General features: G+C 70.4%; 48 protein-coding genes and 1 pseudogene (1 of these 49 cut by a window edge). 20 read left to right on the top strand and 29 right to left on the bottom strand.

Features of this window, described 5'->3' with window-relative positions; translation table 11 throughout:
- Together ACGFNH_RS06365 and ACGFNH_RS06360 are read right to left on the bottom strand one after the other, a co-directional pair.
- Positions 1-1,076, bottom strand: partial view of an AAA family ATPase gene (locus tag ACGFNH_RS06365; RefSeq protein ID WP_393652228.1) — the 5' portion only. It extends 826 nt beyond the left edge of the window; the window shows 1,076 of its 1,902 coding nt (coding positions 1-1,076); it begins with the start codon at positions 1,074-1,076; its stop codon lies off the left edge, out of view.
- 492 nt (positions 1,077-1,568) lie between these two features.
- A complete protein-coding gene (locus ACGFNH_RS06360; RefSeq protein ID WP_393652227.1) occupies positions 1,569-2,120 on the bottom strand; it encodes a uridine kinase in 552 nt (183 codons plus the stop codon).
- 297 nt (positions 2,121-2,417) lie between these two features.
- Here ACGFNH_RS06360 and ACGFNH_RS06355 point away from each other — a divergent pair, with 297 nt between their 5' ends.
- Positions 2,418-3,830, top strand: a complete 1,413-nt coding sequence (locus tag ACGFNH_RS06355) for a peptidase C39 family protein (RefSeq protein ID WP_393651878.1) — start codon at positions 2,418-2,420, stop codon at positions 3,828-3,830.
- 443 nt (positions 3,831-4,273) lie between these two features.
- Here ACGFNH_RS06355 and ACGFNH_RS06350 read toward each other — a convergent pair whose 3' ends face one another.
- Both ACGFNH_RS06350 and ACGFNH_RS06345 read right to left on the bottom strand, forming a co-directional pair.
- Positions 4,274-5,887 carry a hypothetical protein gene (locus ACGFNH_RS06350; protein ID WP_393651877.1) on the bottom strand — a complete coding sequence of 538 codons (1,614 nt, stop codon included), beginning with the start codon at positions 5,885-5,887 and terminating at the stop codon, positions 4,274-4,276.
- A gap of 673 nt (positions 5,888-6,560) precedes the next feature.
- Entirely contained in the window at positions 6,561-7,232 is a 672-nt protein-coding gene (locus ACGFNH_RS06345) for an SDR family oxidoreductase (RefSeq protein ID WP_393651876.1), read from the bottom strand.
- Between the two features lie 1,019 nt (positions 7,233-8,251).
- Between ACGFNH_RS06345 and ACGFNH_RS06340 the strand changes: the two genes are divergently transcribed.
- Positions 8,252-9,154, top strand: coding sequence for an SMP-30/gluconolactonase/LRE family protein (locus ACGFNH_RS06340; protein ID WP_393652226.1), 903 nt, complete (start codon positions 8,252-8,254; stop codon positions 9,152-9,154).
- A 275-nt stretch (positions 9,155-9,429) separates the two neighbouring features.
- Here the strand turns inward: ACGFNH_RS06340 and ACGFNH_RS06335 are convergent, their stop codons facing one another.
- From ACGFNH_RS06335 to ACGFNH_RS06325, 3 genes are all read right to left on the bottom strand, one after another.
- The gene (locus tag ACGFNH_RS06335) at positions 9,430-9,762 is read right to left on the bottom strand and encodes a plasmid stabilization protein (protein WP_393651875.1); all 333 of its coding nucleotides are present in this window, start codon (positions 9,760-9,762) and stop codon (positions 9,430-9,432) included.
- Between the two features lie 97 nt (positions 9,763-9,859).
- Positions 9,860-10,051, bottom strand: a complete 192-nt coding sequence (locus tag ACGFNH_RS06330) for a DUF6098 family protein (protein WP_393651874.1) — start codon at positions 10,049-10,051, stop codon at positions 9,860-9,862.
- A 282-nt stretch (positions 10,052-10,333) separates the two neighbouring features.
- Positions 10,334-11,230, bottom strand: a complete 897-nt coding sequence (locus ACGFNH_RS06325) for a LysR family transcriptional regulator (protein WP_393651873.1) — start codon at positions 11,228-11,230, stop codon at positions 10,334-10,336.
- Positions 11,231-11,387: 157 nt separating this feature from the next.
- On the opposite strand from ACGFNH_RS06325, the gene ACGFNH_RS06320 reads away from it, so the two are divergent.
- From ACGFNH_RS06320 to ACGFNH_RS06310, 3 genes are all read left to right on the top strand, one after another.
- Positions 11,388-12,080: a type 1 glutamine amidotransferase domain-containing protein gene (locus ACGFNH_RS06320; protein WP_393651872.1), complete on the top strand. Its 693-nt coding sequence runs from the start codon at positions 11,388-11,390 to the stop codon at positions 12,078-12,080.
- Positions 12,081-12,651: 571 nt separating this feature from the next.
- Positions 12,652-13,041: a VOC family protein gene (locus ACGFNH_RS06315; protein ID WP_393651871.1), complete on the top strand. Its 390-nt coding sequence runs from the start codon at positions 12,652-12,654 to the stop codon at positions 13,039-13,041.
- Between the two features lie 400 nt (positions 13,042-13,441).
- Positions 13,442-14,134 carry a type 1 glutamine amidotransferase domain-containing protein gene (locus ACGFNH_RS06310; protein WP_393651870.1) on the top strand — a complete coding sequence of 231 codons (693 nt, stop codon included), beginning with the start codon at positions 13,442-13,444 and terminating at the stop codon, positions 14,132-14,134.
- A gap of 454 nt (positions 14,135-14,588) precedes the next feature.
- On the opposite strand, the gene ACGFNH_RS06305 is transcribed toward ACGFNH_RS06310, so the two are convergent.
- Positions 14,589-15,251, bottom strand: a complete 663-nt coding sequence (locus tag ACGFNH_RS06305; RefSeq protein ID WP_393651869.1) for a response regulator — start codon at positions 15,249-15,251, stop codon at positions 14,589-14,591.
- Positions 15,252-15,265: 14 nt separating this feature from the next.
- Positions 15,266-16,483: a sensor histidine kinase gene (locus tag ACGFNH_RS06300; protein WP_393651868.1), complete on the bottom strand. Its 1,218-nt coding sequence runs from the start codon at positions 16,481-16,483 to the stop codon at positions 15,266-15,268.
- A 108-nt stretch (positions 16,484-16,591) separates the two neighbouring features.
- On the opposite strand from ACGFNH_RS06300, the gene ACGFNH_RS06295 reads away from it, so the two are divergent.
- The 6 genes from ACGFNH_RS06295 to ACGFNH_RS06270 all read left to right on the top strand — a co-directional run bounded on the left by ACGFNH_RS06295 (position 16,592) and on the right by ACGFNH_RS06270 (position 22,590).
- Complete coding sequence (locus ACGFNH_RS06295) at positions 16,592-17,524, top strand: ABC transporter ATP-binding protein (RefSeq protein WP_393651867.1); 933 nt, start codon at positions 16,592-16,594, stop codon at positions 17,522-17,524.
- Between the two features lie 2 nt (positions 17,525-17,526).
- Positions 17,527-18,264 (top strand): ABC transporter permease, encoded by a 738-nt coding sequence (locus tag ACGFNH_RS06290; protein ID WP_393651866.1) that lies wholly within the window; start codon positions 17,527-17,529, stop codon positions 18,262-18,264.
- 559 nt (positions 18,265-18,823) lie between these two features.
- On the top strand, positions 18,824-19,654 hold the full coding sequence (locus ACGFNH_RS06285) for a SigB/SigF/SigG family RNA polymerase sigma factor (protein WP_393651865.1): 831 nt from the start codon (positions 18,824-18,826) through the stop codon (positions 19,652-19,654).
- An 86-nt stretch (positions 19,655-19,740) separates the two neighbouring features.
- Positions 19,741-20,313: a TetR/AcrR family transcriptional regulator gene (locus ACGFNH_RS06280; RefSeq protein ID WP_393651864.1), complete on the top strand. Its 573-nt coding sequence runs from the start codon at positions 19,741-19,743 to the stop codon at positions 20,311-20,313.
- A 337-nt stretch (positions 20,314-20,650) separates the two neighbouring features.
- Positions 20,651-21,832, top strand: coding sequence for an acyl-CoA dehydrogenase family protein (locus ACGFNH_RS06275; RefSeq protein ID WP_393651863.1), 1,182 nt, complete (start codon positions 20,651-20,653; stop codon positions 21,830-21,832).
- The gene (locus tag ACGFNH_RS06270; RefSeq protein ID WP_393651862.1) at positions 21,832-22,590 is read left to right on the top strand and encodes an SDR family NAD(P)-dependent oxidoreductase; all 759 of its coding nucleotides are present in this window, start codon (positions 21,832-21,834) and stop codon (positions 22,588-22,590) included. The genes ACGFNH_RS06275 and ACGFNH_RS06270 overlap by 1 nt, the downstream gene beginning before the upstream one ends.
- A 39-nt stretch (positions 22,591-22,629) precedes the next feature.
- Here ACGFNH_RS06270 and ACGFNH_RS06265 read toward each other — a convergent pair whose 3' ends face one another.
- The 3 genes from ACGFNH_RS06265 to ACGFNH_RS06255 form a co-directional block, all read right to left on the bottom strand.
- A complete protein-coding gene (locus ACGFNH_RS06265) occupies positions 22,630-24,600 on the bottom strand; it encodes an ABC transporter permease (protein ID WP_393651861.1) in 1,971 nt (656 codons plus the stop codon).
- Between the two features lie 94 nt (positions 24,601-24,694).
- Positions 24,695-25,498: a molybdate ABC transporter substrate-binding protein gene (modA, locus tag ACGFNH_RS06260; RefSeq protein WP_393651860.1), complete on the bottom strand. Its 804-nt coding sequence runs from the start codon at positions 25,496-25,498 to the stop codon at positions 24,695-24,697.
- A gap of 146 nt (positions 25,499-25,644) precedes the next feature.
- A complete protein-coding gene (locus ACGFNH_RS06255) occupies positions 25,645-26,040 on the bottom strand; it encodes a molybdopterin-binding protein (RefSeq protein WP_393651859.1) in 396 nt (131 codons plus the stop codon).
- Between the two features lie 198 nt (positions 26,041-26,238).
- Between ACGFNH_RS06255 and ACGFNH_RS06250 the strand changes: the two genes are divergently transcribed.
- Together ACGFNH_RS06250 and gdhA are read left to right on the top strand one after the other, a co-directional pair.
- The gene (locus ACGFNH_RS06250) at positions 26,239-26,661 is read left to right on the top strand and encodes a molybdopterin-binding protein (protein WP_393651858.1); all 423 of its coding nucleotides are present in this window, start codon (positions 26,239-26,241) and stop codon (positions 26,659-26,661) included.
- 625 nt (positions 26,662-27,286) lie between these two features.
- Positions 27,287-28,630: an NADP-specific glutamate dehydrogenase gene (gene gdhA, locus ACGFNH_RS06245; protein WP_393651857.1), complete on the top strand. Its 1,344-nt coding sequence runs from the start codon at positions 27,287-27,289 to the stop codon at positions 28,628-28,630.
- Between the two features lie 76 nt (positions 28,631-28,706).
- Here the strand turns inward: gdhA and ACGFNH_RS06240 are convergent, their stop codons facing one another.
- From ACGFNH_RS06240 to ACGFNH_RS06230, 3 genes are all read right to left on the bottom strand, one after another.
- Positions 28,707-29,057: a PRC-barrel domain-containing protein gene (locus ACGFNH_RS06240; protein WP_393651856.1), complete on the bottom strand. Its 351-nt coding sequence runs from the start codon at positions 29,055-29,057 to the stop codon at positions 28,707-28,709.
- Between the two features lie 540 nt (positions 29,058-29,597).
- Positions 29,598-30,719 carry a sulfite oxidase gene (locus ACGFNH_RS06235; protein ID WP_393651855.1) on the bottom strand — a complete coding sequence of 374 codons (1,122 nt, stop codon included), beginning with the start codon at positions 30,717-30,719 and terminating at the stop codon, positions 29,598-29,600.
- A gap of 209 nt (positions 30,720-30,928) precedes the next feature.
- A complete protein-coding gene (locus ACGFNH_RS06230; protein ID WP_393651854.1) occupies positions 30,929-31,684 on the bottom strand; it encodes an ArsR/SmtB family transcription factor in 756 nt (251 codons plus the stop codon).
- A 169-nt stretch (positions 31,685-31,853) separates the two neighbouring features.
- Between ACGFNH_RS06230 and ACGFNH_RS06225 the strand changes: the two genes are divergently transcribed.
- The gene (locus ACGFNH_RS06225; protein WP_393651853.1) at positions 31,854-32,720 is read left to right on the top strand and encodes an SAM-dependent methyltransferase; all 867 of its coding nucleotides are present in this window, start codon (positions 31,854-31,856) and stop codon (positions 32,718-32,720) included.
- A gap of 88 nt (positions 32,721-32,808) precedes the next feature.
- On the opposite strand, the gene ACGFNH_RS06220 is transcribed toward ACGFNH_RS06225, so the two are convergent.
- From ACGFNH_RS06220 to ACGFNH_RS06210, 3 genes and pseudogenes are all read right to left on the bottom strand, one after another.
- Positions 32,809-33,633 carry an SAM-dependent methyltransferase gene (locus ACGFNH_RS06220; protein ID WP_393651852.1) on the bottom strand — a complete coding sequence of 275 codons (825 nt, stop codon included), beginning with the start codon at positions 33,631-33,633 and terminating at the stop codon, positions 32,809-32,811.
- A gap of 111 nt (positions 33,634-33,744) precedes the next feature.
- A pseudogene (locus ACGFNH_RS06215) lies at positions 33,745-34,697 on the bottom strand (YbhN family protein).
- A 101-nt stretch (positions 34,698-34,798) separates the two neighbouring features.
- Positions 34,799-35,581 carry a YqjF family protein gene (locus ACGFNH_RS06210; protein WP_393651851.1) on the bottom strand — a complete coding sequence of 261 codons (783 nt, stop codon included), beginning with the start codon at positions 35,579-35,581 and terminating at the stop codon, positions 34,799-34,801.
- A gap of 373 nt (positions 35,582-35,954) precedes the next feature.
- On the opposite strand from ACGFNH_RS06210, the gene ACGFNH_RS06205 reads away from it, so the two are divergent.
- On the top strand, positions 35,955-37,844 hold the full coding sequence (locus ACGFNH_RS06205) for a penicillin-binding transpeptidase domain-containing protein (protein ID WP_393651850.1): 1,890 nt from the start codon (positions 35,955-35,957) through the stop codon (positions 37,842-37,844).
- Positions 37,845-37,899: 55 nt separating this feature from the next.
- Here the strand turns inward: ACGFNH_RS06205 and ACGFNH_RS06200 are convergent, their stop codons facing one another.
- On the bottom strand, positions 37,900-38,739 hold the full coding sequence (locus tag ACGFNH_RS06200) for a serine hydrolase (protein WP_393651849.1): 840 nt from the start codon (positions 38,737-38,739) through the stop codon (positions 37,900-37,902).
- A gap of 422 nt (positions 38,740-39,161) precedes the next feature.
- Here ACGFNH_RS06200 and ACGFNH_RS06195 point away from each other — a divergent pair, with 422 nt between their 5' ends.
- The 4 genes from ACGFNH_RS06195 (at position 39,162) to ACGFNH_RS06180 (ending at position 45,070) form a co-directional block, all read left to right on the top strand.
- On the top strand, positions 39,162-41,393 hold the full coding sequence (locus ACGFNH_RS06195) for a SpoIIE family protein phosphatase (RefSeq protein ID WP_393651848.1): 2,232 nt from the start codon (positions 39,162-39,164) through the stop codon (positions 41,391-41,393).
- 104 nt (positions 41,394-41,497) lie between these two features.
- Entirely contained in the window at positions 41,498-42,313 is an 816-nt protein-coding gene (locus ACGFNH_RS06190) for an SAM-dependent methyltransferase (protein WP_393651847.1), read from the top strand.
- Between the two features lie 581 nt (positions 42,314-42,894).
- A complete protein-coding gene (locus ACGFNH_RS06185; protein ID WP_393651846.1) occupies positions 42,895-43,995 on the top strand; it encodes a nitrous oxide reductase family maturation protein NosD in 1,101 nt (366 codons plus the stop codon).
- 43 nt (positions 43,996-44,038) lie between these two features.
- Positions 44,039-45,070 carry a methyltransferase gene (locus ACGFNH_RS06180; RefSeq protein WP_393651845.1) on the top strand — a complete coding sequence of 344 codons (1,032 nt, stop codon included), beginning with the start codon at positions 44,039-44,041 and terminating at the stop codon, positions 45,068-45,070.
- A gap of 113 nt (positions 45,071-45,183) precedes the next feature.
- On the opposite strand, the gene accC is transcribed toward ACGFNH_RS06180, so the two are convergent.
- The 10 genes from accC to ACGFNH_RS06130 all read right to left on the bottom strand — a co-directional run bounded on the left by accC (position 45,184) and on the right by ACGFNH_RS06130 (position 54,406).
- Positions 45,184-46,575 (bottom strand): acetyl-CoA carboxylase biotin carboxylase subunit, encoded by a 1,392-nt coding sequence (gene accC, locus ACGFNH_RS06175; protein WP_393651844.1) that lies wholly within the window; start codon positions 46,573-46,575, stop codon positions 45,184-45,186.
- Between the two features lie 4 nt (positions 46,576-46,579).
- Positions 46,580-47,212: an acetyl-CoA carboxylase biotin carboxyl carrier protein gene (gene accB / locus ACGFNH_RS06170; RefSeq protein ID WP_393651843.1), complete on the bottom strand. Its 633-nt coding sequence runs from the start codon at positions 47,210-47,212 to the stop codon at positions 46,580-46,582.
- Positions 47,209-48,939, bottom strand: coding sequence for an acetyl-CoA carboxylase, carboxyltransferase subunit beta (gene accD, locus ACGFNH_RS06165; protein ID WP_393651842.1), 1,731 nt, complete (start codon positions 48,937-48,939; stop codon positions 47,209-47,211). The genes accB and accD overlap by 4 nt, the downstream gene beginning before the upstream one ends.
- Positions 48,940-48,971: 32 nt before the next feature.
- Positions 48,972-49,307 carry a TcmI family type II polyketide cyclase gene (locus ACGFNH_RS06160; RefSeq protein WP_393651841.1) on the bottom strand — a complete coding sequence of 112 codons (336 nt, stop codon included), beginning with the start codon at positions 49,305-49,307 and terminating at the stop codon, positions 48,972-48,974.
- Between the two features lie 139 nt (positions 49,308-49,446).
- A complete protein-coding gene (locus ACGFNH_RS06155) occupies positions 49,447-49,932 on the bottom strand; it encodes an SRPBCC family protein (protein ID WP_393651840.1) in 486 nt (161 codons plus the stop codon).
- A gap of 1 nt (position 49,933) precedes the next feature.
- Positions 49,934-50,191, bottom strand: coding sequence for an acyl carrier protein (locus ACGFNH_RS06150; protein ID WP_393651839.1), 258 nt, complete (start codon positions 50,189-50,191; stop codon positions 49,934-49,936).
- 34 nt (positions 50,192-50,225) lie between these two features.
- Positions 50,226-51,476 (bottom strand): ketosynthase chain-length factor, encoded by a 1,251-nt coding sequence (locus tag ACGFNH_RS06145; protein ID WP_393651838.1) that lies wholly within the window; start codon positions 51,474-51,476, stop codon positions 50,226-50,228.
- Positions 51,473-52,741: a beta-ketoacyl-[acyl-carrier-protein] synthase family protein gene (locus ACGFNH_RS06140; protein WP_393651837.1), complete on the bottom strand. Its 1,269-nt coding sequence runs from the start codon at positions 52,739-52,741 to the stop codon at positions 51,473-51,475. Before ACGFNH_RS06140 ends, ACGFNH_RS06145 begins: the two co-directional genes overlap by 4 nt.
- Positions 52,738-53,172 (bottom strand): cupin domain-containing protein, encoded by a 435-nt coding sequence (locus tag ACGFNH_RS06135; protein WP_393651836.1) that lies wholly within the window; start codon positions 53,170-53,172, stop codon positions 52,738-52,740. Before ACGFNH_RS06135 ends, ACGFNH_RS06140 begins: the two co-directional genes overlap by 4 nt.
- Before the next feature lie 115 nt (positions 53,173-53,287).
- Positions 53,288-54,406, bottom strand: coding sequence for a SchA/CurD-like domain-containing protein (locus tag ACGFNH_RS06130; RefSeq protein WP_393651835.1), 1,119 nt, complete (start codon positions 54,404-54,406; stop codon positions 53,288-53,290).
- A gap of 214 nt (positions 54,407-54,620) precedes the next feature.
- Here ACGFNH_RS06130 and ACGFNH_RS06125 point away from each other — a divergent pair, with 214 nt between their 5' ends.
- Positions 54,621-56,264 carry an FAD-dependent oxidoreductase gene (locus tag ACGFNH_RS06125; protein WP_393651834.1) on the top strand — a complete coding sequence of 548 codons (1,644 nt, stop codon included), beginning with the start codon at positions 54,621-54,623 and terminating at the stop codon, positions 56,262-56,264.
- The last annotated feature ends 126 nt before the right edge of the window (positions 56,265-56,390 follow it).

Here is a 56,390-nt window from a genome sequence, read left to right as displayed (position 1 = left end):
TTCACCGGTTCGAGGCCCACCATCCGCTCCAGCTCCGCGAGCGCCTGGTGGAGCAGGACGGCGTCGGCCGGCCCCGACGGCAGCGTCGGCTGCGAGGGCTGCACCGGGAAGACGGCCTTCTCCCGTACGGAGCCGTCCGCGTCCACCGGGGCCGTGCCGGGCACCGGTTCGTCGGGGTCCGACGGGACGGTGGGCAGATCCCGGCCGTCGCCCGGCCCGTCGGAGGAGAGGAGGTCCGGGTCGGCCGTGGCGTCGAGCGCGTCCTGGCCTATCCCGGCGATGGAGACGGCGGCAAGGCCCGCCTCGTCGAGGCCGTCGCCCTCGGAGATCGCGGCCAGCCGTGCCGCCGTGTCCATGAAGGCCGGATCGACGCGGTGGACGGCGCGGTAGAGCGGGAGCGCCGCGGCGCTGCGGCCGGTGCCCTCGTGCGCGCGGGCGAGCCAGTACCGCAGCTCCTTGCGCTGCGGCTGCTCGCTGCGGCAGCGCATCAGGGCGGCCGACAGCAGCGGTTCGGCCTGCCCGTACATCTCCAGCCGCACCCGCGCCATGCCGCCGAACAGGCCCGCCTCGATGCCCAGCATCGGGTCGTCGAGCAGCGGCTCGGTGTGGCGTACGAGCTGCTCCCAGTCCTTGACGAGATACGCGCGGCAGGCGTGCAGGAAGCGCACCTGCGGATCGGTGTCCACGGGCGGGCATCCGGCCAGGGCGCGGTCCAGCTCCGGCACGTGCCGGCCGTCCAGCCAGTGCGAGGCATGCGCCAGCAGAAGATCGCGAGGGCTCTCCAGGACGGGCTGGACCCACCAGCCCAGCCAGTACCAGGAGTTGAGCGCCCGGCGGTGGCGGGCGCGCTGCTCGCCGAAACGGTCGCGGTGGCGGTTCATCCGCAGGAGGGCGGTCGTGGTGTCGACGCGCAGCGCATGCAGTCCGAGCCATCCGTCCGCCATGCCGGGGTCGATCCGGACCGCGGTCCTGAACTCCTCCTCGGCCTGCGCGTAGGCGCCCATGGTGTAGGCGTCGACGGCCCGAACCCAGGCGAGATCGGCGGGGGCGTCCGAGCCCTGCGAGCCGATGTCCATCACGTCCCCCACAAACCGTGCCCCCGTGGTGTGCCGCCGGGCCTCTGCCGGGCGGCGGCCTGCTGCCGAACCGCCGCGCTGTGGACGGGAGTTGCACTCCCGGAACGCATCGTACCTGCGCTGTCGCCGGTCGCCGAGGTGCGCCGCGCGACGATCGTCGAACCGGACTCTATCCGGTCGGGCCGTGGGGCGATACGGGCCTGTGCAGACCGCTCGTGACCGAGCGTGAGTGAGTCGCCGCGCGGCGCGCCTGAATTGGGGGATCCTGTGCGGATCCTGGAAACCGCGTCCGGGCAGAACGAAGCCCCCGATCACGGGGGAACAACCGGGGGCTTCGCGTTTGCGGGCGGTCGTCGCAGACCGCACATTGAGAACGTAAGACCTGTACGGCCGCCAGGTCAAGCCGAGTTGAGTCTCTCGCGCGGTGTCCCGGACACCTGTCCGGAAGGCGCTGTACGGGAGTTGCTCACTCTGCGTGAAGGGTTGGGCTGTTCACGCGGTCGCAGCAGGACCCGGGAGTATCACGTATCCCTCGTTCCCCTGTCGCACCAGGAAATCGGCGTGCGGGCGCGAGGGGTCGGTGGCGAAATGGTTCCGCTCGGCGTCGGTCCAGGCGTCCCAGAATCCGGTGAGGCCGGGACCGTCGCGCCGGCGCCCCCGCTCCCACGCGAGGTCCTCCGGCACCTCCAGCCACAGCAGACAAGCGAGGTGCGGCCGCAGAGCGCGGCGGCCGCTCCCGACGCCCTCGACGAGGACGATCGGCGCGGTCGGCAGGTCCTTGCGGCGGGAGAAGCTGCGCCGTACCCAGTCGTAGGTGGCGTAGCGGGCGGTGCGGCCCCGGGAGAGCGGGGTGAGGACCTGGTCGCGGAACCGGCCGGTCCAGGTGAACATCTCGTCGTGCGTGGCCAGGTCGTCCAGGTGCAGCACGGGTGCGCCGCCGGTGGCCGCGGACAGATGCCGGGCGAGGGTGCTCTTTCCGGAGCCCGCGTGCCCGTCGACCGCGACGAGCCGCACCGGACCGCACGACGGCTCCAGCGCCCGCAGCCTGCGCGCGAGCCCGTCGAGCCCGTCGAGCCCGGCGGGGCGGGCCGGGGGCGGCGGCTGAGCGGGTACGGGATGCGGACGGTCCACGCGCCCAACCCTACGGTCCGCGCCACGGGCGCCGATGCGAGCCTCCGGTGCGGACCGGGTGCCGCGCGCCCCTGGTCACGCCAGTGGTCTCGACCAATATTGATGTATTGACACCCGGAGAGTCTCTGGCAGAAGCACCGGTGGACCGGAGATAGTTGAGCATCTGTCGTGCACCTGTCCCACTTGATGACGACTGGGGGACCTTCCGTCATGACCAGACCCACCCCACGGCGCACCCTGCTGGCCGCCGCTCTGGCCGCCGCAGCGGCGGGCACCGTGTCCGGGTCGTCGGCGCACGCCGCCCCGACGGCCGCATCCGGCTCCCCGACGGACTCCGGTCCCGGGGGTTCCGGAGCCGCCCGAACTCCTCGACCGGGAAAGGGCGTCGCTCGCGTGGACTACCACGGCTGGAGCACGTACACCGACTGGCGCTGCGGCACCGCCCGCGGCACCCGCGCCGAGGCCGGCCCCCGTCCCGGCCTCGTCATCGGAACCCCGGCCGGCCGCAAGGACTACACCGACCCGCACACCGGCAAGAAGAGCACCTGGGAGTACGCCACCTGGACCGCCCCGGTCCATGAGCCCGAGGTGCCCGCGAGCGAACTGATCGCCTCCTGGAACGCCCGCACCCCCGCCGGTACCTGGCTGCAGGTCGAACTGCTCGGCACCTACACCGACGGAAAGAAGACCCCGACCTATGTGCTCGGCCGCTGGGCGGCGGGCGACGGCGACATCAAGCGCACCTCCGTCGACGACCAGACCGACGGGAAGAGCACCGTGTGGACCGACACCTTCTCGATGGACGACACGGCGAAGCCGCTGCGCCTGGCCTCGTACCGGCTGCGGCTGACCCTCCACCGGAAGCCGGGCACCGATCTGACGCCCATGGTCTGGCGCCTGGGCGCGATGGCCTCCGATGTCCCGGACCGCTTCGAGGTGCCCGCCTCGAAGCCGGGGGAGGGCGCCGGACGCGAGCTGAAGGTCCCGCGCTACTCGCAGAACATCCACAAGGGGCAGTACCCGGAGTACGACAACGGCGGTGAGGCCTGGTGCAGCCCGACCTCCTCCCAGATGATCGTGGAGTACTGGGGCCGGAAGCCCACCAAGGGAGATCTGGCCTGGGTCAACCCGGACTACGCCGACCCGCAGGTCTGCCACGCGGCCCGCTACACGTACGACTACCAGTACGAGGGCTGCGGGAACTGGCCGTTCAACGCCGCCTACGCCTCGACGTACAAGGACATGCAGGGCGTCATCACCCGGCTCGGGTCCCTCGGCGACCTCGAGAAGCTGATCGCCGCCGGAATCCCGGTGATAACGTCCCAGTCCTTCATCGAGTCCGAACTCGACGGCGCGGGCTACGGCACAGCGGGCCATCTGATGTGCGTTGTCGGCTTCACGAAGAACGGTGACGTCGTCGCGAACGACCCGGCGAGCGACAGCAATGCCGAGGTCCGCAACGTCTACAAGCGGCGGCAGTTCGAGAACATCTGGCTCCGCACCAAGCGCAAGGACGCGGAGGGCAAGGTCAAGAGCGGTACGGGAGGCGTCGCCTACCTCTACTGGCCCGCCAAGCCCACCCCGCGGCAGGCCCGCGTGCTGCGGGAGCTGGGCATCAACTGAGCATGTGAGCCCCGAGGTTGTGTCATCGACCTGGCGGCACCGCTCGCTGCGTCGAGAGCGAGATGACCGTAGCGGCCCACCGTGACCTTGATGGGGGTATGGCCCGTCCGGCGGAAAACCGTGTGGATGGGCCATACCGCACAAGGTCACGGTGGCCCATTTGTGCCCTGGGGGCACCGGGGCTGCTGCTTGGTGATCACCTCTTGGCCATGCCGGCGGCGGAAGATCGGGAGGGGAGCCGGGAGTGTGTGATCGGTGATCTCTCCCGACGACTCTCGGACCGGGGTTACGAGCCCCGTTGATGTGCTCCGCATGCCGGGCGGCGTACGGGACTCTGCCGGCGGCGCCTCAACAGCCAACGATGCTCGTGGCATGGACTCTTGGTGCGTGCGCGTCCGCCTCGGCCGGGTTGCGCCCGGCCGAGGCGAACGCGGGCTTGCCGGTTACCGGTAGTCGGAACCGATGTTGCGGGAGGTGTCGACGGCCCGGCACTGGGCCGTCGAGCTTCCGCCGGAGGCGGTCAGGGTGAGGTTGTTGGGGCTGCCGCAGTTGTTGCTCTGGCGGCCTTGCTGCGCGGTGTTCTGCTGGAACATGTCGAGGGTGCTGCTGCCTCCGGCAGCATCGGCGCCCCCGCCGATCTCCGTCGTGCCCACGCTCGCCGAGCGGTCATGCGTCCCGCAGTCCACCTTGCCCCGGGCCCCGGTCAAGGTGATTTCGCCGCCGTTCTGGTTGGCGCAGGCGTTGTTCTGACGGCCTTCCTGGGCGATGTTCTGCTGGTTGGCGTCTACTGCGGAGGAGCCGCCTTCGACGCTGGCCCCGCCACCGATCTCCTTGGTGCCCCAATTCTTGGAGTGGTCCGCTGTCTTGCAACGTTGCTGCACACTGCCACCAGTCAGGGTGAGTGTGACCTCATCCGCCCCGTTGGTGTTGGCGCAGGCGTTGTTCTGACGGCCTTCCTGCGCGATGTTCTGCTGGTTGAGGTCCTCTGCGGCGGAGCCGCCTTCGACGCTGGCTCCGCGCTGCTTGACCAGAACATGCTTGTTGCGGGAGCTGTCCTTGTTGGCACACTCAGTGGTCGCCCGGCCACCGGTCACCTCGGCGGGGTCATCGGGAAAGATGACGTTGGCGCAGGCGTTGTTCTGCCGCCCTTCCTGCGCGATGCCTTGCTGGAACTCAGCGCCGTCGCCGCCCTCGACGTCGGCCCCGCCTCCCTTGACCAGGACCTCCTTGTTTCGGGAGTTGTCCTTGTTGACGCAGTCACTGTCCACTTGACCGCCGGTCGGCTGGGGGGCGAAGAAGACGGAACTGGCGCAGGTGTTGTTCTGGCGGCCTTCCTGGGCGATGTTCTGCTGTTCGAAGCCGACGCCGCTGCCGCCTGCGGCGTGCGCGCCGCCGCCCTTGACCAGAACATGCTTGTTGCCGGACCTGTCCGCGTTGCCGCAACGACTGGTCTCGCGACCGCCAGTCACATCGAAGTCACCGTCGTTGCTGATGGCGCAGGCGTTGTTCTGCCGGCCTTCCTGGGCGATGTTCTGCTGGAACGGCCCCTCGGTGCCGGAGGCGCCCTCGGCGCTGGCGCCGCCGCTCTTGACCAGGGCCCCCTTGTTACGGGAAAGGTCCTTGTTGGCGCACTCGCTGGCCACCCGGCCGCCGTCCACGGCGACGGTGAAGCTGATGGAGTCGGAGCAGGCGTTGTTCTGTCGGCCCCGCTGAGCGACATTCTGCTGATCCAGGTCGGTGGTGCTGGAACCGCCCTCGGCTTGCGCACCTTTGTAGTCCACGCGAGAGAACTTGTTGAAGGAGCGGTCACCGTTCGTGCAGCGTCCGGTCAATCTCCCCGACGTCAGTTCAATTCTTCCCGTGGTGGTCCTCACATCGCAGGCGCTGTTCTGTCGGCCCTCCTGGGCGATGTTCTGCTGGTTCAGGGAACCGTCCAGCGCGGAACCGCCGGTGGCGGTTGCGCCATTCGGGCCGTCTGCGAAGGCGACACCGCCAACGAAAGACGTAAGACTGCCCATCGTCATGGCCACCACCGTAGCCACTGCAAGTCTGCGCACTACGCCACTCCTCGTTCGGCTGGAACATTGGGTAACGCACTCAACGAGACCCAAAGACCCACGTCACGCGATAGATAGCCCGAAGCCACGTATGGTCCAGTGGCGATGGACCGCCTTGAATTTGCAGTGCTCGGGACTGACGTGAGGCGGGGGCTGTCCGGTCGGAGGTGTGACGGTCCGGATAAGCCGGTTCGTTCTTTGACGAAAAGCCTGCGCTGTGCCGTCACTTCTCGGGCCCGCTGCAGCTGAACAATGGCGGTGAAGAGGACCCATGAGAAGTCGCCATCCCTTGGCGGCTTCTGTTTGGCATATTCCGGCGCCCTTGGAATGTAGTGGCTGGTATACGCATTGAGCCTTGCAGGGCAACCCGTAACGTTCTGTACTCCCTGGCGTCGCGCACAGTGCGCTGAGAATGGACAGCCCTTCTGATGAAGCGCGTACACGGTGGGGATCTTCGGCCGGAATGCCTCTTCGGATGCCGTCCCGAGCCGCCCATCGTGAGACGTCCTGGTTCCTGCCTCTTTCGGCAACCGGGACGCTGCGCCGGGGCAGCTGCCGAGCCGGCTGAGCGACTGCGGCTCCCCCTTTCGGCCTGAGTCCATGGGCGACTCACCTGAGTCGATGCGGCTGCCATCAGTCAGGCAGCAGCCTGGTCCCTCAGGGTGAGAGCGCGTCAGGAGGTGCGAAAGCCACCGTTGCTGTAGAACAGTTGGCCATTGATCCACGCACCGGCGTCCGACATGAGGAACGACACCAGGTCGGCGGTGTCGGAGGGAGTGCCGAGTCGCCCGGCGGGAGTCCGGGCGATTCCGCTCTCGCGGATCTCGGGGGTCATCCAGCCAGTGTCGATCGGGCCGGGATTGATGACGTTCGCGCGAATACCTCGAGACCCCAGCTCGACGGCTGCTGCGATGACAATGCGGTCCCATGCTCCCTTGCTCGCCCCGTACGGCAGGTTGTGTGCGGTGTGATCGCTGGTCAGCGCCATGATGCGACCCGTGACTTCAGCGTTCGCCGATTCCGGGGGGAAGCACTCGGCGAAGGCTTTGATCAGCAGCCAGGTTGCGCGAGCGTTCACCGCGAAGTGTCGCTCCCAGCTGTCGAGGGTCGTCGACGGGATCGAACTGTTCACCGACTCGCAATGCGACATGACCAGACCGCGCAGGTCGCCACGCGACGTCGCCTCCGCGACGAGACGGCCGGGCGCGTCGACGGCGGCCAGGTCTGCCTCGACGAGATCGACACGGCGGCCGAGCCGACGGCACTCCGTGGCGACCTCCTGGGGGTCTTGCGCTCCGCGCTCATAGGCCAGCCGTTCGTGAAAGGGCGTCCAGTAGTTGATCACGAGGTCCCAGCCGTCCCTCGGCCAGACCAACCGCGATTCCCGCGCCGATGGAACGTCGCCGCCCAACGCCGGTCAGCAGTACGGTTCCGCGTTGATCAGCTGTCATCGAGTCTCCCTGCGTGACGTGGTTCAGCCAGCCGCCGGACAACCCCATCAGAGCCGCGGGACCCCACACAACGCAGTTTTTCTGGGGAGCCCGCACGTGGAGAGGTCCGTAACAACGAAGTCCCGCGCGGGTGACGTAGGGCATTGACAACACCGTGCCGTCCAGGGCGCTTTGCTCAAGGGCGGTGTGAATTCAGGGGAGCGGGTTAGGCGGTAGGGGGAGTGCCAGGCAACTTCTCCGGGAGGCCACATGATTTCGTCCCGCTTCTCACATCTGGCGCTTTGGTTCGAGCGCAGTGTCACCGTGCTGGGTGTTCTGGTCGTGGTCTCACTTGGCCTGCCCGTGGCCTGGGTCATGGCTTCGCGCTTGGCGGAGGTGGTTCATCGCTGAATGCCGGGGGGGGGGGCGGGAGGCAGATCGCCCGAATTCGCTGACTGCCGAAACACGGGCGTCGAGCCAGTCGTCGACACGGGCCAAGGTTGTGCGCATGGCGCCTGGGTGGCAGTGCGCTCCGGGGTGGCAGTGCCGCCGGCCGGTCGAGGCAAGCGGCGCTTGCGCTCGGGAACCGGAGGGACGCTGTCGTTGGCCTTGGCGCTCTGCGTACGTGCCGCCTGCCGGGCGGGACCGATCGGCCCCGCCCCATCGCCCGTACGGCCCACAGTCGAGCACCGACGGTGCCCCATCGGGGCACTTCTCAGACGCACGGACCGCTCAGCGAACGGCGCTACGGTCCGTCGTCGGCGCGCTCGGCCCCTCAGCCGCGCCGACCGGCTCGACCTTGCGGTGTGCTGGGTCCGGATGAGCTCATGTGATCCGGGAGCTCATCGGCCGAACGACGGGAGACACGATGGCCTCGTACGAGCGCGGGAGCGAGCGGCCCCTGCCGGTGCCGCACCTGATCGCCCCTGACGCCATGGGTCCTGAGGATGTCCAGGTGGACTCTGCCGGCCGGGTCCTTACCGGGCTGGCAGACGGCAGGATTCTGCGCCTCACCCTCGATGACGCCGGGCGGCTGGGCGACTCCGAAGTCCTCGCGCGCACCGGGGGAAGGCCGCTGGGCCTGGAGGTGGCGCCCGACGGCGGGCTGCTGGTGTGCGACGCCCGGCGTGGTCTGCTGCGAGTCGATGCGAGTGATGGCTCGGTACGGGTGCTTGCCGAGGAAGTGGACGGTGTTCCGCTGCGGTTCTGCAGCAATGCGGCCGCGGCGAGCGATGGCACGGTGTTCTTCACGGTCTCCAGCCGCCGGTACGGTCTGGAGGGCTGGCTGGGCGACATCCTCGAGCACACCGGGACAGGTCTGCTGCTGCGTCTCCGACCGGGAGGAGCGCCGGAAGTGCTTCTGGACGGGCTCCAGTTCGCCAACGGCGTGGCGCTTGCCCCGGACGAGTCCTTCGTCGTCGTTGCCGAAACCGGCGCGTACCGGCTCACCCGGTTCTGGCTGACCGGGCCACGGGCAGGTGAGCGAGAAACTCTTCTCCGCGGACTGCCGGGCTTTCCCGACAACATTTCAAGAACCCCCGAGGGCCTGTTCTGGATCGCCCTCGCGGCGCCGAGGGACGCGGCCCTCGAATGGCTCCACCGTAGATCCAGAGGGGTCCGGCGCGCCGCCGGGGCCGTAGCCGGCAGGCTCAGGATCCCGCCACGGTCAACCGTCGAGGTCTTGGCGGTCGACAGTGCGGGCAGGATCGTGCACGACCTCGTTCTCCATCGCTCGCCGTACCGCATGGTCACCAGCGTCTGTGAGATCAGGGGAAAGCTGGTCCTGGGGAGCCTCCGTGAACGCGGCATCGCAGTCTGTGGCCGACCGACGACGTGAACGAGGCGCTGGACCGGCCGACGCGTCGCACCGCCCAGGAGGGAGCCCAAGCGGGAGCGGCGCAGGACGAGCGCAGACCTCGATCGGTCGCGGCTGTCATGGCGGCCGGATACGGGCTGTGGACGAGGCGCTGACCGCGGCCCCCATCAGTTGCGGGGTGCCCGTGCGGAAGACGATTCCCTGGTCGCCGACCAAGCGGGGCCCGAGACAGGCCAGTGGCCGGTGCTCCGGGCAAGCGGGCCCGGGCACCGACCACTGCGTCCGGTAGGACTCGTTCAGCGGCCCAGCGCTTTGGCGAGCTGGTCCTTGGTCATCGAGGAGCGGCCCTTGATGTTCTTCTGCTTGGCCTCGTTGTAGAGCTGGTCGCGGGTGGGCCCTTGAGGGCCCTTGCCCTTGCCCGAGCGTTCGCCGCCGCGCTGGGGGGCGGACTTGGGGTCTTGCGTGGAGGTGCGGCTCGCGGATCGGGACTCGCCCGAGCGGGCGCGTTCCTTGTTGACCGTACGGGCGGCGATCTCCTTGGCGCGCCGGGTGGAGGCGCCGCGCTCTTCCTGGCCCTCCTTGATGTGCTCGTATTGCCGTTCACGCTTGCGGTTCGATCCTGCAGGCATGTCCCTTCCTCCTTGAATATCGTGGCGTGCCCGCCGTCACTCCGGGGTTCTGGGCCCTGGCTCGTCGAAGCCTGCGATCGGTGGCGCGCCGCGGCCTCTATGTGCCGCGTTGACGGACCACTTCTGTCTCGGCTTCTTCGATCACACTGCCCGCGATCCAGGTGATGGGTTCCACGTGCTGGGCCCGAGGCTCGTTGTCCGGTCCGCGGCCGCACCTTTGGCCTACAAGAGCCCACGGCTTGCCGGAGCCGGAGCCGGAGCCGGAGCGCTCAGGCCTGTGCCGATACATCACCGCGGGCAGGACCGGCGGGCACGCACCCGACCCCCATCCGCTGCATCAGGTGTGGCCCCGAGGGGCTGGAGCAGCAGGAGTGAACAGTGGGGTTGCCGGGCCCCCCGCCTGCTCCTGATGCCGCTCCGCACCTGCCCCAATAGAGGCCTGGTCAGCGGGCACCGGGCCGAGTTCCCGGGACATGACCCGCGTCATGATGAGGAGAGGACTGCGCGCGGTGGGCTGACCGCCGCGTTGTCATGCCCCGGAATGCTGTGGCGGGGTCCCCCAGGTGGGAAATCACCACGCTCGTGCTTCCTCCAGGAGGCGGGCGCGTGCGGCGGCGATCGGTGGGGCATCCTCTGTGCCCGAACGGCAGGCGAGGTAGAGGGTGTTGATCGGGGGTACTTCGGGCTCGAGGAGTGGTACGAGCGTGCCCCCGGCGAGTTCGTCGGTGCACAGGTAGCGGGGCAGGACGCTGATGCCGGCTCCGGCGATGGTCGCGGCCAGCACTGCTCTCAGGTCCGGTACGACGACGGCGGGGCTCTGGGTGGCGCGCGTACCGAAGACGCTCTGCCAGTAGCGGCGGATGATGGGAAGGTCCTCGGCATAGCTGAGGAGCGGTACTTCGGCAAGGGCCGCCGCGCCGTCACGCGTGAGCCGCCGGCCATCGAGGGCCGCGGCCCAGCGGGGTGCTGCGACCAGGACGAACTCCTCGTCGGCCAGCGGTGTGAGGGTGATGCCTTTGCCACGGGGGCGGATGGTGGAGATGACCAGGTCGAAGCGTCCGTCACGCAGGCCGACCAGCAGGTCCTGAGCGAGGCCCAGCGTGACTCGCAGCTTGAGACCTTCCTCCACCAGGTCCGAGAGGGCCGGGATGGCGCGGACACTGGTGAGTTCCGCGGGCCCGGCAAGGTGGAGGGGCTTGGCGAAGGGAGTGCTGCGCTCCAGCCCGCGCTGGGCAACGAGCGTCAGCGCGTCGACATGGGGCGCGACCTGCGCGGCGAGCTCATCGGCCACCGAGGTGGCCACCACTCCCCGGGGCATGCGGCGGAAGAGCTGCTGGCCCAACTGCTCCTCCAGGGAACGGATCTGTGCCGTCACGGTCGGCTGCGACAGGCGCACCTGGCGCGCGGCTGAGGTGAGGGATCCGGACCGGTAGGCGGCCAGGAACGTTCTGAACAGGGAAAGGTCCATGCCTGCATTCCTTGCACCAGCGACCCATTGGTTTTCCGATGACTCGCCTGGGGGTTTCCCATTGGTTTCTGATGGCTGAGACACCCTACATTGAGCAGGCCCGGGACGGCCTCCCCGCCGTCCCGACCGTTCCCGCAAAGCAGTTCAAGGAGTTCCCATGTCTTCCGCCCGCAGGGTCCTGTTCGCTCTTACCAGCCACGACAAGCTGGGGGAGACCGGCAGGACGACCGGCTTCTACCTCCCCGAGGCCGCCCATCCCTGGAAGGCTCTGACCGATGCAGGCTTCGAGGTCGACCTGGTTTCGGTCGCGGGCGGCCGGCCCCCCATGGACGACGCGGACACCTCTGACCCCGTGCAGAAGGCGTTCCTCGAGGACCCGCGCATCGCCACTCGGCTGGACAGCACCCCGCGCCCGGAGGAGATCACCCCCGCCGACTACGACGCGATCCTCTTCGTCGGCGGCCACGGCACCATGTGGGACTTCCCCGACAGCACTGGTCTGACCGCCATAGCGCGGAGCATCTACGAGGCCGGGGGCGTGGTATCCGCCGTCTGCCACGGTCCCGCGGCACTGGTCAACCTGACGCTCTCGGACGGCTCGTACCTGGTGGCGGGCAAGAATCTGGCCGCGTTCACCAATGACGAAGAGGAAGCGGCAGGGCTCACCAACGAGGTTCCCTTCGCCCTGCAGAGCAAGCTCGAGGAACGAGGAGCCAAGCACAGCGGCGCGCCGAACTTCGAGGCCCATGTGGTCACCGACGGCCGCCTGGTGACGGGACAGAACCCGGCCTCCGCGCCCGGTCTCGGCGAAGCCCTCGTACGGGTCCTGTCCGACGAAGTTTCGCGCTGAGCAGGCTCGAGAGGGCCCGGCCGCGGTGAACCGCTCCGGGCCCTCTCGAAGCCGTGATGCGTCAGCTGCTGCCCGCCCCCTCGACATCGTCCCGTCCCTGCCCGGCCCCTTGGTCGGGCTGTTCCTGTTTCTGTTCCTGCCCGGTGAAGAGCTCTTCGAGGACTCAAGGGATCGGGTGGCGGCCGCTGTGGGGCTCGCTCACACCGGTCTCCGCGGTGACGTCTGCTGCACCAGTAAGTGACCTTCGGGTCGCTTTGGGCGTGGGCCGGGCGCGGGTCGGGCGGCCCAGGCGTCTGAGTAGGCGGTGCTCTTCAACAGCGGCCGGGACACCGTAGATGATCTTGCCAATGTTGCGTACTGACTTCACAAGTGCCAGAGCCTGTCGCAGGGGAGACGTGAAGCGCATTGTGGGCCCGAGGGCCATAACCCGGCCCATGAGAGGTGCCCGGCAAGTGCGGCGGGTCTCCTATTGCTCGGCGCCGGCGATGCTTCCCCTGTTCCTCGTCGCCCCCTTCGACGCGACGACGTCAACTCTCGCTGTGAGAGCGGGCGTTCAATGAAAGGCTGTCACATGTTTCTGGGTCTGCGGACCATCATGTATCCCGCTCCGAACCTGGACGCCGACAAGGCGTGGTGGACTTCGGTTCTTGGCATCGAGCCCTATTTCGACGAGCCGTTCTACGTCGGATTCAACGTCGGGGGATACGAGCCTGCCCTCGACCCTCACGCCAGTCCCTCGGATGGGGCGCTGACCTACTGGGGTGTCCCGGACGTCGATCAGGCCTTGGAGAGGCTCACCGCCGCCGGCGCGACAGTGCGCGAGGCAGTCCAGGAGGTCGGCGGTTCAATCCGCGCCGCGTCCGTGGTCGAGCCTTCCGGATCCGTCATCGGGCTGTTGGAGAACCCTCATTTCGCGCTGCCCGATTCGCCGCCACGAATCGGCGACGGGCCGGGTCGGTAGCCCGAATACCGATGTGCTCACACCTGTCGTGGCGGCCGCCGTCGCACCTTCATTTCCTTGCACATCGTCGACAGGTCCCGCAGCTGACGCCCGGTACTTACTCGAACAGGTAACGGCCTCGTGGTGTGACAGTCGAGCGAGCATCCACCACTTGTCTTTGTGAGTAGTGGTCGGACGCCCCTGGTGGCGGGTCATGCCGGCAGCCGGCCAGGAGTGTCCTGAGCAGGGAAAAGTCCAAGCGATTTCCTCCCCGGAAGCCACACGGGCATTGTTTTTCCGATGGCTCCGTAGGGGCACCCCTATTTGGTTTTCGATGCGGGAGGACGCCTAGGTTGGCAATGCCGGTGAGGTCACCTCCCGGCGCTGCAACCACAGTCGTTACGCACCATCTGGAGTTCCCATGAATGCCGCTCGCAAGGTCCTTTTCGTTCTCACCAGTCACGACACGTTGGGCGAGACCGGCAGGGCGACCGGCTTCTATCTTCCCGAGGCCGCTCATCCCTGGAAGGCGCTCACCGACGCCGGCTTCGAGGTCGATCTCGTGTCGGTGAAGGGCGGCCGGCCGTCGATGGACGGAGGCGACACCTCCGACGTCGTGCAGCTCGCCTTCCTTGAGGACGCCCGTATGGCGGCCAAGTTGGAGAACACGCTGCGCCCGGAGGAGATCACGCCCGGCGACTACGAGGCGATCCTCTTCGTCGGTGGCCACGGCACCATGTGGGACTTCCCCAACAACGCCGGACTGACCGGCATTGCGCGGGACATCTACGAGGCCGGAGGCGTGGTGGCCGCGGTCTGCCACGGTCCCGCGGCCCTGGTCAACCTGACGCTCTCGGACGGCACTTACCTGGTGGCGGGCAAGAACGTCGCCGCGTTCACCAACGCCGAAGAGGAAGCGGCGGAGCTGGTGGACGTGGTGCCCTTCTCCCTGCAGAGCAAGCTCGAGGAGCGAGGCGCCAAGCACACCTCGGCACCCAACTTCGAGGCCCACGTGGTCGTCGACGGCCGTCTGGTGACGGGACAGAACCCGGCGTCGGCCACGACCCTGGGGCAGGCGCTGGCCACCACCCTGACCGAATTGCGTGCGGCCTGAGCCACGGTGGCATGAAGCCGTAGGCGCGTAACCGGCCCCGGGCCGCCGTTGGGTCCACCGACCTCTTGCAACGGACGGTCCGGGGCCGGTGCCCTATGGCGGGGTGCGATGAGCGGGAGGCCCCGAATGCCCGGGAAAGGGGCGCTACTTGTACGCGCCTCACCGCCCTGGTCGACCGCGTACACGTGGCGTGTCGAGCAACGACGCAGCCCGCACGATGGGCAGCGCTGTACGGGTATGCCAGCCCGGCCCGCAATACCGCACCACCCGTCACGGCGGACGCGATCACGAACACGGCGACGGCGACGAGCCGGTGCGCGGGATTTCCGGCAGCCTCCTCCGCCACAGCCTTGCCCAACGCCGTGCCGGACGGCGGCAGTCCGGCCGGAGCGAGGCCGCCGGCGAGGAGCAGGGCACCGGTCAGGCTCCGCCCGGCCACATCAAGGATGCTTGTTCACCCTGGCGACACGAACCCCGACTCGTACGCCGCGATCACCGCCTGTGTGCGGTCCCGCGCCCCCAGCTTCGCGAGCACGGCGCTGACATGGGACTTGACCGTCTCCGTGCCGACGACGATCTCCACGGCGATCTCCGCGTTGGTCAGTCCGCGGGCCATCAGCCGCAGCACCTCCGCTTCGCGCTCGGTCAGCGCGGCGCGGTCCATCGCGGTGCGGGCGGCCGGATTGCCGTAGTCCCTGCCGTACTCGGCGGCCAACTTCCTGACTGTGGCCGGGAACAGCAGCGAGTCCCCCTCTGCCACCAGCCTCACGGCATGCACGATCTCGGCCGGGCGCGACCGTTTGAGCAGGAACCCGTCGGCGCCGGCACGCAGCGCCTCGTACACGTACTCGTCGTTCTCGAAGGTCGTCACCACCAGAATTTTCGGTGGCTCGGGCACACTGCGCAGCACCGCCCGCGTGGCGTCGATCCCGTCCATCAGCGGCATCCGTACGTCCATGGCCACCACATCGGGGCGCAGTCGGCGCACAAGCGGGATCACCGCGGCCCCATCCGCGGCCTCGCCGACGACCTCGATGTCCGACTGCGTCCCCAGGACGGCGCGCAGGCCCGCGCGTACGAGCGGTTCGTCGTCGACCAGCAGCACCGTGAGTGGCACGTGACCAGCGTAGATCAACCGACCGGCAGTTCGACGTGCACGTGCCAGTTCCCGTCGTTCGGTCCGATCTCGGCACGGCCCCCGAGGAGTGCGACGCGTTCGCGGATGCCGCGCAGCCCGCTGCCGGCCTCCCGGCTCGTCACGGATGCCCCATGGGGCAGTGGATTGCGTATGTCCATCTCCAGGTGCGCGTCTTCCACGGCGATGCGCACGTGGACCGGCACGGTTCCCGCGTGCCGCAGCACATTGGTCAGGGCCTCCTGGAGCATGCGGTACCCCTCGCGGGACACCGGGCCGGGCACACGCTCCAGTGGGCCGGTGACTTCGGCGTCGACCTTCACCCCCGAGGAGCGCGCGGAGTCGAGCAGGCGGTCCGCCTCGCCGAGCGTGGGCCTGCTGCTCGCCGGACGCTCGGCCTCGCGCAGGACGAGCAGGACGCGCTCCAGGTCCTCCAACGCCGCCCGGCCCGTCTCCTCGATGGCACCGAGCGCGCGCTCGGTGAACTCCGGGTCGGCGGCGGCGCGGGCGGCGCCCGCCTGGACGACGGCGACTGTCAGGGCGTGCCCGATGGAGTCGTGCAGTTCCCGGGCGATCCGATTGCGCTCCAGGAGCTGCTCGGTGCGCTGCTCGAGGGCGGCGAGCCGCTCATGGGAGGACGGCCCCAGCAGGCGGCGTGCCGCCACCGCCATCAGAGCCCCGGCCGCCGCGACGACCATCAGCAGGATCAACGGCGGCACCGGCACCAGCAGCGCGTACGCCCAATTCCGCCCGGAGACCGGGATCATGAGGTCCGCTCCGGGGGAGGAACCGGTCGCAGCTCCGGCCAACTCCAGGGAGAGCGCCATGAGTTGCCCCGTCAAGAAGGCGATGAGGCAGCCGGCCTCCAGGCGCAGTACCAGCCATACGGCGGTCCTCGCCCGGTCGCTCCAGGAGGCGGAAGGCGCCGCGGAGACGGCGGGCTCGTCCCGGTTGTCCTTCACGCGTGCGTGCGGCCCCGGGAACAGCATCAGCCGCGCCTGCAGCCCCTCGGCCAGACGCATCGCCGGCACCATGGCCGCCGCCACGAGCAGGGGGATCGGCAGGACCGCCACCAGGCCCCACTCCGCGGCCGACAGAGCGTCCAGTCCCGGGTAGACCGCGCCGCAGACGAACGCGAGGACTGCACCGATGAGCATGTGGAGCCAGCGGGTGTACGTGACGGCATGCGTCAGCGGTCGCAGAAAGCGGGGCATGCCGTCATGGTGTCAGCGGTGCCCTGGAGAGCGTCTCCCCCGCACGGGGGAGCCGCTCTCCACCGCCGGGGGAGGACCTGCCCCGTCCCTTGCCGTGACGCTGAAGCCATGACCAGCATCGACATCAAAGACCTCACCAAGGAGTACGGCGCCAACCGGGCTGTGGACCGGCTGACGTTCACCATCGGGCCGGGCCGGGTCACCGGATTCCTCGGGCCCAACGGCGCCGGCAAGTCCACCACCATGCGTCTCGTCCTGGGCCTCGACCGCCCCACGTCGGGTGCGGCCACCGTAGGCGGGCGGCACTACGCCGCGATCCGGGATCCGCTGCGCACAGTCGGCGCCCTGCTGGACGCACAGGCGGCGCACGGCTCCCGTACCGCTCGCGACCATCTGCGCGCTCTGGCTGCCAGCAACCGCATCCCACCGTCCCGTGTCGACGAGGTCCTCGACGAAGCGGGCCTCACCACGGTCGCAGGCCGTCGCATCAAGACCTTCTCGCTCGGCATGCGCCAGCGCCTCGGCGTTGCGGCCGCACTGCTCGGTGATCCACGGGTCGTCATGCTGGACGAGCCGTCCAACGGACTCGACCCCGAAGGCATCATCTGGATCCGTGAGTTGGTGCGCAGACTCGCACGCGAGGGCCGTACGGTGCTCGTGTCCAGCCATCTGATGAACGAGACCGCGACCTTCGCCGACCACCTCGTTGTCCTGGGGCGCGGCAGGCTGCTGGCGGATGCCCCCATGCAGGAGTTCCTGGAGGCGCACGGCAGGCCGCGGGTGCGGCTGCGCACCACCGAGGCGGCCCGTCTGCGGTCCACCCTGTCCCACAAGGGCTATGAGCCGGTGCGGACCGAGGACGGCCGGTGGCTCGTCCACGGCGCGAAGGCCGAGGACGTCGGGGCGATTGCCGCCCGCGAAGGCATCCCCGTCCTCGAACTCGCCGACGAGCAGACCTCCTTGGAGGAGGCCTACCTCGCCCTCACCGCTCTCGACACGGAGTTCGCCGCCGCGTCCCCGACCGTCCCCCAGGAGGCCTGACCATGTCGACCACCGCGGTCCTCCATTCCGAGTGGATCAAGATCAGGTCGTTGCGCGCCGGCTTCGGATCGCTCATCGCGCTCTTCGGGGCCACGCTCGCGATCACCCTGCTCGTGTCCGCCACCGTCGGACAGGCCGAGGCCGACAACCCCGAGGCAGAGCCGCTCTTCGGCGCCTTCTACGGGCTCAATTTCGGTCAGATCGCGGCGATCACCTTCGGGGCGACGGCGATCTCCTCCGAGTATCTGGGCGGTGCGCTGCGCGTCTCCCTCTCGGCCGTGCCGCACCGGGGACTGTTCTACGCCGCCAAGATGGCGGTCGTGGGATCAGCCGCACTCGTCGTGGGGCTCCTCAGCAGCTTTGCGTCCTTCCTGGGGGGCCAGGCCTTCATGGGAACGTACGCCATCGGGCTCGGCGACCCGGGAGCCGTGCGCGCCTGCGTCGGCGGCGGGATCTATCTCGCCCTCATGGCGCTGTTCGCCGCGGGCCTGACCGTCCTGCTGCGCAGCGGCGTCGCGGTGCTGAGCCTGCTCATCCCCTTTGTTCTGATCGTCTCGTTCGTTGTCGGGGACATCGCGAAGGGTGCCGCGGAATATCTGCCGGACCGGGCAGGCCAACAGGTGCTCCATCAAGACCCGGTGGGCGCCCTCGGCCCCTGGACGGGTCTGGCCGTGACGGCGGCCTGGGCGGCAGCCGCGCTTCTGGCCGGATGGTGGGCCCTGCACCGCCGCGACGCCTGACGACGCCCAGCCCGGACGGCCGGGGACAGCCGACGCCCCACCCGTCCGACGAGGGCACTCCGACCTCGGCACGGACCCGCTGGACGTGTTCTCGCTGGGTCCGCTCGACCACACCCCACTCACCATCGGCATCGCCCAGGCGCTGGTCGCCATCGTGTGCATCGGCGTCTGGGCGCAGGAGAACCGGCGGTGCCCCGTCATGTCGTCGTTGATCACCTGCTTCCTCTGCGGCAGTGTCATCGACCTGCTGCGGGCCACCGAAGTGGCCGAGGCATTCGGAAAGCCCGCGGGCCGCCCGCATCAGGGTCGCGGACCACGCGTCCGGCCGGCTCGCGGACACGCTCGACCACGATGCGGGCCTCACCGCTCCCCGGAAGGGACCGCCGTAACGCAGAACATCCGCGGTCACGGGTTTGCCTGTCGATGCGAGGGGCAGGCGCCCCCTCGTGCTTCGGACCGCAGGCACTCCCGCGGGAGCGGTGTGTCTGCTCGGGTGTCCTCCGGCGCGGTCCTCGGTGCTCCTGCGGTGAACCCGGACGCCGCAAATGGAGCTGTTCTCATGACGACCGTACGAGCACAGGCCGCAGCACCCCTCAAGACCAAGCGCCCCTCCAAGAAGCACCCGCATGACGACGCCCCTGACACCAGCGCCGAGTTCGAAAAGATCTCGCATCTCCCCGAAGGCCCGCACAAGGAGGAGCTGCGGCAGCAGGTCGTCCGGGCGTGGATACCCATGGCCGAGCGGCTGGCCCGCCAGTTCCGCAATCGCGGGGAGTCTCTGGAAGACCTTGAACAGGTGGCCGCGCTGGGCCTGGTGAAAGCTGTGATCCGCTACGACCCGGCGCGCGGTACGGCGTTCGAGAGCTTCGCCGTCCCCACGGTCGTCGGCGAGGTCAAGCGGCACTTCCGCGACCACATGTGGGGCCTGCACGTACCCCGCCGCGTCCAGGAACTGCGCAACCGCGTACGGACCGCCTACCGCGAGCTCTCCCACTCCCTCGACGGACGCGGACCCGGTGTCGAGGAACTGGCCGAGTACACGGGGCTGACCGAGGACGAGGTCCGTACGGGACTGGAAGCGCTCGACAGCTTCACCACGCTCTCGCTCGACGCGTCCTCGTCCGGCTCCGACGAGGACGGCTTCGCCCTGGTGGACGTCATCAGCGACCAGGAGCCCGGCTACGACCGGATCATCGATCGCGAATCGCTCAAGCCGCAGCTCGCGCTGCTGTCCGAGCGGGAGCGGGAGATTCTCTACCTGCGCTTCTTCCGCGACATGACGCAGAGCCGGATAGCGGACCACCTCGGCATCTCCCAGATGCACGTCTCCCGCATCATCAGCCGCACCTGCAACTCTCTCTGCCGACAGGTGATGGCCGACGCCGGCTGACGCAGGCGCGGGACCGCCCGCGTCGCCGCTCCCGGCCGGGCCCACGCACCATGGTTGCGGCCGGGAGCGCCGGATACTCTGAGCCCATGCCGCCTGGACGCCGTACCGCCCGCCAGACCGATCTCCTGGAACGGCTGGTCGCGCTGCTGGCGGCCGAAGGGTTCGCCTCGTTCACGCTCGACGACCTGGCGGAGCGTCTGCGCTGCTCCAAGACGACGCTCTACCAGCTTGCGGGGAGCAAGCAGTCGCTTGTGCAGGAGGCGGTCAAGCACTACTTCCGCAACGCCGCGGAGGCCGTCGAGAAGCGGGTGGCCGACACCTCGGAGCCCTCCGAGCGCGTGGTGACCTATCTGAACGCGGTGGCCGAGCAACTCCGCCCGCTCTCCCGGCAGTTCCTCGACGACATGGCCGCCTTCGCGCCCGCGCGCGAGGTGTACGAGGCGAATACGCGGCTTGCCGCCGAGCGGGTTCGCCGGCTGATCACCGAGGGCGTCGCGGTCGGTGCCTTCCGCGATGTGCACGCCGCGTTCGTGGGCGAGGTCGTGGCGGCGACGATGCAGGGGATCCAGCGGGGCGAGGTGGCGGCCCGTACGGGGCTGAGCGACTCGGCCGCCTATGCGGAGCTGGCGTCGCTCATCGTCCACGCAGTCTCCTCCTGACCTGGGACCTGGCCACCGGCTGACCTGCCCGCCGCCTCACCTCACCACCGGCCTCCCGCCTCATCACCGGCCCACCGCCTCATCACCGGCCCACCGGCTCCCGCATCCCCCTCACCACCGGCCCACCGGCTGAGCGTCCGATCACCCGGCCGGCCCACGGTGGACTTTCCGCCTCCGCCGGTGTCCGCTTGCCCGGTCGGTCACCGTTTCCGCAGGTCAGGGCGGTTTGCGCCGTTTCCGTGGTGCGCGAAGTCACCTCTGCCGCCGACTCGACGAGCGTACCGAGACTGATACTGTCGTACCCGGTTCAGTATCATTTTCGTCGTGGAGGGTCCGGATGCCTGCCACCCGCACGGTGCCCACTCAGGAAGCCGCCGATCTCATCTCCCTCACCCGCGAGCTCGCGGAGAAGGAGCTGCTGCCCCGCGTCGCCCTGGCCGAGGCCGACGAGGCGTTCCCGCGCGACGTCTTCCGCACGCTCGGACGCACCGGTCTGCTCGGGCTGCCGTACCCGGAGAGCTACGGCGGCGGCGAGCAGCCGTACGAGGTCTATCTGCAGGTGCTGGAGGAGGTCGCGGCGGTCTGGGCCAGCGTCGCCGTCGGCATCTCGGTCCACGCCCTGTCCTGCTTCGGCCTGGCCACCTTCGGCACCGAGGAGCAGAAGGCCGAATGGCTCCCCGACATGCTCGGTGGCGAACTCCTGGGCGCCTACTGCCTGTCGGAGCCGCACGCCGGCTCCGACGCGACCGCCATGCGCACCCGGGCCGTCAGGGACGGCGACAGCTATGTCCTCAACGGCACCAAGGCATGGACCACCCACGGCGGGTACGCCGACTTCTACAAGGTGATGGCCCGCACCTCCGACGACCGCAACCACGGCATCTCCTGCTTCCTCGTCCCCGCGGACACCCCCGGCCTCAGCGCCGACCCGCCCGAGCGGAAGATGGGCCTCACCGGCTCCGCGACCGCCACCATGCGGCTGGACGACGTACGGGTTCCGGTGAACCGCCGGCTCGGCGAGGAGGGCCAGGGGCTGCAGATCGCGCTCGCGGGACTGGATGCCGGCCGGCTCGGCATCGCCTCGGTCGCGACCGGCCTCGCCCAGGGCGCGCTGGACCACGCCGTCCGCTACGCCCGCGACCGCGAGACCTTCGGCAAGCCGATCATCGAGCACCAGGGCCTGGGCTTCGTCCTGGCCGACATGTCCGCCGCGGTCGAGTCCGCCCGGGCCACCACGCTCGCCGCCGCCCGGCTCAAGGACCGGAAGCTGCCTTTCGGGCGCGAGGCGTCCATGGCCAAACTGGTGGCCACGGACAACGCCATGCGGGTCACCACGGATGCCGTTCAGGTGCTCGGAGGGTATGGATACACGCGTGACTTCCCGGTGGAGCGCTACATGCGCGAGGCCAAGGTCATGCAGATCTTCGAGGGAACGAACCAGATCCAGCGCATGGTGATCAGCCGCGCGCTGAACAAGGACACTCAGGGCGTCATCGCCGTACACGGCAAGGAGTACTGATGCAGCTCGACAACACCGCCGCGATCGTCACGGGCGGGGCCTCCGGCCTCGGCGGCGCGACCGCGCAGGCCCTGGCGAAGCAGGGAGTGGCGGTCTTCGTCCTCGACCTTCCGGCGAGCATCGACAACGCCCCGGATGTCGACAACGTGACGTACATCGGGACCGATGTCACCGACGGCGAGCAGGTCCGGGTGGCGGTGGAGATCGCGGCGTCGGGCGGGGCCCCGCTGCGTACGGTCGTCAACTGCGCCGGAATCGGGCCCTCCATGCGCATTCTCGGCAAGAAGGGCGTGCATGACCTCGACGTCTACGCCAAGATCGTCCAGGTCAATCTGATCGGTTCGTTCAACGTCCTGGCGCTCGCCTCCGAGGCCATCGCACAGACCGAGGCCGACGAGCAGGGGCAGCGCGGCGTCATCATCAACACCGCGTCCATCGCCGCGTTCGACGGCCAGGTGGGCCAGGCCGCGTACGCCTCCTCCAAGGGAGGCATCGTCGGCCTGACCCTGCCCGCCGCGCGCGACCTCGCGCAGTACGGCATCCGGGTCTGCACCATCGCCCCCGGCATCGTCGAGACCCCGATGCTCGCCACCGTCTCGGACGAGTTCCGGGCCGGGCTGGCCGCAGGCATCCCGTTCCCGCAGCGCCTGGCGCGGCCCGATGAGTACGCCCAGCTCGCCCTGTCGATCATCGGCCACGACTACCTCAACGGCGAGACGATCCGCATGGACGGCGCCCTGCGCATGGCGCCCCGCTAGGCGGCATCACCCGATCTCCCGCGGAGGTCGCGGTCTCCCTCACAGCAGGACGACCGCGACCTCCGTCGCTTTGACACTGGTGAACACCGGTGTGCCGTCGGCCAGTCCGAGCTCCGCGGCCGCCGCCGGAGTGATTTCGGCGACGAGGTCGGGGGCCTCGCCGGAGGTCACGAGCACGCGCAGACGGCTGCCGACCGCGGTGATCTCGCGCACCGTGCCGGACCAGACGTTCCGGGGGCTGCCGCTGGGCCTCTCGCGGTGCAGGGCGACCGCCTCGGGCGCGATGACCGCGAGGGCTTCCGCCCCCGGGGGCACCGGCTCGGCCGCCACGATGCCCGCACCGCCTGCGAGCCGGAGCCCGTCGGCCGTGGACGTGCCCGGCCAGGCGTTGCGGCCCAGCATCCGCGCGACCCATGGGGAGCGCGGATGCCGGGTGACCTCCAGCGGGGACGCGTCCTGCAGGGCACGGCCGTCCTGGAGGACGAGGACGCGGTCGGCGAGCGATACCGCCTCGACCGGGTCATGGGTGACGATCAGGCAGACACCGCCGAACGCCTCGAGATGACGGCGCAGCAGATGCCGTACGCGGGCCCGAGTCGACTGGTCGAGGGCGGCCAGCGGCTCGTCCAGCAGCAGCAGCCGGGGGCGGGCGGCCAACGCGCGGGCGAGAGCGACGCGTTGGGCCTGGCCGCCGGAGAGCTGCGTCGGCCGGTGATGGGCGAGATGGCCGACGCCGAGCCGGTCGAGCCACTCCTGCGCGGCCCGGCGGGCATCGGCACGCGACACGCGGTGGGCGCGCAGCCCGTACGCGGTGTTGGCGAGGGCCGACAGATGGGGGAACAGCGCCCCGTCCTGCGGAACCCAGGCCACGCCTCGGCGGTGCGGGGGCAGCGCGGTGACGTCGGCGTCGCCGAGGCGCAGCGTGGCGCGGGAGCGGTCGGTGAGGCCGAGGAGGGCGCGCAACAGGGTCGTCTTTCCGGCGCCGTTGGGGCCGACGACCGCGATGGTCGTGCCCGCGGCGGCGTCCAGGGTCAGCCGATTGAAGCCGGTGACCTTCGTGTGCAGGGAGGTGGGGCGCGCGACCTTGTCCGGTACGGGCGTCGGACCACTGTCCTCCGTGCGCCGTTCCCCCTGCCGCGGCGCGTCCTCGTCCCCGTGCGGCCGCTCCCGCCGGCCCCCGGGAGCCGGGCTGCTCATGGCTCCCGTCCAGCGCCCGCGCAGCGCGACGAGCACGGCCATGGCGACCACGAGCAGCAGCAGCGAGACGGAGGTGGCGGCCTCCGGACGGTCCTGGAGGAGCAGATAGACCTGGAGCGGCAGGGTCTGCGTGGTGCCGGGGAGATTGCCGGCGAACGTGATGGTCGCCCCGAACTCACCCAGCGCCCGCGCCCAGGTCAGCGCCGCCCCGGCGGTCAGCCCCGGGACGACCATGGGCAGTGTCACGGTGAGGAAGACCCGTATCGGCGAGGCGCCGAGCGAGGCGGCCGTCTCCTCGTACCGCCGGCTGAGTGCCGCGAGCGTGCCCTCCAGGCTGATGACGAGGAACGGCATCGCCACGAAGGTCGCGGCGACGACCGCGCCGGAGGTGTGGAACGGCAGGGTGACGCCGAACCAGTCCTCCAGCCACGGCCCGAGCAGCCCGCGCCGCCCGAAGCCGAGCAGCAGCGCGACACCGCCGACCGTGGGCGGCAGCACCATCGGCAGCAGGACGAGCGACCTCACGAGGGCCTTGCCGGGGAAGTCGACGCGGGCCAGGAGCCAGGCCAGCGGTACGCCGAGGACGAGGGAGAGCGCCAGCGCCCACGCCGAGACCAGCAGGGAGAGTTGCAGCGCCTGGACGGACTGCGGGCTGCCGAGGTGGTCGCCGAGTTCGCCCCAGGACGTCCGCGCCAGGATGCCGATGAGCGGCAGGAGCAGGAACGCGATCGCGAGCAGTGCGGGGACTGCCAGCGGGAGGGGCGCGCGCGGCCGGCGCACCTGCGGCGGGCGTACGCGGTTGCGGGTTCTCATCGTGACGTCCCGGGGTGGTGTGCGGGGGACCGGTGGCGCCACGGGGGCTGCCCGCCCCCCACAGGCGTGCGGCCCCCGGGCGCCGGTCGCGGGGTCACGGCTTCTGGAATCCGGCGTCCCGCAGGATCTTCTGCGCCTCGGGCGAGGACAGCCACGCCACGAACGCTTCGGCGGCCTTCGCGTGCTCCGACTGCCCGAGGGTGGCGGCCGGGTACTCGGCCACGGCGTTCTGGCCGTCCGGGATCGTCACGGCGTCGACCTTGCCGGTCGCGGAGGCCGCGTCGGTCCTGTAGACGAGCCCCGCGTCGGCCTCGCCGAGCTCGACCTTGCTGAGGACGGCTCGGACGTTCGGTTCCTGCGAGACCGGCTTCACCGCGACCTTCTGCGCGTCCAGGATCTGCCTGCTGTACCGGCCGACGGGGACCTCCGGCGCGGCCAGAACGACCTTGAGCCCGGGGTCGGCGAGGTCCTTCAGGTCGCCGATCTTCTTCGGATTGCCCTCGCCGGTCGCGATCACCAGGCGGTTCCTGGCGATGACCGTGGGCTCTCCGGTCTCCCCCTTCAGCCCGTCCATGGTCTTGGTGTCGGCCGTGACCAGGGCGTCGGCGGGCGCGCCCTGCTTCACCTGGGCGGCGAGTTCCTGCGAGCCCGCGAAGGAGAACGTGATCCTGGTGCCGGGGTTCTGCTTCTCGTACGTGTTCGCGGCCTTCTCGAACACGTCGGTGAGGGAGGACGCGGCCAGCACGGTGAGATCGGCCGGGGGAGCGGAGTCGGCGTCGCGGGATCCCGAACCGGTGTCCTTCGCCTCGTCGTCGCTGCCGCAGGCGGCGAGCGGCAGGGCGAGCGCTGCGGCGAGGACGGTGGCGGCGGCGCGGCGCCGGGTGACGGCGAGGGACATGGAACTGCCTCCTGGGTGAGGTGACGCATGGGGCGGCGGGCCGGGCCCTAGAGGGGCGGAGCCGAAGACGGACGGGACGAGCCGGAGAGGGCGACGGGCCCGGCGCCGTTGCCGCTGCCCGGAGGACTCCCGGATGTGATGAAGACTCAGGTGCGGTCGATGTGCACGCTGGTGGACTTCACACGGGCGGTGGCCTGCATGCCGACCTCCAGCCCCAGCTCCTCGACAGCCTCCCGGGTCAGCAGCGAAACCAGCCGGTGCGGTCCCGCCTGGATCTCGACCTGGGCGGCGACATCGCCGAGTTTGACCGCGGTGACGATGCCGGGGAACGCGTTGCGGGCCGAGGTGTACGAGGTCTCCTCCTCGCCGGTGCCGCTCTGCGCGAGTTCGATCGAGAACGCGGCCAGATCGCGGCCGTCGATCAGACGGCGACCGCTGTCGTCGCGGTGGGTCGCGACGCGGCCCGCGTCCGCCCAGCGACGCGCGGTGTCAGGGCTGACACCGAGCAGACGCGCCGCCTGGCCAATGGTGTAGGAATGCATATGCGCCACCGTAGAGCGGCTGGCCTCGCATCTGCAATGAGCAGGGTGGCTTCTTGGAGTAAATGCGACCCTGCTTGGAGGAAACGCCGAGCGCTGCGGGCGGTCGGGTGCCTGCTTGCCCGGAGGGCGGCCGATGTCTGGCTAGAGTGCGAAGTTTCCGGGCGAAACGTCACGCGAGATCAGAAGATGGGGCAATCCATGGGATTGAGCATCCGCAACCAGATGGCCGGCACCGTCGTATCCGTGACACCGGGGGACGTCATGGCCGTCGTCAAGGTCCGCCTCACGGGCGGGCAGGACATCACCGCGGCGATCACCGCCGAGGCCGTACGGGATCTGGGCATCGCGGACGGCACCGCCGTACAGGCGCTGATGAAGTCCACCGAAGTCGCTCTCGCCACCGGTCCGGTCCCCGGCGTCAGTATCCGCAACCAGATCCCCGGCACGATCACCGGTATCACCGCGGGCAGTGCCATGGCCGGGGTGAAGGTGGACGTGGAGGGCGGCGCGACACTGACCGCCGCGGTCACCCATGACGCGGTCGCCGATCTCGGCCTGGCGGTGGGCAGTTCCGTGGTCGCGCTCATCAAGTCGACCGAAGTCTCCCTCGCCACCGCCTGATCCGGGCCGCTCCGCGGCCATAGGCGTCCCGGTCCGCTGCGCCGGGCGGGCCGCGGCACCGCCCGGCCGGAGACTGAGCGTTCACCTAGCTCGTCGCTGGTTATCGTCGACATCGATCCCGGCCGCCGGCGCGCACGGTCCGCACCAGCCGATCGGCCCCCTGCCGTGAGGAGGCTCCCTGACCGGTCCGAAGACCCCCTGGTGACGGTCACGTCGCCACCGCCGCGCCGGCCGGCGCCGGTACGGCCGTCACGCATGACCTGCCCGCGCGGCTGCACACCTCCGCCGTCTCCGGGACGCGAGCTGCTCCCGGGGCGAGCCGGCGCCCCGGTCGTACGCGGGCGTGGCACTGGCCCAACTCGGCCTCGGGGCAGGCGCGTCGGCCCGCGACACACCTCCGTACGGGCCCGGGTGCGCGGCGGCACATGTGCCGGTACCCCGCCGAACAGGGGGAATTCACCGCGGCTTCGGAGTTCGCATACGCCGTGAACGCTCTCCGTGCAGCGGCTGAACACATTTCCCGAACCGGCTCATGCACCTGGGTTCTCGGCGAGGCGGGAACATGGCGGTCGCGCATGCGGCAGTATCGCGATCAGCACAACCACAAGAAAGGACCGTCACGGTGATGAGGCTCAACCCTGCCACCGAAGCTCTCTACGAGAGCGTCGTCGGACGCAACCCCGCGGAAGCGGAGTTCCACCAGGCCGTTGCCGAGGTGCTGCAGAGCATTCAGCCCGCGCTCGACCGGCGCCCCGAACTCCGCGACGCGGCACTCCTGGAGAGGCTCTGCGAACCCGAGCGCCAGATCATGTTCCGGGTCGTGTGGACCGACGACAGCGGCAGGGCGCACGTCAACCGCGGTTTCCGGGTGGGATTCAGCTCCGCTCTCGGTCCTTACAAGGGAGGGCTGCGCTTCCACCCCAGCGTGAACCTCGGAGTCGTCAAATTCCTGGCATTCGAGCAGATTTTCAAAAATGCGCTCACAGGGCTCGGTATCGGGGCGGGAAAGGGCGGTTCGGACTTCAATCCGGCCGGGCGCTCGGACGGCGAGGTCATGCGCTTCTGCCAGGCGTTCATGACCGAACTGCACCGGCACATCGGCCCGCAGACCGATGTGCCCGCCGGGGACATCGGCGTCGGCTCCCGTGAGATCGGCTATCTGTTCGGACAGTACAAGCGCCTCACCAACCGCTTCGACGCCGGCACGCTCACCGGCAAGGACCTGCTCATCGGCGGCAGTCTCGTCCGTCCCGAGGCCACCGGCTTCGGCACCGTCTACTTCCTCGACGCGATGCTCGCCGCCCGGGGCCACTCCCTCGAGGGCAGGACCGCCGTCCTGTCCGGCTCCGGCAATGTCGCCTATCACGCCATTGCCAAGCTGCACGAGTTGGGCGCCACCGCCGTTGCCTGCTCCGACTCCAGCGGCTATGTCCACGACCCCGCGGGTCTCCGCCTCGATGTGCTCCACGAGGTCAAGACCGTTCAGCGCCGCAAGCTGGACGCCTATGCGGAGTTGGTGCCGTCGGCCAAGTTCGTCCGCGGCAGGGCTCCCTGGGATGTTCCCTGCGACATCGCCCTCCCCGCTGCCACCCAGAACGAATTGGGTGAGGCGGACGCGATCTCGCTCACCAAGAACGGGCTGCTTGCCGTGGCGGAAGGGGCCAACATGCCCTGCACCCCGGAAGCCATCCGTATCCTCCAGGAGGCCGATGTCGCGTTCGCGCCGGGCAAGGCCGCCAACGCCGGCGGAGTCGCCACCTCCGCATTGGAGATGCAGCAGAACGCCTCCCGTGACCGCTGGTCGTTCGTCGAGACCGACAAGCGCCTGGCCGAGACGATGCGGGCCATCCACGACACCTGCCTGGCCACCGCGGAGGCGTACGAGCAGCCCGGTGACTACATCAGCGGGGCGAACATCACGGGATTCCTGACCGTCGCGAGCGCCATGGCCACGCTCGGGCTCGTCTGAGGCGCGCCCGAGGTACACATACGGTCGGGGCCGGGCATGCGCACATGCCCGGCCCCGGCCGTGTGCCGGTGGTCGTTCAGCCGAGGAACGGCGCGTAGTACACACCGACTTGTTCGCGGCGGCCCGCATCCACCGGATGTCGTTCCCTGTCGAACTCGGGAGCGTTTCCGATCTCGTCCTTGGCGCAGGCCACGAAGACCGTTTCGGAGGGGATGTCGACGGTCGTGACCAGGCCGGCCGGCAGCAGGACGTGCTTGCCGAAGATCCAGGGGCCGGTGTCCACGACCAGATACGAGGAGCCGACCTCGTCGGAGTGCTTGTCGACCTTGCCGATGCTTCCGTCGGTCGCCTCGACCCGGTATCCGATCAGATCCGTCCCGGAACGGTGATTCGACGCGGACGTGTAGTTCCACAGATTCTCGGTCATGACATTCCTTCGCGGGTTCCAGCGGTGCATCGAGAGGAGACCGAACCGTCAACCTCTTTCCGCGATATCGGATACCCGGGGCCTTCCATGCAATTCCCCTTTTCCTCGGGCGAGTTGCGCATGCACCGCCCGGCGCCTCCCTGAGGCCGTAACGGGGGGGATTTTCGCGGGAGTTGGGGAAAGGTGGTGCGACCGGTGCTGACACCGGTCGGACCACCCTTCGTTCTGCACTGGTGAGTTGCTCACCAGCAGCTCAGGTTCCCCCTGTGGTCACCCACCGCGGTGAGGCCTGTGAACACCCCTCGGCCTCTATTCCTGCGGGTGCCCCGCGAGCCCTCTTTCAACCGCACCGCATCGCTGTTTGTTGAAGCTTCCGCGGGGTATCCGGGGGCTTCGCATTCACGTCCGGTATTCATGGACCTGACTTTCCGGACCTTCCTTCAGGGGCTGGAGAAGAGCCGCCGCCGTGCCATCCGCCTTTTCCTGGAACGTCCTGGAACATCCGGTACGTCCTGGGTGCGTCCGCTCGTGTCCGGCGGCTCAGTCCGCAGGGCGCAGGCACAGGACGTCGACCCGTTGCACGGCGTTGTTGGCGAACCCGCCACGGTTCCACGGCGGGTCGACGGGCTGGACGTTCCCCTCGGCGTCGCGGGCCCGCGTGCTCAGCACATGGTGGCCCGGAGCGGCCGTCCAGGTGTGCTCCCAGCGGCGCCATGCCCAGGGAGCGCCGTCTCCCGGAGCCAGGTCGGCGGTCTCCCAGGTACGGCAGTGGTCCGTGCTGACCTCCACCGCGGTCACGGGCGCGCGGCCCGACCAGGCGCGCCCCTCCAGCCGTACGGTGCCCGGGCGCACCACGCGTGTCCGCGACATGAAGTCGGGGAACCCGGGCGGGACCAGCAGCGAGCGGGGCGCGATCCGCGTCACCGGCTCGCCCGCCTCGCCGGGGTCCTGCCGCAGCCGGTACGCCTCGGCCTGCTGGAAACCGGTGAAAGGAGTGTCCGTGACCGTGATGTCGCGCAGCCACTTCACATGCGCCATGCCGTACCAGCCGGGGACCACCAGCCGCACGGGGTGGCCGTGCTGCGGCGGCAGCGGGAGGCCGTTCATGGCGTAGGCCACCAGAACGTCCGAGTCCCTCCCGGTCGCCACGGAGAGCGGGAGGCTGCGCGCGTAGTCCTGCTCGACACCGCGCTCGACGCCGTGGTCGGCGCCGGTGAAGATCGCCTCGACCGCGCCGGGGCCGGGCGCGGCGTCGGCGAGCAGCGCGCGCAGCGGCACTCCCGTCCACTCCGCGGTGCCCACGGCCTCCACCAGCCAGGGCTGGCTCACCGGCCGCGGGGTGAGCCGGGCGCGGCCGTTGCCTGCGCACTCCATGGTGACGCGGACCGTGGCCGAGGGCATCGACCGGAGCTCGTCCATGGTGACCGTCAGCGGGCGGCGTACGTCGCCGCGCACCGTGATCTGCCAGGTCGAGGCATCGGCGGCCGGGATGTCGTAGTGGGTCAGGACGTAGTGCAGCCCGGGCGGGGTCACGTCGTAGCGCAGAGCTTCCAGGGGCAGCCCGTGGTTGCGGGCCGCGAGCGCGAGTTCCTCCGGGCCGATGTCCTCACCGGGCCCGGCGATCCGCGCCGATGCGCTGACGTCATCGATGGGCGGACTCATACGGCCATTGTCCGTCCGCGGCGGCGCAGGGGAAGCGGGGCGGGGGAGAGGCGGACCGGGCCTCTCCCCGTGGCCGCCGGAGCCCGGGGTGCGGCGGGTCGTCCGGCCGGCCGCACCCGGCTGTCACGGCGGATGGCCGTCCGGTCGGCGGGCCGGCTGATGCGGGTCGGCCGCACCCCGCCCGTTCACCGGTCGGCCCGCCCCGGCGCTCAGCCGTACATCAGCGATCCGGGTGTGGTGAGCTGCTCGCCCGTCTCCAGCCAGGTCTTGAGGCCGGAGAGGATCATCGGCCAGCCGCCGTAGAGCTCGTCGTTCGCGCCGTCGCGGAGCTGGTCGTGGGTCACGGTCAGCCGGCAGGAATCGCCGACCGGTTCGATCTCCCAGGTGACTCTCGACGTGCCCTCGCTCTTCACGTCGTCGCTCCAGAGCGCGACCATGCTCTGGACCAGCCGCCGCGGCGGATCGACCTCGAGGTTCTCGCCCTCGCCCAGAAGGCCCTCGGCTCCCGGGTGGCCCATCTCGAACCGCGACCCGGGCGTCCAGTCCGAGGAGACGCGGACGCCGAAGTGGTACTTGCTCCTGATCTCGCTGTCGGTGATCGCCTCCCAGAGGCGCTCCGGAGTCGTACGGATGTAGATCTCGAAAACCTTCTCCATGGGACTCTCCAGTCTGCTCTTGAGGCCGCTGAGCGCCGTTGCCCAGGGCTCGGCGTACTTGCTCACCCACCGGTCGTGGACGAGCCGGATCGGGACCGGATTCAGGAAGTGAAGCTTTTCGCGGCCGCGCCGCCGGGTGACGACCAGTCCCGCTTCCTCGAGCTGCTTCAGGTGCTTCATCACGCCGAAGCGCGTCATCGAGCCGAAGCGTTCCGTGAGCGCGTTGAGGGTCTGTCCGTCCTCGCGGAACAGCTCGTCGAGCAGGCTCCGCCGGGTCGGATCGGCGAGTGCTCGGAACACTGCGTCCATGCCCTCGATGATAGGTGACCATTTGGTCACCTATCAAGTCCGGCGCACCCGCAGCTCAACACCCCTTTCTCCAGAGGCGATTGGACTCGGGGATTCCCCGGGAACCGACGGACGGCGGCCGGAAAGCGACCTACGATCGGATGATCGCCCCCACATCCGAGGAGAGTGCATGGCAGCGCACGGATCCGGCGGCCCTGACACGGCGAGCGGGGTCCCCGACCCTCCTCGCCCGCGCGACCTGCGCGTGGACCGGCCGCACAGCGCCCGCATGTACGACTTCTACCTCGGCGGCAAGGACAACTACGCGGCGGACCGCGAGGCGGCCGCCAAGGTCGTCATGGTGTACCCCGGGATCATGGCGTGCGCCCGTACCAACCGGGAGTTCATGCACCGGGCGACCCGCCTCCTCGCGCGGCGCGGCATACGCCAGTGGCTCGACATCGGCACGGGCATCCCCACGAGCCCGAATCTGCACGAGGTCGCCCAGTCCGTCGTACCGGACGCCAGGGTCGTCTATGTCGACAACGACCCCATCGTGCTGGCTCATGCCGAGGCCCTGCTCGTCAGCGCACCCGCAGGCCGTACCGAGTACATCGAGGCGGACGCCCGGAACCCCGCGGCGATCCTCTCCTCCCCGCAGCTCACCCGGACCCTGGACCTGACCGAGCCGGTCGCGCTCAGCCTCAACGCGCTGCTGCACTTCATCCCCGACGAGCAGGACGCGTACGGGATCGTCGAGCGTCTGATGTCCGCGCTGCCGTCCGGCTCCGCGCTCGCCCTGACGCACTGCACCCCGGACTTCGACCCGCCCACCTGGGAGAAGGTCACCCAGATATACCGCAGCGGCGGCACCCCTGCGCAGGTGCGCACCAAGGCGGAGGTGGAGGCGTTCTTCACGGCGCTGGACATGGTCGACCCCGGCGTCGAGGTGCCGCACCGCTGGCATCCGGCCGAGGGCGGTGCCGACGCGGTGGCGACGACCGACCTGACGGACGCCGAGGTCAGCCTGTGGGCGGGCGTGGGTCTCAAGCGCTGAGCGAGCGGCGGTTGTTCAGAGCCCGAGGGAGCCCTGTCCAGGTCCCGAGGGAGCCTGTTCAGGGGGCCCGGCGGTGCGACGGCGCGGGTCAGGACGGCTTGCGCGCCACGCCCGCCCAGTAGTACGCCGCGTTGGGGTCGTCGGGGAGATCGCCGTCCGGCCGCCAGCCCATCACGGGCACCACGCCGGGCTCCACGAGTTCCCAGTCGCCGAAGAAGCGCTCGACCTGGTCGCGTTCGCGGGGGACCAGCGTCATGTGGCCCTGTTCCGCGGCCTTGACGACCTCTCCCATCGCCGCCGGATTGAAGTCCTGGGTCGGATGCGTGATGGCGACATGGCTGCCGGGCGGCAGGGCGTCGAGCAGTGCGGCGGTGCTCGCCCAGGGGTCGTCCTGGTCGCCGAGGAGCATGAGTACGGCGATCAGCAGCAGCCCCACGGGCCGGTCGAGGTCGAGCGAGGCGGTGAGGGCCGGATCCCGCAGGAGTTCCTCCGGCTGCCGCAGGTCCGCCTGCACGTACATCGTCCGCGACGGTGCCCCGCCGCCCTCCTTCTTCCGGGCGTGGGCCTGCGCGTGAGCGTTGACGATCGGGTCGTTGTCCACGCAGACGACGCGGCTGTCCGGAGCGACGATCTCGGTGACCGAGTGCGTGTCGCCCGGGGCGGGGATGCCGGTTCCGATGTCGAGGAACTGGTGTATCCCGGCCTCCTCGACCATGCACCGCACGGCCCGGCCGAGGAAGCGGCGGTTCTCCCGGGCCATGGTCCTGATGCTGGGGATCGCCTGCTCGAAGGCCTGGCCGAGCGCCCGGTCGGCGGCGAAGTTGCTGCTCCCGCCGAGCCAGTAGTCGTACATGCGGGCGGAGTGCGGGATGCTGGTGTCGATGCTCGGCGGAGGAACCTGATCATTCGTCATGGCGCCCAATCTGCCGGATCCCGCTCGTGGCGGCCACCGGAACCGCGACGAATCCCCTCTCCGCGTAAGCCTGTTGGGGGCTGCCCCGGCGGGGGCCGGACCGGGCGTACGTCACATCACCTTCCAGCGCACCAGGGCGCCCAGCATCAGCGCCCCGGGAATCAGCGGCAGCCGCACCGTGATGAGCCGGAACGCCAGGACGGCCGCGGTCGCCGACGCCGCCGGCGCACCGATGGTGATCAGCGCGAGCGCCAGCGCCGCGTCGACTGACCCGATACCGCCCGGCGTCGGGACCGCGGCGGCAACAACACCGGCCGCGAGGTGGGCGATCGCCACGTGCGCCACCGGCAGAGCCAGGTGCAGGGACCGGCCCACCGCCACCAGCCCCGCGGCCTGGAGGACGCGGAATGCCAGGGACCCGCCCCACAGGGCGAGGACGCGGGCCGGTCTGGTGTGCACCGTGCGCGCCTCGCCGAGCGCGACGGCGAGGAAGGACCGTACGGCGCGGCGCAGCGGACGTACGGTGAGAAGCACCGGCAGCGCCGCCCCCGCTAGTGCGCCGCCCGTGGTGAGGAACGACCACGTCGCGCCGTCCGGCAGCAGCCGGCCGATCCGCAGGGCCTCCGGGAAAGCGGCGATGAGCACCAGCAGCAGGGCCACCCGGGCCACGCCCTCCGCCAGCAGTAGAGGGCCAGAGCGGCTGAGGACCGGGCGGGCGGGAGGCCGCGGACCGTCAGGAAGCGCAGGTTCACGGCGCCCGCGCCGACGTCGGAGGGCAGCAGGTGGTTGGCCGAGGAGGCGGCGGGCTGCGTGGCCAGCAGCCGTACGGGGGGCAGGCGTTCGGTCACGGCACCCTGCCGGGCGAAGGCCGCGGCGACCCATGCCAGCGCGCTGGCGGCGGCGGCCGCGGCGAGCCAGGGGCGGTCGGCGGTGAGCAGGCGGCGCATGCCCTGTTCCACGATCGGCCAGGACCACACCGCCCAGGCGGCCACGGCCATGAGCGGAAGGACGCAGGCCGTCTCGCGCCGGGGGAGCCGCCGCCCGGGAACCGTTTCCGTCGCCATGTGCGTACAGGCTCACCCCGCCCGGCCAACCCGGGGCAACCGGCAGCCGAAGCGCCGACGACACCGAGGTGGCGGTGCGGAAGGGAGCGAGGGCGGTCGCGTCAGGAACGGCGGACGGCGGCGGCCTGCGCTCCCGGCCCCGCGCTCGTCGGCGTACCGAACACGGCAGGCACGCCCGGGGCGTGGAGCACACTGCACGGTGGCCCGAGGGGCGCGGGCAGGCCGCCCGTGGCGATCAGATCCTCCTCCAGCCGGAGGACGGTGGCCGTGTGGAGCGGCCATGGGGGGTGCGCGTTCGGCAGGTGGAGCGTGCGCCCGTACCAGTCGACGTGCAGGGCCCAGCGCGCGGTCAGAAACGCCTCCAGCCCGGTCGGCTCGCCGAGCGGCTCGCCCACCTCGATCTGCACGTGGTACGACCCGGCGCGCCCGCCCTCCGGCCGCCGGGCCGAGGCCATCTGCTGCCTCCCGGTGTACGTGATGCGCTTCCCGCTCCGGGAGATCCGCAGCGACGACCAGCGGTAGGGCAGCCGGAAACCGGCGCGCCCGGCGAGGACCGGCAGCAGGCGGGCGGCGTCCAGGCTCAGGAAGACCACACCGCGCCGCCCGCGCTCGTCGACGCTGTAGAGCCGGACGTTGGTCTCGGGAAAGGTGCCCAGGTAGGGGAGCGCCGGGCGGCGGCCGATCGCGACCCGCTCCATGCGGAACGGTATGAGCCCCACGTATGTCCTGCCCTCGAAGAGGTCGGGGCGGGTGCCGCGGGGGAGGAGCGGCGCGACGGCGGCGGGGTCGGCGGGCCAGTGCAGGAAGGTGACGTCGGTCCACCACTGCGACATGACCGGGCGCCGGATGGTGCGGGGCGCCGTCGTGGTCACAGGTTCGTCCATGGGGAGACGGACTCCGGTTCGGCTGGGGGAGGTTGTCCTGCGATCCCACTCTAGCTCCGGGCCGATCACGTCCGTCCGGGTACCCGGCGTACCTCCGTCCGTCCGCCCGCCGCCCCCGTACCACTCCGTCCCCTCTTCCTGCTGCAGTCCGCCCGGTCGCCGGGTGAAATCCGGCGGGGAGCGGCGGCATGCGGCGACGCTCGGGGCACCTGTGTCCTGGCGGGTGTGGGAAGGTTCCGCACAGCCGGGGTCCGGTGGATCCCGGCGCACAAACCGTCGCACGTCCGGGTATCCCTTCCCACGGCCCGATGCCGCCGGCCCCCTCCCGCCGGCCGATCCGAGGGCCACCGTCCGACCCAGGAGAAGAGCGCTCATGCGACACCCACGCACCGCTCCCACCGCCCGCGCCGGCGCGGCGGCTCTCGCGGCGGCCGCGATCGCGAGCCTGGTCGCCGGCTGCGAATCCGACCAGGACCCGGCCACGAAGGCGGCGACGTCCTTCCTCGCGGCATGGGCCGACGGCGACGCGAGGAAGGCGGCCTCGTACACCGACGACCCGAAGACTGCCGAGGCCGAACTGACCCGTCTCGGCAATGAACTCGCCCTGGAAAAGGCGCAGTTCACTCCGGGGGAGAAGGAGGACGGGAAGAAGGAAGGGAGGGCGCGGGTGCCGTTCCGTGCCCGGCTCACCCTCGGCGGCGCGGGCACCTGGACGTACGGATCCGGGGCCGAGGTACGGAAGTCCGGCGACGGCTGGAAGGTGCACTTCGCGCCCTCGGTTCTGCACCCGGCGCTCGACCAGCCGTTCATGCGCCTGGTCCGCGAGCGCGAGCTCCCGCGCCGCGCCGGCATCCTGGCCGCGGACGGGACGAACCTGGCACCCGAGGGCAGCGTGTGGAACATCCGTATCTGGCCGGCCGAACTGAGCGACCCCGACCGCGCCTACCGGGCGCTGAAGAACCCCGCTCTCGGCACCGAGATCGACACCGAAGCCCTCAAGTCCCGTGTGGATGCGGCGAAGCCGAACCAGGCAGTCCCGGTGATCACCCTTCGGGACGCGGTGTACCGCAAGGTGAGAGAGGATCTGCTGCCCATCCCCGGGTTCCAGTTCTACGAGCGACCGCGCGCGGTCGCCACCACGGCCAGGCCACTGATCGGAACGGTCCAGCCCGCCACGGACCGTACGCTGAAGAACGCCGGAGCGAACGCCGAAGACACCGACGAAGTGGGGACGGCGGGACTCCAATACCGCTACCAGAAGCAGCTCGCCGGACGGCCCTCCATCACCGTCCGCGCCGTCAACGAGGTGGAGGAGGCCGGGCCCCCGCTCTACCGCAGCCCCGCGAAGGCCGGGAAGCCGGTCAGGACCACGATCGACCCCGACACGCAGGCGGCCGCCGAGAAGGCCCTCGCCAAGGTGAAGAAGAAGGCGGCCCTGGTGGCGCTGCGCCCGGCCGACGGCGCGGTCCTGGCCGTCGCCAACACCCCCGACTCCGCGGAGAACCGGGCCTTCAGCGGCCGCTACGCCCCCGGCTCCACCTTCAAGGTCGTCACGACCGCGGCACTGCTGCGATCCGGCGTCGGACCGGACAGCACGGTGCCCTGTCCCCGTACGGTCAGCGCCGGCGGCCGGGCGTTCCAGAACCAGGACGAGTTCGGCCTGCCGCCGGGCACCACCTTCCGCAAGGACTTCGCCCAGTCCTGCAACACGGCGTTCATCGGCCTGGCCGACCGGCTCGGCGACGGCGGACTGGCCCGGGCCGCCGGACAGTTCGGCATCGGAGGCACCTGGGACGTGGGGGCGGCGACGTTCGACGGCAGCGTGCCCGAGGCCACGACCGCCGAGGAGAAGGCCGCAAGCATGATCGGCCAGGGGAGGGTCGAGGCGAGTCCCCTCGTCATGGCGTCCGTCGCGGCCACCGTACGGTCGGGCGCCTTCAGGCAGCCCGTTCTGGTGCCGGGCGCGGTGAAGGCCCGGCACCGGACCACCAACGCCCTGGACCCGGACGTCGTACGGCAGTTGAGGACGTTGATGGGCGCGGTCGTGACCGAGGGCTCGGGCACCGCACTGCGCGGCATCTCCGGCAGCCCGGCCGCGAAGACCGGGACTGCGGAGTTCGGCACCGAGAACCCGCCCCGTACCCACGCGTGGATGATCGGCTACCGGGGCGACCTCGCCTTCGCCATCCTGGTGGAGGACGGCGGTTCGGGCGGCAAGGACGCGGGGCCGCTGGCGTCCGCGTTCCTGCGCGGGCTGGACTGAACCGCGGCCCTGCGGCGTGAGGCGCCCCGACGGCCCGCCAGTCAGGCCGAGTCGGTCAGGCCGAGTCGGTCACCACGTCCGTGGCGGCCCGGGCTGCGGCCTCCACCTGTTGGACGCCGACGTCCATCGTGCGGTGACCGTCGGAGACGACGGCGACCAGCAGCCGGTGACCGTCGTGGTGGACCTCGCCGATGCTGTTCACCACCCACAGCCCCGTCGCGGAACGGGGCAGCCAGCCGTTCTTGAGCGCCGTGGCCGAACCGGGGTCGGCGGCGGCCGAGACGCCCCATGCCTGATCGGGCTGCACCCGGGCCATCAGATCGTGGAGATAGGCGCGGTTGGCGGGGGTGAGTGGGGAGTCGCTCGTACTGATGGCGCGCAACAGCCTGAGCTGGTCGGAGGCGGTCGTGGTCGTCACGCCCCAGGTCGGGCCCGGCGTCGTGGCGAGGAGTCCGAGCCGCTGGTTGGCCTTCGCCAGGCCGTCGCCTCCGCCGATCCGATTCCAGAGGTAGGTGGCCGCGTCGTTGTCGCTCACGCGGATCATGCGATCGGCATTCTCGCGCTCGGGAGCGGTGAGCGTACGGCCTTCGTCCTGCGTTCTCAGCAGAAGGGCCGAGAGGATATCGGCCTTGACAATGCTCGCTGTGGCGAAAACCTGATCCGTCGGCGCGTACTGGTCCGATGCCCCGCTGTCCAGATCCAGAACGGCGACCGAGAGATGTCCGGACGACAGTGCTCCCGCATTCTTCAGCGCCGTGGATATCGCCGCATCGGGACGCTCCGCCGCATCGCGGCCACCGGCGACGGCGGCCGGAGTTCCCGGCGCGGACATCGTCACCGGAAGGAGGGCGGCGCACACCGCGGAGAATGCCGCGGCTCTTCCGAAGGGGCCCATTGCTCTGTCGTGCCTTTCTGGATGCGGCCCGCTCGGCGCTTCTCGGCGTATTCCGTGGTCGCGCGTCACTGCGGGCAGCGGTGGTACAGCACCGCCGGTACGGAGCCGTCCGGCACCGGGCGCTCCGGCGGCGGGCCGCCCGATGGCGGCGGGTCCGCTGTGCTCGGGGCCGGGAGCCGGTCCTCGGCGCCCGGTGCGCGGGTCCTGTGCCTCGTGCCGCTGCGGTGCGGTGAGCGGCCCTGACGGCGTACGGCGGTGGCCCCAGCCTCCTGCCCCGGCGCCCCCTCGCGACGCGGTCCGGTCCCCGATGTGGTGGGCCTCACATGCGCAAATACCTCAGGAACGGGATCAAAGGTGCCGTGAGGGGCCCTGTGAGACCATGTACGCGAGGTCGTCCGCCCATGTATGTGCGGAGCATCTTCATGATGGATCACGGTCACCGGCGGTCACTGCACGCCGGACGCAGACAGCGATCGCCCGGGCCGCCGACCGTTGCGCAGGGCCCGGACGTGGCGCTGGCCGCCGTCCTCAGCCCGGCAGTTGACCGCCTCCGGGCGAGCAGCGCGATCACCTATGTCCCCGTCGAAGGCGGCAGAGCGCTGTCCGCGGCCGTCGTGGTCGGAGGCCCGCTGTCGATCTTCACGACCGTGGAGCGGATGTCCGTCGAGGACGAGAGATATACGGCGGCGGAGGCGAAACGCACCGGAAAACAGGCCGTGCTCTCCCACCCGGAGTCCTTGAATCTCCCGTCCCGGCTCGACGTGACCATGCCTTTCTCTTACACGGTGGTGTCGACGCCGGTCCGGGTGTTCGGCCGCATTTCCGCGGTGCTCACCATGCTCTGGGTGCCTCCGCGCGGCCCGCGCGACATTCCGTACGAAGAATTGTCCTATTGCGCGGGCGTGGCGGTGGAACTTGCGCGTGAGCTGGAGAAGATCGGGGAACAGTACGTCGCCGTGCGCGGGGCGTCGGCCCCCGTTTTTCTTCTGCCCGAGAACCGGAGGACCTCGGACCGAGGGAATTACGGGGATTCGGAGGACTCGGGGGTATCGCTTCTCTACCACGTGTACAAATTGGCGTCCGCGCTCGCGGAGGCGTCGCGGCTGACCGATGTGATCGAGGCCGTGGTCAACCGCATCATGGAGCCGGTCGGCGCCCAGTGCATGGCCGTCCTCACCTATGACGCCGGGCGCCCGCATGTGGTGGGGTACGCCGGCTACCCGCCCGACACCATCCGCCCCCTGGCCCGGGTGTCCGCCGGCAGCGACGACGTCGACCAGCAGATGCTGTTGCCCGAGGAGCCGCTGTTCCTGGAGGACGACAGCGCCCCGTCCCGCGAGCGCCTCGGCCCCTTCGCCCAGGACATGGAGGCAAGCGCTCTGCTGCCCCTCGTCAGCGGAGGCCAGCGGATCGGAGCACTCGTGCTGGGCTTCGCCGACCGCCGCCACTTCGCTGCGGAGGAGCGGTCTGCACTGGTCACCATGGCGGGGCTGCTGGCCCAGTCGCTGGAGCGCGCCCGCCTCTTCGAGGCGGAACACGCCCTGGCCCAGGGGCTGCAGCAGGGCCTGCTCCCGCACAAGCTCCCGCACATCGCCGAACTCGACACCGCCGCCCGCTACTTCCCCGCCGCGGCCGGGGGAGCGGTGGGCGGTGACTGGTACGACGTCCTGACCCTGCCCGACCGGAAGGTCGGGCTCGTCGTCGGGGACGTCGAGGGCCACAGCCCGACGGGTGCAGCCGTCATGGGGCAGATCCGCAGTGGCGTACGGGCCTACGCCACCGAGGGGCACGGCCCGGCCGATGTGCTGGGCCGGACCAGCCGGCTGCTCTCGGAGCTGGGCACGGACCTGTTCGCGACCTGCTGCTGCGTGTGGATCGACTGCGCCGCGGGCACCGCCGAGGTCTCCTGCGCGGGCCACCCCGCCCCGGTGATCTGCAGCCCCGGCGGGCAGGCGGTGACGCCGGACATCCCGACGGGCGTCCCCCTCGGTGTCACACCGGACATCCCGTACCGCTCGGGCGAGGTGGTGATCCCTCCCGGCACCATCCTGGCGCTCTACACGGACGGGCTGGTGCATTCGCACACCCTCGATCTCGCGGCGGGCATACGACGCGTACGCGACGTCCTGCGCGACGACGACGGCCAGCGGCTGGAGCAACTGGCCGACCGGCTCACCGCCATCACCGGGGGCGAGGCCCGGCGCCGCGACGACGACGTCGCCCTGCTGCTCGCGCGCTACGACGGTGCGCTCCCGGGCACGCAGCGGCGTGTGAGCCGTATGTCCGTCCAGCGCCACGACTTGAAGGCCGTCAAGGACGTCCGGCGCTTCGTGAACGATGCTCTGCTGCACTGGGGACGGGACGGCCTGTGCCGTGAAACGGAGTTGCTGACCACGGAGTTGGTCACCAACGCCCTCATCCACGCCGACAGCGATGTGGACGTACGGCTCCGCGAATACCCCGACCGGATACGGGTGGAGGTACGCGACTCCGATCCACGGCCCCCGATGCCCGCCCCCATCACGCTCACCGAAGAGGCGGACACCGACTCCGAGCACGGCCGCGGCCTCGTCATCGTCGAGACCATGGCGTCCGCCTGGGGCAAGTCGCCCAGCGGGCGCGGCAAGTCGGTGTGGTTCGAGGTGAGCGACTGACCGCGGCGCCCGGCCCGGGCCCCACGACCGCGGACGCAACTCGGTGCGGTGGCACGGCCGTTCTCCTGCCAGGCATGATGGAGGCAACAGTCGGGAGGCGGAACGTGACGCAGAGCAGCGGGGGACCGGGGGATCTGACCAGGAGCGCGGGGGGTCTCGCCCACAACGCGCGGGTCTGGAACTACTGGCTCGGCGGCACGGACTACCACCTGGTCGACCGCGAGGTCGGTGACCGGGTGACCTCCCTGTACCCCAGCATCGGCGAGGTCGCCCGGGCCGACCGGGCGTTCCTCGGCCGCGCCGTGCGGTATCTGGCCGGTGAGGCCGGGATCCGGCAGTTCCTGGACATCGGGACCGGCCTGCCCGCGGTCGACAACACCCACGAGGTCGCCCAGCGGCTGGCACCGGAGTCGCGGATCGTCTACGTCGACAACGACCCGATCGTCCTGGCCCACGCCCGTGATCTGCTCACCGGCTCCGCCGCGGGCGCGACCGACTACGTCGACGCGGACGCCCACGACCCGGACACCATCGTCAGCGCCGCCGCCCGGACCCTGGACTTCGACCGTCCCGTGGCCGTGATGATGCTGGGCATCCTCAACTTCATCCTCGACACCGCCGAGGCCCACGCCATCGTCGACCGGCTGCTCGACGCCGTACCTCCGGGGAGCCACCTCGTCGTCACGCACCCGACGCTGGAACTCGGCGGCGAGGCGAACGCCGGGGCCATGCGGTTCTGGAACGACAACGCCACGCCGCCGATCGTCGCCCGCGGCCAGGAGGACCTGGCGCGCTTCTTCGCCCGGCTGGAGATCGTCGAACCCGGGATCGTCTCCTGCGCACGCTGGCGGCCGGACCCCGGGGCGCCCGCGGGGACGGACGAGGTGGCCCAGTACGGCGTCGTGGGCCGCAAGCCCTGAGCAGACCCGCTCCGCGCCCACACACCGCGCGCGATCCCACGCCGCTCCGCACACCCTGAGCGAACCCACCGCGTGCCGCGCGTTCTTGCGTGACCCGGCGTGCGCCGCATGTTCTGCGTGACCCGGTGTGCGCCGCAGGTTCTGCGTGACCTGGTGTGCGCCGCAGGTTCCGCATGACCCGGTGCGGCACAGGCGCCGAACCGGCCTGCGCGACGGCGCTCCCCTTGAAGCCGTTCGGGTGGCATTGGGGATCTCGTGGCCGCGGACGGGTGTCGCGAGGGACTGTCACACCGTTGGCCTCATGTGACCGTCCCCGGTGTTCGCCCCTGGTTCCTGCCGCCCAGTCTTGCGGCGTGGCTCACGACAGAGATGCCGGGCGGGCCGATCGCTCCCGAGCCAGGTACGGATCAGGGCTCCGACCCGTGGTCCGCCCTTCTGCGGCCGGTGGACGAACCCGGGGGCGATGAGCCGGGGGCGGCGCCGGCACCGTAGATGCGGAGCGGCACCCGGTCGCGTACGGTGCGCACCCGTTCGATTACGAAATGTGGCGAGGCGCTCAAATCCGCCATAGCTTCGCTTTCATGACAAAACGCCATGTTAAGTGCCTCGGTTGGACCACCGCCGTCATAGTCACCGCTCTGGGCGCCGCGGCACCCGCCGAAGCCGGCACCGCGCCCACGGTGCGCCACACCACGCACATCGTGCACCCCGGCGAGTCGATCCAGCGCGCCGTCGACCGCGCCAGGCCGGGGCACACCATCCTCATCAGGCCCGGTACGTACCGCGAGAGCGTGCTGATCACCACTCCGCATCTGACGATCCGGGGGTCGGGCCCGGACACCGTGCTCACGGGCGCGAACCGCGGTGCCGCCGTCCGGTCCGAGAACACCTGCGCCAGGGACGGCAACGGCATCTGCGTCATCGGCAGGACCGGCCGTCCGGTCGAGGGCGTCAGCATCCACGATCTGACCCTCACCGACTACAGGAAGAACGGCCTGTGGGCATCCCGGACCGACCGGCTGAGCGTGGAGAAGGTCAACGCCCGGACCAACGGCCAGTGGGGCATGGCCCAGGAGTGGTCGACCCGCGGCCGCTTCCACGCCAACCTCGCCCGGGACAACAAGGAATCGGGCATCTTCATCGCGAACACGATCGACCGTGAAGGCGGGGGCCTCGACACCCGCGGTGCCTCGGTGACCTCCAACCGCCTCGTGGGCAACCGGATCGGTGTGACCCTCCGCCGCGTCAGGAACCTCACCGTCCAGGACAACCGGATCAACGGGAACTGCGGCGGCGTGTTCGTCGTCGGCGACGAGGGCACCCCCCCGGCCGGCGCCATGACCATCCGCGCCAACGTCGTGGAGCGCAACAACCGGTACTGCGCCGGCAACAGCCGCCTCCCCTACATCCAGGGCTCCGGCATCGTGCTCACCGGCACCGAGCGGACGCTGGTGACGCGGAACGTCGTCCGCAACAACCACGGTGAATCCCCGCTGTCCGGCGGCATCGTCCTGTTCAAGAGCTTCGTGGGCGCCACGAACGAGCGCAATGTCATCAGCTACAACACGGCGCTCGGCAACCGGCCGGCGGATCTGGTCGACCAGGAGCCCGGTAACAACAACCGGTTCATCGACAACGTCTGCCGGGTCTCCAAGCCCTCCGGGCTGTGCCGACTCCCGTAGCGGGCACTTCCGTAGCGGGCTTCACCGGAAGAATGGAAGCGGAATGACCACCGTGAGTTCCACCCCCGTGCCGGCCATGCGCCTGCGGGAGCTGGTGTTCGGTGCGGCGTGCGCCGCGGCCGTACGCGCCGCGGCGCGACTGGGCGTCGCGGACGCCCTGGACGAGACGCCCGCGGAGGCGGAGGAGCTGGCGGCGGCGATCAAGGTCGAGCCGCAGCCGCTGCGACGGCTCCTGCGCACCCTGTCCTGCTACGGGGTCTTCGAGGAGACCGGGGACGGGCGGTTCGTTCACACGGACATGTCCCGGATGCTGCGGGACGACGCGCCGAACAGCCTGCGCTACATCGCCCTGTGGTGCACGGAGCCGTGGACCTGGGACGCCTGGCCGCGGCTGGACGAGGCGGTCCGGTCAGGGAAGAGCGTCTTCGCGGACCTGTACGGCAAGGAGTTCTTCGACTACCTGCACCAGGAGGCGCCGGAGTCGGCCCAGGTCTTCAACCGGGCCATGACGACCTCCAGCAAGCAGTCCGCGGAGGACGTCGCGGAACTCCTCGACCTCACAGGGGTGTCCTCGGTCGTCGACATCGGCGGCGGCCAGGGACACGTTCTCGCCAGTCTGCTGGAGAGGCATCCTCAGCTGCGCGGGACCCTGCTGGATCTGCCCGGCGTGGTGGACAACGCGGACCCCCGGCTCAAGGCCGGTGGCCCTCTCGCTTCCCGGGCGCGGATCCTTCCCGGCGACTGCCGCCGGGGGGTTCCGGTCCAGGCGGACATGTACATCATCAAGAACATCCTCGAATGGGACGACGACAGTACGCGCAGGACCCTGCGCAACGTCGTCGAAGCCGCGCCTCCCGGGGCCCGCGTGGTGGTCATCGAGAACCTCGTCGACGACACCCCGTCGATGCGGTTCACAACCGCCATGGACCTGCTTCTGCTGCTCAACGTGGGCGGCGCGAAGCACACCCGGGAGAGTCTGGTCAGCCGTATGACGGATGCCGGCTTGCAGGTCGGTGCGGTGAACCCGGTCAACGCGTATCTGCACGCGCTGGAGAGCACCGTGCCCGGCGGGTGAGCGAAGCCTGCCGGATGACGACCGGGGCCGGGTGCCGGAGAGGAGATCTCCGGCACCCGGCCTCAACCGTGCTGGCCTGGGCGGGAGTTGCTACGCCCGGCGGAACGGGGTTGCTACGCGGCAGTCGTCCCGTCCGCCGCGCCGCCCTCGCCCTCCTCGGCGTCGAGCATCGTCTCCACCAGTCCCGTCGTGTGCCGCCCGGCGCGGAACTCCGGGCGGGTCAGCGTCCGCCGCAGGAACCCGATCGTGGTCCGCACGCCATGGCCGTCCACCCGGAACTCCTCCAGGGCGCGGTCCATACGGGCGATGGCCTGCTCGCGGTCCGGCGCCCACACGACGGTCTTCGCCAGCAGCGAGTCGTAGTCGGGGCCGACCAGCCAGTCCGGGTAGCTGTGCGTGTCCACCCGGACGAACGGGCCGCCGGGCGGGACGAATTCGGTCAGGCGGCCGGGTGTGGGGGCGAAGCCGCGGGCCGGGTCCTCCGCGTTGACGCGGCACTCCATGGCCACGCCGCGCGGTGCGATGTCCTCCTGGCGCATGCTCAGCGGCAGGCCGGCGGCGATGAGGATCTGCTCCCGGACGATGTCGATACCGGTGAGCATCTCGGTGACCGGATGCTCGACCTGCAACCGGCAGTTGATCTCCATCAGATAGAACTCGCGGTCCGGCGTCACGACGAACTCGAACGTGCCGGCACCCACGTAACCGGCGGCCACAGCGCCCCGTACGGCGGACTCGCACATCGCCGTGCGCAGCTCCTGCGGCAGATTCGGCGCCGGTGCCTCCTCGATGAGCTTCTGGTGACGGCGCTGGACCGAGCAGTCGCGCTCGCCGAGGTGGACCGCGGCGCCGTGCCGGTCGCAGAGAATCTGGACCTCGACATGGCGCGCGTCCTCGATGAACCGCTCCAAGTAGACCCGGTCGTCACCGAAGACCGCACGCGCGTGTGCGCGGGTCTCCCGGTACGCGACGAGCAGCTCGTCGGGGTCGCGTACGACCGCCATGCCCCGGCCCCCGCCGCCCGCAACGGCCTTGAGGATCACGGGATATCCGGTCTGCTGGGCGATCTCCTTGGCCTCCGCGGCGGTGGTCACCGCCCCGATGCTGCCCGGCAGGACCGGCAGGCCGGCCTCCGCCATGGCCGCGCGGGCCTCGGCCTTGTCGCCGAGCCGCTGGATGACCTCAGGGGACGGCCCGATGAAGGTGATGCCGGATCCCTCGCAGATCTCGGCGAAGTCGGGGTCCTCGGACAGGAATCCGTAGCCGGGGTGGATGGCCTGTGCCCCGGAGAGCTTGGCCGCCTCGATGATCGCGGGCGCGTTGAGGTAGCTGGCCTTCGACGGCGAGTGGCCGATGTGCACCGCCTCGTCCGCGAAGCGCACCACGGCCGAGTCGAGGTCCGCGGTGGAGTACACGGCCACCGTTCTGATCCCGAGTTCACGGCAGGCCCGGGCGATCCGCAGGGCGATCTCGCCCCGGTTGGCGACGAGCACGGTACTGAACATGGGATCAGGCCTCCGCCTCGGACAACGGCTCCAGGGAGACCAGCCGCTGCTGGAACTCGACCGGGCATCCGTCCTGCACCAGCAGTTCCACGACCCGTCCGGCCGCCTCGGCCTCGATGGTGCTCATCATCTTCATGACCTCGAGGATGCCGATGGGCTGGCCGGGCCTGACCGTGTCGCCGACCGAGACGAACGGCGGGGCTCCGGGCTCGGGCGCGTGGTAGAAGGTCCCGACCGTCGGCGCCAGGAGGTACGTCAGCACCTCGTCGACCACCGGGATCTGCGCGGCACCCGCGGCCGCGGCGGCCGCCGCGGCGCCGGCAGCGGAATGCGGTGCGGCCGCCGGGCCGCCCGCCGGCTGCACGAGTCCCGCCTCCGGGCCCGCCCCGTCCAGCGGTACGGCAGGGGCGGCGAGGGTCGGGTCGGGCCACTCCATCTCGACGGTCATGTGCCCGTGCTGCAGCTTGATCTTCAGCGGCGGCCTCGGCGCTGCCCTCGCCAGCTCCATCACGCTGTGGCAGACGGACTCCAGGTTGGCGTGCGCGAGGGGCGTGAGGTCGGCGGCGGTGAACCCGTTTCCGGTGAACGGCAGGCGCTGACCGTTCTCATGATGGTCTTTCTTGGCGTCCAGCGTCACGATGAACCTCCTCCGGTTCCGACGGGAATGCTCGCCTCGACACCGAAGCGGTGGTACCGGCTTCTCCGTTCGCGGATCAGCCGGCCGGGCTCCCATGGGGTGAGCTCGTCCATGGCGGTGTGCAGCGCGGCGGCCAGCAGCGTGGCCGCCTTCGCGTGGTCCTGATGGGCGCCGCCCTCCGGTTCCGGGACGACGCCGTCGACGATGCCGGTGCGCAGCAACTCCCGGGCGTCCAGGCGCAGTGCGGCGGCAGCTTCCGGTGCCGCGTCCGCCTGCTTCCACAGGATCGCCGCGCACCCTTCGGGGCTGATCACGGAGTACACGCCGTTCTCCAGGACGAGCACCCGGTCCGCGACGGCCAGGGCGAGTGCCCCGCCGCTGCCGCCCTCGCCGATGAGCACGGCGACGACCGGTACGCGGAGCCGGCACATCAGCCGCAGATTCTCCGCGATGGCGATGGCCTGGCCGTTCCGCTCGGACTCCGGGCCGGGGTCGGCACCCGGAGTGTCGATCAACGTCACCACCGGCAGGCCGAGTTTGTCGGCCATCCGCATGAGCCGGGCCGCCTTGCGGTAGCCCGCCGGGGTCGCCATCCCGAACTGGTGGTGCTGCCGTTCGGCCAGCCCCGGGCCGCCCTTGTGATGCCCGATCAGCATCACCGGGCGCCCGCCGAGGCGGCCGGGGCCGCCTACGATCGCCGTGCAGTCCGCCGCCAGCCGGTCGCCGTGCAGCGCATGGAAGTCGTCGAGCAGTTGGTCCGCGTAGTCGAGCGAGGTGGGTCGGTGGGGGTGCCGGGCGAGCCGAACCGCGTCCCACGCCTCCCGGGGGTGCACCTCGTCGAAGTCGCGCACGATCGCGCCCGGTCGGGCAGGCGGGGCCACGCTGTGCTCGGCGTCCTCGCGGGGAGGAGAGCCGAGGCCCAGCAGCCGTCCCAGGGTCGGACGCAGGGCCGACCGCGGTACGACGTCGTCCACCATGCCGTGTTCGAGAAGGAATTCGGCGGTCTGGAAGCCTTCCGGCAGACGCTCTCCCGTCGTCTGCTCGATGACCCGCGGCCCCGCGAAGCCCAGCCGGGCACCGGGCTCGGCGATGATCACGTCGGAGAGCGTGGCGAAGGACGCGGCCACACCGCCGTACGTGGGGTCGGTGATCAACGAGATCGTGAGGATCCCCGCCTCGTCCAGCTCCGCCATGGCCTGGGCCGTCTTGGCCATCTGCATCAGCGAGAGCACGCCCTCCTGCATCCGTGCGCCGCCCGACGCGGTCACCAGCAGGAGCGGGGTGCGCTCGCGCAGGCTCGTCCGGGCGGCCTCGGCGATGAGAGCGCCGACTCCGCACCCCAGACTGCCGCCCAGGAAGCGGAAGTCCATCGCGGCGACGACCACCGGCCGGTCCTCGATACGGCCCCGTACACAGATCACGGCCTCACGCAGACCCGTCGCGGCCCGCGCGTCCTCCAGGCGTTCCGCGTACGGCCGGGTGTCGTGGAACTCCAGCGGGTCGTGCACCGCTTCCACATGGTCCACCGGTGAGACGGAGCCCGGATCGAGCAGCTGGTCCAGACGCTGGGGCGCCGTCAGATGAGCGTGCCAGCCGCAGTCCGGGCACACGTTCAGGGTTCTGCCGAATCGCTTGCCGTACACGAGCCCGGCGCAGCGCGCGCACCGGATCCACTCCGGCGGTCGCTCGGCCGGCAGGTCGGCCGGTCGGTCGTCGTAAAGCACCATGTCGGGCGTCCCTCCAGCTCTCCGGCTCGACTTCACCCGGTTCCGTCGCGCTCCCAGCGGTAGAACTCGCGCGCCATCGCGTCCTTGGGACTGCGCCAGGTCGCCGGGTCGTAGGGGTTGATGAAGGCCGAGAGGCTCTCGCTGATGCCCCGGAACTCCGGGTGGTCCGTCATCTTGGCGACGGCGGGGCCCGGCGGCCGGTCCGCCTCGATCAGGTGCAGATACACATCGCCGAACTGGAACAGGCTGCGCCCGGTGACTCCGATCAGATGCGGCAGCTCACCACGGTCGGAGGCAGCGAACACCTCGGCGATGTCCGAAGCCGAGTCCTCCGACATACGGGCGACGATCAGTGCACGGTGCTGCATGGAGAGTCCTTGTCTGTACGCGACTTGCACGGGACGTGTACGGGTGCGGCCGCGGGCCCACGGAGAAGGCCCCCGGGGAAGCGGGACCGGCCGGTGGCGCCGCGCGGAAGGGGTGCGGCGGCCGGCCGGTCCCGCTGGTTCAGTTGGGGAGGACGGGCGCGCCCTGCACACCCCGTTCGCGGGCGCGCTGCTCGATCTTGTCCCGGATGAGCTCCATCTGGGTCTTGGAGTTCCGGTTGATCATCTCCGTCATCCCGGCGTCGTCGACCGGCGCCTCGGGCCGCATCGCGAAGTCCTGTGTCCAGTGCATCCGCGTGCCGCCGGGCACCTCCGCGTACTCCCACTTGATGTCCATGTGCTGGAACGGACCCGGCTCGACGCGGCGGGCCTTGACCTTGAGCCCCTTGCGGTCGATCGTCCGCTCGGAGACCCACGACCAGACCTTGCCGTTCTCGTCCGGGTGCATGGTGAGCCGGAAGGTCGTCTTCTGGCCCTGGCGCTTCATCACTTCGACCGACGCGTACTCGCTGAAGAGCTGCGGCCAGTTCTCCAGGTCGTTGGTCATGTCCCAGACGAGGTCCAGGGGAGCGGCAATCGTGATCTCGTTCTCGGTGTGTCCGGGCATCTCAAGCTCCTGTGGTCAGTGCACTGTTGACGAGGTCGATGAAGTCGCGCGGGGTCTTGCTCTTCTCGGCGTCCTGGGGCATCGATACGCCGTACCGGTTCTCCAGTTCGCCGACGATGCCGAGGAGGCCGAGCGAGTCGAGTCCGTATCCCGCGAAGGTCGCGTCCGGCTCGTTCTCCAGCTCCCTCGGGTCGACGGTGAGGCCGGCGCCGGACTTCATGAGCGCGGCCAGCTCGTCGAAAGTCAGTTGTGCGTTCATGAGGTTTCTCCTTCTTCGCGAGTCGCGACGGTTCTCAGTCGGGGGTGTCGTCGGCGTGCCGCAGCACGAGCGCGGAGTTGCTGCCCATGAGCCCGCGACTGAGTACCAGCGCCGTACGGAGTTCCGCGACGCGGGCGACGCCGGTGACGAGATCGAGGTCGTGGCACACCTCGACGACATTGGGGGTGGGCGGCACGACGCCGTGTTCCATCGCCAGGACCGCGGCGACGGAGTCCAGCACGGGAGCGCCGCAGTAGGCCCTGCCGATACCGGTCTTGGGGGCGGTCACCGGAACGCGGCGTGCGTGCGCGCCGAGCACGTCCGCGATCGCCAGGGCCTCGGCGCGGTCCGCCTCCGGTACGCCGAGCGCGTCCGCGAACACCACGTCGACGTCCTCCGGAGCCAGCCCCGCGTTGTCCAGTGCCAGCCGGATCGCCTGGGCCAGCCCCTCGCGGGACTGCTCCCACCGGGATGCGCCGGTGAAGGTCGCGGCGTGCCCCGCCACGACACCCCGGACCCGGGCGCCGCGCCCGCGGGCGAGCGACTCCTCCTCGACGACGAGCATGGCCCCGCCCTCGGCCGGTACAAAGCCGCAGGCGTCCGCCGTGAACGGCAGATAGGCCCGCGCCGGATCACCGGCCCGGCTCAGATCGTTGTAGCCGAGCTGGCAGACCATCGAGTACGGGGCCAGCGGCGCCTCGGCCGAACCCACGACGACCGCCTGGGTGCCGTTGCGGATGATCCTGCCCGCGTGCGCGAACGCGTCGAGACCGCCGGCCTCGTCGCTGCACACCACTCCGCAGGGCCCCTTGAAGCCGCCGCGGATCGACACCTGGCCGGTGCTGGCCGCGTAGAACCACGCGATGGACTGGTACGGGCCGACATAGGTCGACCCCTTGCCCCAGAGCCGCTGCAACTCCCGCTGGCCGAACTCGCCTCCGCCCGAGCCGGCGGCCGTCACGACCCCGACGGCGAACGGGGAGCCGCCGTGGTCGGCCCGGTGGAGCTCGGAGTCCTCCAGGGCGAGATTGGCCGCGGCCATGGCGAAGTGGGTGAATCGGTCGGTCTGGACGAGGAAACGCTCCTCGATCAGCAGTGCCGGGTCGAAGCCGCGGACTTCGCCCGCGATCCGGAGCGGCAGGTCCTCGCATCCCTCGCGCGTGACCCTGTCGAGGATGCTCACGCCTTCCCGCGTCGCCTTCCAGAAGGCGTCGGTGCCGACCCCGTTGGGGGCGATGACGCCGATGCCCGTGACGACCGAACGGCGCTTGTGCTGGGGACTCATCGTGTCCTCCCGCCTTCTCTCGTCATGACCACGGCGGACTGGAAGCCGCCGAACCCGCTGCCGACCGAGAGCACGGTGCGCAGCGAGAGCGGACGCGCGGTCCGGGGCACGTAGTCCAGATCGCACTCCGGGTCGGGCGTCTCGTAGTTGGCGGTCGGCGGCACCATCTGCCGGTCGAGGGCCAGGGTGCAGGCCACGACCTCGATCGCGCCGATCGCGCCGAGCGAGTGGCCCACCATCGACTTGATGGAGCTCATGGGCACCTCGTAGGCGTGGTCCTTGAGCGACCGCTTCACCGCCGCCGTCTCGTGCCGGTCGTTCTGCTGGGTGCCGGAACCGTGGGCGTTGACGTAGTCGACGTCCGAGCTGTTGATACGGGCGTGGCCGAGGGCGGAGTTGATCGCCTCGGCCATCTCCAGGCCTTCCCGGGTCAGCCCGGTCATGTGGTACGCGTTGCCGAACGTGGCGTAGCCGCGCAGCTCGCAGTAGACGGTCGCCCCGCGAGCACGGGCGTGCTCCAGCTCCTCGAGGATCAGGACGGCACCGCCCTCGCCCATGACGAAACCGTCGCGGTTGGCGTCGAACGGCCGGGAGGCGTGCTCCGGGTCGTCGTTGTTGGGCGAGGTCGCCTTGATCGCGTCGAAGCAGGCCACCGTGATCGGGGAGATCGGGGAGTCCGAGGCGCCCGTGACGCAGACGTCCATCGTGCCCTCCTCGATGGCCTGGAACGCGTACCCGATCGCGTCGAGCCCGGAGGTGCAGCCGGTGGAGACCGTCTGCACCGGTCCGCGGGCGCCGATCCGCTCGGCGACCTCGGAGGCCAGCGCGCTGGGCGAGAACGCCCGGTGCAGATGGGCGCCCGCCTGCCGGTGGTCCACGTCCCAGTGCTGCCCGGAGGCGCTGACCGCGACGTAGTCCTGCTCGAGGCGCGTGGTGCCACCGACCGCGGTGCCCAGGGACACCCCGATGCGCCAGGGGTTCTCCGCCTCGGGGTCGAGGCCGGAGTCGCGCAGGGCCTCGTCCGCGGCCACCATCGCGAACTGGACGTACCGGTCGGCACGTTGGACCGTTTCCTGGTCTAGTCCGTGCGCCGCGGGATCGAAGTCGCACTCGGCGGCGATACGGGAGCGGAAGCCCTCCGGATTGAAGAGGGTGATGCCCCGCGTCGCCGTTCGGCCGGCTGCGAGCATGTCCCAGAACGCCGGTATCCCCACCCCGCCCGGGGCGACGATCCCGATGCCGGTGACCGCCACGCGCCGGGTCACGAAACCTTCTCCGCTCGTTCGGGCGGACCCGCCTGACCCGTGTCCTCGGTGCCCTCGGTGTCCACGTGGCCGAGCTCCGGCCGCGGGGCCAGCGGGCCGAGGTGGAAGACCATGCGGGCCTCGGTGTCACCGATGTTGCGGAACCGGTGGCGCATGTGAGGGGGGATCAGCAGGCCCTGGTCGGGCTTGAGCGGGTGCGGCTCGCCGTCCAGGTCCACCTCGAGCTTGCCGCATACGACGTACACGAACTCCTCGGAGTACGGGTGGTAGTGCTCACCGATGCGCTCACCCGGCTCCATGATGGCCAGGCCCATGAAGCCGCTCGTGGCGCCGACCGCGGTGGGGGTGAGCAGGGCGCGCAGGTCGCCTCCGCGCCGGCGGTTGGGCTGGGTCTCGCTGAGGTCCACGATGCGTGGGTCGGGCTTGGTCATGATGCCTACCTCCAGGTGGCGTTGGTGCTGTCGACGTGGGGGGCGGCGCGGCGGCCGCGGGGACGCGGGCGCGCCGCAGAAGCGCTGAGGCGGACCGTCGTGGGGGATCCGGGGCTCACGACTCCGGGGCCGGGCGGTCGGTGATCAGCCGCATGTCGGCGCGTGCCAGGAAGCGGACGATCTCCCGGTCGGTCGACAGCTCACCGTCGCCGCCGGTGTCGACGAGGCGCCCGAGGACGGGCGCCTTGCGGGTGCCGCTGACGCCGAGCGCCCGCGCGGGGTCGGCGTCGAGCGGGACCCGCAGGTCGACCTGGCGGACAACGATGTCATCGCGCTGGTAGACCGTGCTGCGCAGCACGGGGCTGGTGGGGTCGTCCACGGCCAGTTCGTCCTGACGGGCCAGCAGCCGGGCCACGGCCATACCGCAGCCCTCCCGGGCCGGGTAGTACAGCGCGTGACGCTGCATGTCCTCGGGAGACTGTCCGGACCGGCCCACGTGGTGCACCGCGGGAAGCGCGGCCCGGGTGAAGAACACCCGCGCGGAATCGGGGTCGTGGAGTTCGCGGGGAATCTCCAGGAACGGGTTGATGGCCTCCTCGACCGCCTGCACCTCGGGCTGCCGGGCGACATGGCCGAGCGCCTCGATGAGATCGCCCTGCACCTCGATGGCCCGGATCACGCGGTTGCCGTGCATGAAGAGAGTGGTCCGCAGCAGACGGGTGGAGGCGTCGACGTACGCGGGCGGGGAGACGTACCCCGCCAGGATCTCCGCGACCTTGTCCTCGCTGCCGGCCTTGACCGTGAAGGTCAGGGCGTGGCGGACGATGCCGTCCCCGATCCGGGGATCGCGCTGCAGCCGGTGCTTGGCCGGGTCGGCGGAGAACGAGGGAAGTTGAGGGGTCTCGCGCAGCACGCTGAACCGCAGCGAGCGGGTGTCGCGGACGCAGCTGTGCAGCGGCCGGACCATCTGGACGTGATCCTCGCTGTTCACCCACTCCAGGAACGGCGGCGCGCTCTCCCATTCGCTGGTGATGAGGAATTGGGAGGGGTTCTCGATCGACTGGCACAACTGGTCGCTGATGTGCCCGGGGACGCTCGCCACCTGGCTGCACAGGTGCTCGTACGCCTCCAGGAAGCGCTGCTGCGCCCCGTCCTGAAGGTCCAGCAGCAGAATGACCCGGAGCCTCGAACCGTCGAAGGCCGACTGGGACACTCGTTCTGACAGCGTTGTCATCTTGGCAACTCCTTCGCGAGCGAAGCGGCCCCCACGTCTCCGCGCCGATCGGGGGCAGTGAAATCCTGGTAACGGTGTCGATCATGTGCCGGTCGTACGGGCGGCGCGAATGGTGTGGTCCAACCGGGTGAAACGGGTGAACGAAACATCTCCGGTCGGGCATGGAGATTTCATTGCCAATCCATTGCCATCCCGGCGGCTGGAGCTTGAGCACATGAATCACAAGGCCGAAGACCGCGTGCCGGTCCTCATCGTGGGCGGCTCCCTGGTGGGCCTGTCCGCCTCACTGTTCCTGGGCCGTCTCGGCATCGGGCACATGCTGGTCGAGAAGCACTCGGACACCTCGAGACACCCCCGCGGACGCGGCAACAACGTTCGCACGATGGAGTTGTTCCGCGTCGCCCGTGCGGAGGAGCAGATCCGCGAGGCCGCCTCGGTCCTGGCCGAGAACCACGGCATCCTTCAGGCAGGCTCGCTCACCGGCGACGACCAGGAGTGGCTGTTCAAGGACATGGACCCGGGCGGCGGTCTGGCCCGCTTCAGCCCGAGCGGCTGGTGCCTGTGCAGCCAGAACGACCTGGAGCCGGTACTCGTGCGCTGCGCTCGCAAGCTGGGCGGCGACCTGCGGTTCTCCAGTGAGCTGCTCTCGTTCGACCAGGACGACGACGGCGTGACCGCGGTGGTCAAGGACCGGGAGACCGGGGAGCACCACACCGTGCGCGCCGACTACCTCATCGCGGCGGACGGGCCCCGGAGCCCCGTACGGGAGAAGCTCGGAATCGGCCAGTCGGGTCCCGGCGACCTCTTCCACAACGTGAGCATCACCTTCCGGGCCCCCGGGCTCGCCGACGTGGTGGGCGACCGCCGCTTCATCGCCTGCTATCTGACCAACCCCGAGGCGGACGGCGCGCTCCTGCCGGTGGACAACCGCGAGAAGTGGGTGTTCCACGCGCCCTGGCACCCCGAGACGGGTGAAACGCTCGAGGACTTCACCGACGAGCGGTGCGCGAAGCACATCCGTACGGCGGTCGGCGACCAGGACCTCGACATCGAGATCACGGGCAGGGCCCCGTGGCACGCCGCGGAGCGGGTGGCCGAGCGCTACGGGGCCGGCAGAGTCTTCCTCGCCGGTGACTCCGCCCATGAGATGTCCCCGACCGGCGCGTTCGGCTCCAACACCGGCATCCAGGACGCGCATAACCTGGCCTGGAAGCTCGCGGCCGTCCTCAAAGGCTGGGCCGGCCCCGGCCTCCTGGACACGTACGGAGCGGAGCGCCGGCCCGTCGCCGAGGCGACCAGCGCACGTGCCTCGGCCCGGTCCGCCGAGCACAGCCACCCCGGATACTCGCCGCCACCCGCCGCGGGGGCCGGCAAGCAGAGCGGCGTCCTCACGGTCGCCCTGGGCTACCGCTACCTCCGCGGTGCCGTCCACGGCGCGGACACCGAGCAGCCGATCGTGCCGGACCGGATGCAACTCGGCGGCGCCCCGGGCACCCGGGCCCCGCACATGTGGCTGCTTCGGTCGGGGGAGCGGGTTTCGACGCTCGACCTCTACGAGGAGTCGCCCGTGCTGCTCACCGGACCCGAGGGCTCCGCGTGGCACGCGGCCGGGCTGGCGCTCGCCGACCGGCTTGACATGCCGCTGCAGTGCTTCCGGATCGGCGACGGCGCCGACGACGATCTCGCGCCCGAGGACGGCGCAGACTGGGCCGAGATCCACGGCACCAAGCCCGACAGCGCGATCCTGGTGCGCCCGGACGGATTCGTGGCCTGGCGCGCCGACGGTCCGGTCTCCGATCCGGAGCGTGTCCTGAAGGACGTACTGGAGTCGGTCTTCCGCCCGGCGGGAAGGCGCTGAGGCTTCTCCCGCCGTACCTGAGGGCAATGCCGGAACATCGTGCCGGAACGGACGCACCGTGGCTGTCATCGGTCCCGCGTCCGTTCCGGCGCTTCTGTGTGAATGCCTCGGCCCGCCCGTCGGGGT

Origin of the sequence: Streptomyces sp. NPDC048639, assembly GCF_043199075.1 — a bacterium.
Taxonomy (GTDB): Bacteria; Actinomycetota; Actinomycetes; order Streptomycetales; family Streptomycetaceae; genus Streptomyces.
The sequence above is the reverse complement of the archived record's forward strand: the minus strand, read 5'-3'. Positions and strand labels throughout refer to the sequence as shown.

Coding starts and splice junctions, on each gene's coding strand:
- ACGFNH_RS06355 (WP_393651878.1), top strand. CDS start 2,418: ATGACCAGACCCACCCCACGGCGCACCCTGCTGGCCGCCGCTCTGGCC.
- ACGFNH_RS06340 (WP_393652226.1), top strand. CDS start 8,252: ATGGGTCCTGAGGATGTCCAGGTGGACTCTGCCGGCCGGGTCCTTACC.
- ACGFNH_RS06335 (WP_393651875.1), bottom strand. CDS start 9,762: ATGCCTGCAGGATCGAACCGCAAGCGTGAACGGCAATACGAGCACATC.
- ACGFNH_RS06330 (WP_393651874.1), bottom strand. CDS start 10,051: ATGTATCGGCACAGGCCTGAGCGCTCCGGCTCCGGCTCCGGCTCCGGC.
- ACGFNH_RS06325 (WP_393651873.1), bottom strand. CDS start 11,230: ATGGACCTTTCCCTGTTCAGAACGTTCCTGGCCGCCTACCGGTCCGGA.
- ACGFNH_RS06320 (WP_393651872.1), top strand. CDS start 11,388: ATGTCTTCCGCCCGCAGGGTCCTGTTCGCTCTTACCAGCCACGACAAG.
- ACGFNH_RS06315 (WP_393651871.1), top strand. CDS start 12,652: ATGTTTCTGGGTCTGCGGACCATCATGTATCCCGCTCCGAACCTGGAC.
- ACGFNH_RS06310 (WP_393651870.1), top strand. CDS start 13,442: ATGAATGCCGCTCGCAAGGTCCTTTTCGTTCTCACCAGTCACGACACG.
- ACGFNH_RS06300 (WP_393651868.1), bottom strand. CDS start 16,483: ATGCCCCGCTTTCTGCGACCGCTGACGCATGCCGTCACGTACACCCGC.
- ACGFNH_RS06295 (WP_393651867.1), top strand. CDS start 16,592: ATGACCAGCATCGACATCAAAGACCTCACCAAGGAGTACGGCGCCAAC.
- ACGFNH_RS06290 (WP_393651866.1), top strand. CDS start 17,527: ATGTCGACCACCGCGGTCCTCCATTCCGAGTGGATCAAGATCAGGTCG.
- ACGFNH_RS06285 (WP_393651865.1), top strand. CDS start 18,824: ATGACGACCGTACGAGCACAGGCCGCAGCACCCCTCAAGACCAAGCGC.
- ACGFNH_RS06280 (WP_393651864.1), top strand. CDS start 19,741: ATGCCGCCTGGACGCCGTACCGCCCGCCAGACCGATCTCCTGGAACGG.
- ACGFNH_RS06275 (WP_393651863.1), top strand. CDS start 20,651: ATGCCTGCCACCCGCACGGTGCCCACTCAGGAAGCCGCCGATCTCATC.
- ACGFNH_RS06270 (WP_393651862.1), top strand. CDS start 21,832: ATGCAGCTCGACAACACCGCCGCGATCGTCACGGGCGGGGCCTCCGGC.
- ACGFNH_RS06265 (WP_393651861.1), bottom strand. CDS start 24,600: ATGAGAACCCGCAACCGCGTACGCCCGCCGCAGGTGCGCCGGCCGCGC.
- modA (WP_393651860.1), bottom strand. CDS start 25,498: ATGTCCCTCGCCGTCACCCGGCGCCGCGCCGCCGCCACCGTCCTCGCC.
- ACGFNH_RS06255 (WP_393651859.1), bottom strand. CDS start 26,040: ATGCATTCCTACACCATTGGCCAGGCGGCGCGTCTGCTCGGTGTCAGC.
- ACGFNH_RS06250 (WP_393651858.1), top strand. CDS start 26,239: ATGGGATTGAGCATCCGCAACCAGATGGCCGGCACCGTCGTATCCGTG.
- gdhA (WP_393651857.1), top strand. CDS start 27,287: ATGAGGCTCAACCCTGCCACCGAAGCTCTCTACGAGAGCGTCGTCGGA.
- ACGFNH_RS06240 (WP_393651856.1), bottom strand. CDS start 29,057: ATGACCGAGAATCTGTGGAACTACACGTCCGCGTCGAATCACCGTTCC.
- ACGFNH_RS06235 (WP_393651855.1), bottom strand. CDS start 30,719: ATGAGTCCGCCCATCGATGACGTCAGCGCATCGGCGCGGATCGCCGGG.
- ACGFNH_RS06230 (WP_393651854.1), bottom strand. CDS start 31,684: ATGGACGCAGTGTTCCGAGCACTCGCCGATCCGACCCGGCGGAGCCTG.
- ACGFNH_RS06225 (WP_393651853.1), top strand. CDS start 31,854: ATGGCAGCGCACGGATCCGGCGGCCCTGACACGGCGAGCGGGGTCCCC.
- ACGFNH_RS06220 (WP_393651852.1), bottom strand. CDS start 33,633: ATGACGAATGATCAGGTTCCTCCGCCGAGCATCGACACCAGCATCCCG.
- ACGFNH_RS06210 (WP_393651851.1), bottom strand. CDS start 35,581: ATGGACGAACCTGTGACCACGACGGCGCCCCGCACCATCCGGCGCCCG.
- ACGFNH_RS06205 (WP_393651850.1), top strand. CDS start 35,955: ATGCGACACCCACGCACCGCTCCCACCGCCCGCGCCGGCGCGGCGGCT.
- ACGFNH_RS06200 (WP_393651849.1), bottom strand. CDS start 38,739: ATGGGCCCCTTCGGAAGAGCCGCGGCATTCTCCGCGGTGTGCGCCGCC.
- ACGFNH_RS06195 (WP_393651848.1), top strand. CDS start 39,162: ATGATGGATCACGGTCACCGGCGGTCACTGCACGCCGGACGCAGACAG.
- ACGFNH_RS06185 (WP_393651846.1), top strand. CDS start 42,895: ATGACAAAACGCCATGTTAAGTGCCTCGGTTGGACCACCGCCGTCATA.
- ACGFNH_RS06180 (WP_393651845.1), top strand. CDS start 44,039: ATGACCACCGTGAGTTCCACCCCCGTGCCGGCCATGCGCCTGCGGGAG.
- accC (WP_393651844.1), bottom strand. CDS start 46,575: ATGTTCAGTACCGTGCTCGTCGCCAACCGGGGCGAGATCGCCCTGCGG.
- accD (WP_393651842.1), bottom strand. CDS start 48,939: ATGGTGCTTTACGACGACCGACCGGCCGACCTGCCGGCCGAGCGACCG.
- ACGFNH_RS06160 (WP_393651841.1), bottom strand. CDS start 49,307: ATGCAGCACCGTGCACTGATCGTCGCCCGTATGTCGGAGGACTCGGCT.
- ACGFNH_RS06155 (WP_393651840.1), bottom strand. CDS start 49,932: ATGCCCGGACACACCGAGAACGAGATCACGATTGCCGCTCCCCTGGAC.
- ACGFNH_RS06150 (WP_393651839.1), bottom strand. CDS start 50,191: ATGAACGCACAACTGACTTTCGACGAGCTGGCCGCGCTCATGAAGTCC.
- ACGFNH_RS06145 (WP_393651838.1), bottom strand. CDS start 51,476: ATGAGTCCCCAGCACAAGCGCCGTTCGGTCGTCACGGGCATCGGCGTC.
- ACGFNH_RS06135 (WP_393651836.1), bottom strand. CDS start 53,172: ATGACCAAGCCCGACCCACGCATCGTGGACCTCAGCGAGACCCAGCCC.
- ACGFNH_RS06130 (WP_393651835.1), bottom strand. CDS start 54,406: ATGACAACGCTGTCAGAACGAGTGTCCCAGTCGGCCTTCGACGGTTCG.
- ACGFNH_RS06125 (WP_393651834.1), top strand. CDS start 54,621: ATGAATCACAAGGCCGAAGACCGCGTGCCGGTCCTCATCGTGGGCGGC.